Genomic DNA, 56,636 nt, shown 5'->3' with positions numbered 1-56,636 from the left:
CAGGGTCGGCGCCGTCAGCAGGCCGGAGGGGATCGAGGCCAGTGCGAGCGCCCACACCCCGTCCACGAGCGCGAGCGGCACCGTCGCCACGGCGAACAGCGCCATCAGCCGGTACGGGTGCACCTGGCGGCCCCAGGCCCCATAGAACAGCCCGCCCACGGCGGAGGCGCCGCACCAGAACGCATACACCAGGCCCACCGACGCCGCGGCACCCTGGGACTCCAGCTCGGCCACCATCGAGACCTCGGTGCCGACCATGACGATCCCGGCCGCCATCGACACCACGAGCACGCCGAGCACCTCCGACCCGATCCAGGAGAAGTGGGTCCGCCGCCACTGCCGCAGCCGCTCGGCCCGGGCCTGGCGCGGCGCCGTCGTCGGCCCGGAGCCGTCCGCCGCGATCACCGGCAGCGCCCCGGTGACGATCGGGATGGCCTCGGTGATCGCGGGCAGCGCGCCGGTGGCCAGACTGGGGGCGGCCATCTCCACGTGCATGGGCGCGGCGGTCACCGCCTGGGCGATCGCCTCCTGACGGTCCTGCTCCTCGGTGTACGGGTCCTCGGTCGCCGGCCCGACGACGGCCAGCTGGCTCGACCGCGTGGGCGGGTTGAACCACATCAGCAGGATGCCGCCCAGCGCGCTGGACAGGCCCACGATGGTCAGGCCGAGGGCACTCGACCACGTGGCCGCGACGACGGCGCCCAGCGCCGGGCCCATCATGAAGATCGTCTCCGTGACGATGGAGTCCAGGGCGAAGGCCGTCTGCCGGTCCTTGCCGTGGGTGAGCACGCCGAGTCCCTGCCGGACCACGGAGAAGATCGGCAGCGAGAACACGCCGCCCAGGAACACGGCCAGGAGCATCGGCCAGAACGGCAGCCACGGGACGATCGGCCAGATCACCGCCTCCGCGATCACGGAGGGCAGCAGTGCACGGCGCAGCCCCTTCGCGTCCACCACGCGGCCCCGCCACGGCGAGCCCACCGCGATGCCCAGCGTCATCGCCGCCCCGGCCAGGCCGGCCTGGCCGTAGCCCAGGCCCAGCGTGAGCGCCACGTGGAGGGTGAGGATCACCCCGGCCGCGGTGTGCGGGAAGCGGGCGATGAACCCCACCGCCAGCAGATGGCGGATCCGAGGGTCCTGCAACAGCCGTCCGTACGCTCCGAAGTCCACCGTCGAATCCTATGGGAGACGTCAAGGCACGCCCCGGAGGCGCCGCCGAGACAGCCGCGCGCTCGGCGGACTCAGCTGTTGCTGCGCCGGTCCTTGGCCCGGATCAGGTCGAGTGCGATGGCCGTGCCGAGCACGGCGCAGCGCACCACGGGCGGCATGCCGGGGTCCAGGCGCATCTCGTACCGCGAGCGCCCGGCCAGGGCGTTCATGACCCCTCCGAACCGCGCGGTCACGCGGGCGATCGGCTGCTGGCCCACGGTCATGGCGTAGTCGTGGTCCCACAGGTCGCCGGTCACCGCGAAGCACGTGCCGTCCACGACCTCGACGTCCACGGACGTCCGCAGGAACGCGAACTGGCGGACGAGGTGGGCCAGGGGCAGCCCGTCGGCGTCCAGGATCGCGAAGCGGTCGCGGCCGAACGTGGCCGGGTCGGCGAGGCGGAAGAGCACGCGGCCGTCGTCACCGTCGACCACGTCGAAGCTGCGGTTTCCCATCAGCATCCGACCCAGTCCCCCGCCCGTGGTGACCACCGAGACGACGGTGCGCCCGTCCGGGTCCGTCACCTGGATGTCGTTGGACAGGAAACTCGTCACCTGCTGCAGGATGAGGACGTCCGTGTGGGCGAGGCGGCCGGCGTCGAAGGCGGGGCTCATGGGACCAGTCTGCCGTGTCTGACCCGGCGGAATATTCAGGACGGGGCGGCTCGTTGTGCGGTATAGTTCATTTTTGAAGAACACGGCGACGGCGCGGCCGGCACCGTGAGACCCGCCCCCGGGCACACTGAGGAGCACACCATGCAGTTCGGCGTCTTCACGATCGGCGACATCACCACCGATCCGACGAACGGGACCGCCCCCACCGAGCATCAGCGGATCAAGGACACCGTCAAGATCGCCCGCCACGCCGAGCAGGCGGGCTTCGAGGTGTTCGCGACCGGCCAGCACCACAACCCGCCCTTCGTGGCCCCGGGCAACCCGCCCACGCTGCTGGCCTACCTGGCCGCGCAGACCGAGACCCTCCAGCTCTCCACGGCGACGACCCTGATCACCACCATGGACCCGGTGCGTCTGGCCGAGGACTACGCGTACCTGCAGCACCTCGCCGACGGCCGTGTGGACCTGACGATGGGCCGCGGCAACACCGGCCCCGTGTACCCGTGGTTCGGCAAGGACATCCGCCAGGGCATCCAGCTCGCCGTGGAGAACTACAACCTCCTCTACCGCCTGTGGCACGAGGAGACCGTGGACTGGAGCGGCAATCACCGCACCCCGCTGCAGGACTTCACCCTCACCCCGCAGCCCCTGGACGGCGTCGCCCCCTTCGTGTGGCACGGCTCCATCCGCTCCCCCGAGATCGCCGAGCAGGCCGCCTACTACGGCGACGGCTACTTCCACAACAACATCTTCTGGAACAAGGAGCACGTCATCCAGATGGTGCGCCTGTACCGCCAGCGCTACGAGTACTACGGCCACGGCAAGGCCCATCAGGCGTACGTGGCCCTGGGCGGCCAGGCCTACATGGCGAAGAACTCGCAGGACGCCGTGGCGGAGTTCCGCCCCTACTTCGACAACGCGCCGGTCTACGGCCACGGCCCGTCCCTCGAGGACTTCACGACGATGACGCCCCTGACGGTCGGCTCGCCGCAGCAGGTCATCGAGCGCACGCTCACCTTCCGCGACTGGGTGGGCGACTACCAGCGCCAGATGTTCCTCATCGACCACGCCGGCCTGCCCACGGACACCGTCCTCCGGCAGATCGACCTCTTCGGTGAGGAGGTCCTGCCCGTGCTGCGCAAGGAATTCGACGCTCTGAAGCCGGACGACGTCCCGGCGGCCCCGACCCACGAGTTCCTCGTGGCGCGCGCCCGCCGCGGCGAGGCCCCCGTGCCCGGCGGCAAGGAGGGATCGCCGGCCCAGCTCGACCGCGCGGCGGGCGCCGAGCAGCGCGCCACCGCCGATGCCGCGAAGGGCGGTGCCGCGAAGTGACCACCCCCGGCGCCCCCGATGCCTCCGCCCCGTTCACGCCGCAGGCCCGGCACCTCGCCGTGGTCTCCGGCGGGTCCGGGGACCCGTCCCAGACCCGCATGCTCGCCGAACGCATGGCCGAGTCCGCCTCGGCGGCGCTCTCCGAGCACGGCGTGGTCCCACAGATCCACCTGATCACGCTTCGGGAGCTCGCCACGGACATCGCGCAGGCCCTGGTGACCTTCGCGATCTCCCCGGCCCTGCGCGCCGCCCTGGACGAGGTCGCCCAGGCCGACGCCGTCATCGCGGTCTCGCCCACGTACAAGGCCTCCTACTCGGGCCTGTTCAAGTCCTTCTGGGACCTCGCGGAGCCCACGTCCGTCGTCGGGGTGCCCGTGCTCCTCGGCGCCACCGGCGGCACCGCCCGCCATTCGCTCATGATCGACACCGCCATGCGGCCGCTGTTCGCCTACCTCAAGGCCCGCATCGTGCCGACCGCGGTCTTCGCGGCCTCGGACGACTGGGGCGAGGCGGCCGGCGTGCAGGAATCGATGCGGACCGACCCGCTGCAGTCCCGCATCCGGGCCGCCGGACGCGACCTGGCCGAGATCACCCTGAACCGCCCCCCGCGGGCACGCGCCGCCGCGCCCGCGGACCTCGACCTGGAGGTGACCCCCTTTGAGCAGCTCCTCAACCCCGGCCCCTGAGCCCGCCACTCCGGACGCGGCGGCGCCGACGGAGCCCGACGGCGGCTGGTTCGGCTCCGCCTCGGAGGCGCACCGCCCGGTGGACCTGCCCAAGCGCGCCTGGCGCGCCTACTTCGAGGCCACCCAGATGCTCACGGAGGTACTGGAGCGCCGACTCAAACAGGACTGCGGCATGTCGCTGGCCGACTACAACCTGCTGCTGCTCCTCTACGAGTCCCCCGAGGGCCGGCTCCGGCTGGGAGAGCTGGCGTCCCGGATGGTCTTCTCCCCGTCGCGCATCACCTACCAGGTGAAGACGCTCGTGGCCCGCGGCCTGATCGACCGCCGCCCGGTGGCCTGTGACCGGCGGGGCTTCGAGGCCGTGCTCACCGACGAGGGCCGGTCCGCCTTCCGGCGCGCCGCGATCGTGCACGCCCGGCAGGCGGACGAGCTCTTCCTCGGCGACCTGGCCCCGGGCGAGGCGGAGTCCCTCACCCGGATCTTCTCCCGCCTGGGGTGCCGGCTCGAGGGGATGTGCTGACCACGTCCCCACCTGGCCGGGGTCGCCCCGGCCCCGGGACGTGACGAGGCCCGGTGATCCGTGCGGGATCACCGGGCCTCGTCGTGCCGTTCGGGGCGGAATCGATCAGCCGACCAGCTGACCGTCCAGGGTCACGGTGGCGTCCGTGGCGGCACCGGCGGCGTCGACCACGGTGACCACCACGGAGCCGCCCGCAGGCACCTCGGCCGGCACGGGCAGCCAGGCGCGGTACTCGCCGGTGAGGTCCAGGCCGTCCTGGCCCAGGACGGTGCCGTCCGCGTCGTAGGCCGTGACGGTGACGGAGGCGAAGCCGCCCTGATCCGTCTGCGCGACCACCCGGGTGCCGTAGGCGACACCCTCGGCGGGCGCGGCCACGACGTCGGTCACGCCCGGCGCGGCGGCCTCGGCGGCCGGGGCCTCAGCAGCGGGGGCCGCCTCGGCGGCCTCCTCCTCCGCGGCGGCCTCGGCGCGGGCCTTGAGCTCGGCCGCGATGGCCTCCTCCTCGGCCGGCGTGAACTCGGTCAGTTCCGACTCGTCCACGGCAGGCTCGCCGCCGGTGGGCAGGTCCTCGTCGGCCACGGGGCCGGCGACGTCGGCGATCGCCGGGGCGGTCTCGGCGGTCTCGGCGGCGGGCGCCGCGGAGGCGTCCAGCGCGTCGAGGGACTCGACCGGGACCATGATCGAGGACATCGCCTGGGCGTCGCAGCCCACCACGTTGCCCTCGGCGTCGAAGGTCACCGGGGCGATGCCCGAGATGACCCCGACCACCCGCTGCTGGGCGTCATAGACGGCGCCGCCCGAGTCGCCGGCGTGGGTCGAGGCGGTGTCCAGGGCGACCTGATCCGCGTACGCGTCGTCGCAGACCGTGGCGGCCTCGAACGTCTGCGTGTGGGACACGGTGTTCGGCGCGCCCAGCGGCACGGACGAGCCATGGGTGTAGACGGTCTCGCCCACACCGACGGATGAGGCCGGCCGCGTGGACCAGTCGCCCACGACGTCGACGTCGTCGGCCAGGGCCACGCGGACCGCGTCCACGCCCGAATCGCCGGGCAGGGCCGAGACGGTGCCGATCGCTGCGCCGTCGACGTCGCGGACGGTCGATCCGATCTGCCACTGGCCCGCGCCGCAGTGGGCCGCGGTGTAGGCGGTGGCCTCGTCGACGATGGTCAGGCTGCACGCCCCGGCCGGCGCGGTGATCGCCGAGCCCTGGGTGAGCGTGGTCTGCGCGAGGGCGGGGCCGGCACCGGCCACCACCACCGCGCCCAGCGCCGCGGTGGCGACGCCGGTCAAGGTTCTGGTTCTCATGGGTACTCCTCGGAGGATGGGAGGCATGGGGCCGGCGCGCGGCGCACGGCCTCCAAGGATGGGGTGGGGCCACCACGGGCCCTCCCCTCCCCCTCAACGGTACCGGACGCGCCGGGCGACCGATCAGGGTCGGCGGACCGTGATCTCCACGGAGTCGGCCCGCTCGGCCAGCAGCGGCAGGTCCGCCAGGAGGGTCCTGAGCGTGGCCGTCATCAGGCGCACCCCGGCCGCGTCGGCGTCCCGGGTGGGCATCGCGACGATCTGCAGCTCGGGCCCGGCCCCGCCTCCGTTCATCACCGCGCCGGAGCCCGTGTGCGTGGCCACCCCCGACCCGGGGGCGAGGCCCAGGTTCAGCAGGTTCGGGACCAGGTCGGCGACCTGGGCGATCTCGTCCGCGATCTCCTGGTCCCGGTAGGCGGGGGTCCACTCCTTCTGCTGGGCGAGCGACCACACGGCCGGGCGTCGCACCACGTACGTGTGCTCGGCGCCGGCGTCGATGACGACGAGCTCACAGCCCTCGTCCACGGCGGACAGACAGGCACGCGGCAGCCAGACGGCCACGGGCCGGGCGACCGGGTTCCACGCCGTCAGCGCGGGCACGTTCGTGAACACCGGCAGCGCCTGCCGGCCGTCCGGCGCGCGCATGGTCACGAGGGCCACGTCCGCGGCCTTGTCCCCGTTCGCCGCGACGTCGTGCTCGTGACCGGTGTGGTCGGCGTGGTCGTGGACGTCGTCCTCGTCCACGGCGAGGGTGGGCACGACGGCGGCGAACACGCGGATGCGCGTGAGCACCTCCGTCACCTCCCGCTCACCGGCGGAGCCGTCCGTCAGGGCCGCCATGACGGCGGTCCACTCGGCCGGGCTGGTGCCGTCGTCCTCGTCGAACACGTGCAACGGGTTCGCGGAGCCGTCCACGCCGGGGCCGGAGAGGTCGCGGCCCTGCCACGGGATGCCCGCGGTGTCCGCGGTGTTCTCGCCCGCGGTCTTCTCCCGCATGCGGTCGAGTGCGGCCCGGATGTGCCCCGGCAGCTCCCGGGCCGCCGGGTGCGGCACGGCGACCGTCTCGTCGATCGGGCCGAGCCCGTCGCCGCGGGCCAGGCCGCCGTCGTCGTGCGAGCCCGTCACGGGGCGACCGGGCCGGGCTGCTCGGAGCGCGCCTGCTCCACCGTGGCGCCGCCGGCGACGGCCAGCGCCTGCTCCAGGCTGAAGCGGCCGGCGTACAGCGCCTTGCCCATGATCGCGCCCTCGACGCCCTGGCCGGTCATGGCCGCGAGCGCGGCGACGTCCTCGAGGGAGGAGATGCCGCCCGAGGCGACGACCGGCTTCGCGGTCTTCGCGCAGACCTGGGCCAGCAGCTCCGTGTTCGGCCCCTTGAGCGTGCCGTCCTTCGTGACGTCGGTGACCACGTAGCGGGCGCAGCCGGCGGCCTCGAGGCGGTCCAGCACCTCCCAGAGGTCGCCGCCCTCCTTCGTCCAGCCGCGGGCGGCGAGCGTGGTGCCGCGCACGTCGAGGCCCACGGCCACCCGGTCGCCGAAGCGCTCGATGACGCGCGCGGTCCACTCCGGGTCCTCGAGGGCGGCGGTGCCCAGGTTCACCCGCGCCGCGCCCATCTCGAGGGCGTTCTCGAGCGAGGCGTCGTCGCGGATGCCGCCGGACAGCTCGATCTTCACGCCGATCTCCTCCACCACACGGCGCATGACCTCGCGGTTGTCACCGCGGCCGAAGGCGGCGTCCAGGTCCACGAGGTGGATCCACTCCGCGCCGGCGCGCTGCCAGTCCAGGGCGGCGGTCACCGGGTCCCCGTACGAGGTGGCGCTGCCGGCCTCGCCCTGGACGAGACGGACGGCCTGGCCGTCCTGGACGTCGACGGCGGGCAGCAGCTCGAGGGCGGGGGCGTTCGGGGTCATGGGGTTCCTCTCGGGTGGGGCGGCCGGCGCGATCAGGCGCCGACGGTCAGGAAGGAGGCGGCGATGGCCATGCCGGCCAGCACGAGGACGATCACGATGGCCCACAGCGGCGCCTTCTGCGTGCGCATGGACCAGGCGGCGCCGAGCAGCAGCCCGCCGAGGGCGAGGTACAGGACGGACCAGTAGGGCATCAGAGGGTCTCCAGCCAGTTGCGCAGCAGCTGCAGCCCGGCATCCCCGGACTTCTCAGGGTGGAACTGCGTGGCGGACAGGGGGCCGTTCTCCACGGCGGCGATGAAGTCCGCGCCGTGGTGTGCCCAGGTGACCTGGGGCGGACGCATGGCGGAGATCGTCTGGTCGAACTCCCACTCGAGCACGCCGTAGGAGTGGACGAAGTAGAACCGCTCGTCCTCGATGCCGGCGAAGAGGGCGCTGCCCTCGGGCGGCCGGACGGTGTTCCAGCCCATGTGGGGCAGGACCTCGGCGGGCAGCTCGGCGACGACACCCGGCCACTCCCCCATGCCCGCGGTGCGCTCGCCGTGCTCGACGCCGGCGTCGAAGAGGATCTGGTGGCCCACGCAGATGCCGAGGACGGGTCGGCCCCCGGCCACGCGGCGGCCGATCCAGCGGGTGCCGCCGACCTCGGTCAGTGCCCGCATCACGGACGCGTACGCCCCGACGCCGGGCACGAGCAGCCCGTCGGCCTCCTGCACGGCCTGCGGATCGCGCGTGAGCTCGACCTCTGCGCCGGCCCGCTCCACGGCACGCAGCGCCGAGTGCACGTTGCCCGAGCCGTAGTCCAGGACGGCGACGCGCGGCCGCACACCGGGGACGGTGGTGGGGCGGGCCATCAGAGGGCGCCCTTGGTGGAGGGCACGCCGGTCATGCGGGGGTCGTCCTCGACGGCGGCGCGCAGGGCGCGGGCGAAGGCCTTGAACTGCGCCTCGACGATGTGGTGCGGATCCCGGCCCCGCACGACGTCCATGTGGAGGCAGATCGCCGCGTGGTACGTGATCGACTCGAACACGTGGCGCGTCATGGAACCGGTGAAGTGCCCGCCGATGCGGTGGTACTGCTGCCCCTCGGGCTCGCCCTCGTGCACGAGGTAGGGCCGGCCGGAGACGTCGACGACGGCGCGCGCCAGCGCCTCGTCCAGCGGCACGGACGCCTCGCCGAAGCGGCGGATGCCGGACTTGTCCCCGAGCGCGGTCTTGAGCACCTCGCCCAGGGTGATGGCGACGTCCTCGACCGTGTGGTGCACGTCGATGTGCGTGTCACCGGTGGCGCGGACCGTCAGATCGATCTGGGAGTGCCGGGACAGCGCGGTGAGCATGTGGTCGTAGAACGGCACGGTGGTGGAGATCTCAGCACGGCCGGTGCCGTCCAGATCCATCTCGACGTACACGTCCGACTCGCTCGTGGTGCGCGTCATGCGCGCACGGCGTCCGGAGATCAGCTCGGCTGCCACGGGTCCTCCTCGGGCTGGGGCCGCACCGGTCCGGGACGGGTGCGGGGGATGCGGGTGCGCGCGGCCGGTGCCGGCGGGCCGGGGCGCCGCGCGCGCTGTCCCCATCCTAGGGAGCCGGGCGGACGCCGCGACTCCGGTGACGCCTCAGGACCGGTGCCCGGTCTCGCCGAGGACCTCCGCGAGAGCAGTGAGGAACGCCGTCGTCTCCGCCTCGGTGCCGGCGGTGACGCGCAGGTGGTGCGGGATGCCGACGTCCCGCACGAGCACGCCTCGGTCGAGCAGGCGGCGCCACACGTCGGAGGCGTCCTCGAGGTGACCGAAGAAGACGAAGTTCGAGTCGGACACCGAGGGCCTCAGTCCCAGGCCGCGCAGGGTGGAGACGATGCGGTCGCGCTGGGCCTTGACGTCCTCCACGGTGCGCAGCAGCGCGTCCACGTGGTCGAGAGCGGCCTCCGCGGTGGCCTGCGTGACCGCGGAGAGGTGGTACGGCAGGCGCACCAGGCGCAGGGCGTCGGTGACGGCGGGGTCCGCGGCCAGGTAGCCCAGGCGCGCGCCGGCCAGGGCGAACGCCTTGGACATGGTGCGCGTGACGATCAGCCGCTCACGGCCGGGCAGGAGCGTGAGGGCGGAGCGGGTGCCGGCGAGGGCGAACTCCGCGTAGGCCTCGTCCACGACGACCATCGCGCCGGGCCCGCCGGCAGCCTCGTTCTCCGCCTGCGCGGCGTACACGGCCTCGATGGTCGCCAGGTCCAGGGCGGTGCCCGTCGGGTTGTTGGGGGAGGCCAGGAAGACGACGTGCGGACGGTGCTCCCGCACCATGGCCGCCGCGTGCTCGGCGCTGAGGCTGTGGTCGTCGGCGCGGCCGCCGTCCACGAACACGGTGTCCGTGCCGCCGGCCAGCAGCGGGTACATGGAGTACGAGGGCAGGAAGCTCAGCAGGGTCCGCCCCGGGCCGCCGAAGGCCTGGAGGATCTGCTGCAGGATCTCGTTGGAGCCGTTGCCGGCCCACACGTGGTCCGCCGTGAGGCCGTGGCCGAGGTAGCCGGCGAGCGCATGTCGCAGCCCCGTGAACTCGCGGTCCGGGTAGCGGTTCAGCCCCCCGGCGACGGCCGCGACCCGCTCGGCGATCGCGGCGGCGACCTCCTCCGGCACCGGGTGCGTGTTCTCGTTGGTGTTGAGCATGTACGGCACGTCCAGCTGGGGGGCGCCGTAGGGGCTCAGGCCGCGGAGGTTCTCGCGCAGGGGCAGAGTGCTGAGGTCGGTCATGGCCGCCAGTCTAGGAACCGTGGAGGGCGAGGCCCGCCGTGCGTCACCGCATGGCCGGGACGAACAGCTCCTCACCCGGGGCGGGGGCCCGGCCCTCGAGCCCGTTGAGCTCGTCGATCGTGGCGATCACCTCGTAGACGTCCGCCTCCGGCGCCACCGTGGTGGCGATGGTCCACAGGCTGTCCCCGGGCATGACCGTGACGGACTGGGTGGCCGGTCCTGCGGTGTCCGCGGACACCGCGGCGGGCGACAGCAGCACACCCAGGAAGAAGGCGGCCGCCAGCGTGGCGGCCACGGCCGCGGAGATCACGGGGATCCCCCGCAGCACGAGGCGGCCGCGGCGGGTCAGACGGATGGTGGCCGGACGCGGCCGCGCGGTCGCGGGCGAGCCGGCGAACTGGGCGGTGGTGAGCGTCATGGTGTCCTCCTCCGGGGCGAGTGCCCTTCAGGCGATCGAACATCTGTTCGAATCCGTTCGAGTACTTTTCTAGCACAGGTGTTCGAGACACGCCACGACGAGATCGAACATATCTTTGAATGAGAGGCGGCTCTCCTCTAGGCTCGAGGCGATGCACGGACGCCCCGGAACGCCCCCGGGGACCGCCAGGACACAGGCAACCAGCGGGGGCGGACACGGTAAGCGTCCGGACGGCAGCCGGACGCCGGAACACGAGGCCGGCCACCATCACCCCCGGGAGAACGGACGGCAGCCATGAGCACCACCGACGATCAGCCGGCGGCGCGCGCGCCGCTCACCGACCGCCAGCGGCGGATCGTGCAGACCATCCGGGACGCGATCGCCGACCACGGCTACCCGCCCTCCATGCGCGAGATCGGCGACGCCGCGGGCCTGGCCTCGCTCTCCTCCGTCACGCACCAGCTCGGCCGTCTCGAGCGACACGGCTACATTCGGCGCGACCCGGGCCGCCCGCGTGCCCTCGAGGTGCTGCGCGACGTGGACGGCACCCCGCTGGGTGAGGCCGCCTCCCCCGCCGCTGCGCCGTCGTCGCAGGTCTCCGCGATCCCCGCGTGGCACACCGGCGCGGACGGGGCGGACAGCGTACCGGTCCCCTGGGTCGGCCGCATCGCGGCGGGCGGCCCCGTCCTGGCCGAGCAGCAGGTCGAGGACGTCATGGCGATCCCGCGCCGCCTCACGGGCGAGGGCGAGCTGTTCATGCTGCGCGTCACGGGCGACTCGATGGTGGACGCCGCGATCTGCGACGGCGACTGGGTGGTGGTGCGCCGGCAGGAGACGGCGGAGAACGGCGACATCGTCGCGGCCCTGCTCGACGACGAGGCCACGGTGAAGACCTTCCGCCGCCGTGACGGGCACACGTGGCTCCTGCCCCAGAACACGGCCTACGAGCCCATCCTCGGCGATCACGCCACCGTGATGGGGCGCGTCGTCACGGTCCTGCGCTCGCTCTGACCCGCGCCCTCCTACCGGGCCGGGCCGACGGTCCGAGGCCGAGCGAGGTCAATCGCCCGAGGCGAGCCGTGCCAGCACCCCGCGGACGACGTCGCCGTCCGTGGTGCGCCAGAAGTCCGGCAGGGCGCTCGTGATGTAGCCGCCGTACCGCTCGGTGGCCAGGCGGGGGTCCAGCACGGCCACCACGCCGCGGTCCGTCACGGAGCGCACGAGGCGCCCGGCGCCCTGGGCCATGCGCACGGCCGCGTGCGTGGCGGAGATCCGCATGAACCCGTTGCCGCCGTGCCGGGCGACGTCCCGGGTGCGGGCCTGGGAGAGCGGGTCGTCCGGCCGCGGGAACGGGATGCGGTCGATCACCACGAGCCGCAGCGAGTTCCCCGGCACGTCCACACCCTGCCACAGGCTCATGGTGCCGAACAGGGACGTGTCCGGCTCCTCGGCGAACTGGCGCACGAGGGCGGAGAGGGTCGCGTCCCCCTGACACAGGATCGTGGCCTTCGGCCCGAGCCGACGGCGCATCTCGGCGGCGGCGTCCTCGGCCGCCCGGCGCGAGGAGAACAGGCCGAGGGCCCCGCCCTGCGACGCCCTCAGGAGCGCCTCGAGCTCATCGAGGGACTCGGGCGAGGCCGTCCGGCCGGGCCGGGGCAGGTGCCGGGCCACGTAGAGCACGCCCTGACGCGGGTAGTCGAAGGGACTGCCGACGTCGAGGGCCTCGAACTTCGGGGCGTCCGGGCCGGCCAGGCCCACGTCGCCGGCCACCGAGTCGAACCGGCGCTCCCCCGAGCCCACGGTGAGCGTGGCGGAGGTGAGCACCGTCGTCGCCTTGCCGAACAGGCCCTCCCGCAGCTTGCCTGCCACCGAGAGCGGGGCCACGTAGAGCTGGGGCGGGTCTGTCTCGTCCCCCGGCTGCCAGCCCACGCCGGGCTCGAAGTGGCCGGGGCGGGTGGCCCACAGCACCTCGGGGAAGTCGGCCTCGGGCCGGGCCGCGAGCATGCGCTCCACCACCTCGAGGACCTCGAGGATCCGCGAGCGCGCCATCTGCCGTCCGCCGTCGGCGTCGGCCTCCTTGTCCTTGTCCTGGCCGAGGTCGGACAGGCACTGGCGCGCGGCCGTGAGGACGCCGGTGAGGGCCTGCTCCTGCACCTCGTCCGGGCCCGCGGCGATCAGGCCGGACGGGGTGTCCGTGAACGCGCGGTCCAGGGCCGCCCCGGCCTCGATCAGGTCCTCCACGGCCACGGTGGTGTGGCGGCGCAGCGAGGTGGCCGCGCCGTGCACGATCGACCCGGACAGCTGCCCGGTGACCGCACCGGTCACCCGGTCCTGGAGCTCGTGGGCCTCGTCCACCACGACGGCCGAGTACGCCGGCAGCACCGCGAGCCCCTCGAAGGCGCTGATGGCGAGCATCGCGTGGTTGGTGACCACGACGTCCGCGTCCGCCGCGTCCGCGCGGGCACGCTCGGAGAAGCACTCCTCGGCCTGGGGGCAGCGGGACGCGCCGAGGCAGTCGACCGCGGACACGGAGACCTGCCGCCACGCGCGGTCGGTGACGGGGACCTCGAGGTCGTCGCGGTCCCCGGTCTCGGTCTGGTCCGCCCACGCCCGCAGGTACATGACCTCCTTGCCCAACAGGGAGGAGGGCCCGGCGGCGCCGTCCGTGGCGGAGCCGATCATCCCGCCGTCGTCGGCGACCGTGAAGAGGGCCTCCTCGCCCTCGTCCCCGGGGTAGCCGCCGTCCACCTTGTGGCGACACAGGTAGTTGGAGCGGCCCTTGACCAGGGCGACGACGGGCTCGCGGGGCAGCTCGTCCGTGAGCGCCTCGACCAGCCGTGGGGCGTCCCGCTTCATGATCTGGGCCTGCAGCGCGAGCGTGGCCGTGGCGACGACGACGGGGTCCTCCTGCGTCATCGCGTGCTGGAGGGCGGGGATCAGGTAGGCCAGGGACTTGCCGGTGCCGGTGCCGGCCTGCACGAGCAGGTGACGGCGCGACTCGAGGGCGCGCGCCACCTGCAGCACCATCTCCCGCTGGCCCGCGCGGTGCTGGCCGCCGGTGGCCTGCACCGCGACATCCAGCAGGCGCAGCGCCTCGCGCTCGTGCTCCGTGCGTGGCTGCGCGCCGACCGCCCCGGCTTCCTTCACCCCGTCGCTCACGACGCGTCCGCCTCCACGACGAACTCGGCGAAGTCCGGCGCGATGTCCTCACGGACCAGCACGGACAGGCGGGTGCCGCCCTCCTCGTAGCCCTCGGCGAGGATCTCCGCGTCCGCCGAGTGCAGGCGGGAGACCAGCTCACCCCGGGTGAACGGGACCAGCAGTTCGAGCCGCACGTCCGGCCGCGGGATGGTGGCCGCGATGGCGCGCTCCAGCTCGTCGATGCCCTCGCCGGTGCGCGCGGAGACCACCACGGCGTGGGGCTCCTTGGACCGGATCCGGGCGACGACGGCCGGGTCCGCCGCGTCCGCCTTGTTCAGCACGATGATCTCGGGGATCCGGTGCGCGTCCACCTCCGCGAACACGGAGCGCACCGCGGCGATCTGGCCCTCCGGGTCCGGGTGCGAGCCGTCCACGACGTGCAGGATGACGTCCGCGTCCGCGACCTCCTCGAGAGTGGAGCGGAACGCCTCGACCAGCTGCGTGGGCAGGTTCCGCACGAAGCCGACCGTGTCCGAGAGGGTGTAGCCGATGCCGTCCGGCGTCATGGCCTTGCGCACGGTGGGGTCCAGCGTGGCGAACAGGGCGTTCTCCACGAGCACCCCGGCGTGGGTGAGGCGGTTGAGCAGGGACGACTTGCCGGCGTTGGTGTAGCCGGCGATCGCCACGGACGGCACCCGGTTGCGACGACGGTTGGCGCGCTTGGCCTCGCGTGCCGGCTTCATCCCGGCGATGTCCCGGCGCAGCTTCGCCATACGAGTGCGGATGCGGCGGCGGTCCAGCTCGATCTTGGTCTCGCCGGGGCCGCGGGAGCCGATGCCCTCGCCGGCGGCGGCACGGCCGCCGGCCTGCCGGGACATGGACTCGCCCCAGCCGCGCAGGCGCGGCAGCAGGTACTCGAGCTGCGCGAGCTCGACCTGGGCGCGGCCCTCACGCGAGCTCGCGTGCTGGGCGAAGATGTCCAGGATCAGCGCGGTCCGGTCGATCACCTTCACCCGCACCACGTCCTCCAGCGCGCGGCGCTGAGACGGGGCGAGCTCGGAGTCCACCACCACGGTGTCCGCGCCGGAGAGCGCCACGATCTCGGCGAGCTCCTGCGCCTTGCCCTTGCCGAGGAACGTGGCCGGGTCCGGGGTGGCGCGTCGCTGGATGACGCCGTCGAGCACCTCCGAGCCCGCGGTCTCGGCGAGCGCGGCGAGCTCCCGCAGGGAGTTCTCCGCGTCCTCCGCGGAGCCCTCGGTCCAGACCCCCGCCAGCACCACGCGCTCCAGGCGCAGCTGGCGGTACTCGACCTCGGTCATGTCCTCGAGCTCGGTGGACAGGCCCTGCACGCGCTTGAGGGAATGGCGCGCGGCGAGCTCGTCCTGGTCGCCGTCGGCGTCCGTGTGCCCGTCCTCGCCCTCGTCCAGGGCGAGTGCGCGGCCCGCGAGCGCGCCGGAGCGGTCCGGGGTGCCGGCGTCGAGGGCGCCCTCGTGGTCCGCGGCCACGGTGTCCGCGGAGCCGCGCCCGGTCGCCCCGCGGTCGGAGGCGCGGCGAGCGTCATCGGCGGCCAGGATGCGGTCGATCACGGCCTGGATCTCGTCCTCGGAGCCGTGGGCGCCCTGGGGGCCGGGGGTGTGCTGGTTCTTCTCAGTCATGGTCTCCTCTGGGCCGCCGCGGTCGGGCGGCCCGATGGTCTTCAGGGTAGAGGGGTCGGCGGACGCGTTAGGCGGCTGTCCGCAGGGGGCGGACGTGGTGGGTGACGCGCACGGCCGTGCAGGCGGGGGTCGGCGCCGCATGGCGACGACCTCTGGGCGGCTCCGTCGGCGTGAGGCAGGCGAGCACGCGGCACCGCAGCCACGAGGTCTCGTCGGTGGGCGTGCAGGGGCGGACCAGGTGGTCCATGGTGGGATCTCCCTCAGGTGCCGGGGCGCGCTCGACGGCCTCATCCGAGGCGGGCGCGCGACTGTCTCTTATATCCACATGAGCGTCGAGTATACCGGGCGGCGCGCGTGGGCGACAGGGGCCCCGACGCCCGGTCCGCCGACGACGCCCACGTATCCTGCGGGCATGACCGCGTCCCCCTCCCCCGCCCCGCCGCAGCCCGGCCGGACGGGCCGGGCGACCGTCGTCGTGATCGGCGCGGGCCAGGCGGGGCTGTCCGCCGCCTACCACCTGCGCCGCCGCGGCTTCGTGGGGCTGGGTCCGAACGACGACGGCGCCGCCGGCGTCCCCGAGGACGCCCCCGGCACGTTCGTGGTGCTCGACGCGGAGACCGCCCCGGGCGGGGCGTGGCAGCACCGCTGGGACTCGCTCACGATGGCCACCGTCAACCACATCCACGAGCTGCCCGGCGACCCGGTGCCGCCGGCCGACCTGGCCGCGCGCGCCAACGCCCTGCTGCCGGCCTACTTCGCGGACTACGAGGCACGGTTCGCCCTCCCGATCCGGCGGCCCGTGCGTGTGAGGCGCGTCGAGCGGATCGGCGAGCCGGGACGTGCGCGCGGGTTCTTCGTCCGTACGGACGGGGCGCCGGGCACGTGGCGGGCGGACTTCGTGGTCAACGCGACCGGCACCTGGACGTCCCCGCGGTGGCCCTCGGTGCCCGGGATGCGCTCGTTCCGCGGCCGGCAGCTGCACACCCACGACTACGTGTCCAAGGACGAGTTCGCCGGGCAGCGGGTGGTGATCGTGGGCATGGGCGTCTCGGCGACGCAGCTGCTGGCCGAGATCTCCACGGTCGCGGACACCCTGTGGGTGACCCGCCGCGAGCCGCAGTGGCAGGACTCGGCCGCGCCCGGCGCCCTGGCCGAGTCGGTGCGCGGGGTGGACGAACGGACCCGTGCGGGCCTGCCGCCGGGCTCCGTGGTCGGGGCGACCGGGATGCACCGCTCGTCCTGGGTGCGCGAGGCCGAGACACGAGGCGTGCTGGTGCGCCACCCCATGTTCACGGCCGTCGAGCCGGACGGGGTGCGGATGCCCGACGGCTCGTTCGAACCGTCGGACGTGATCCTCTGGGCCACCGGCTTCCGGCCGGCGATCCGGCACCTCGCTCCGCTGCGGCTGCGCACGCCCGCCGGCGGCATCCGCGTGGCGGGCGGGCGCGCCCTGGACGAGCCGGGCCTGTTCCTCCTCGGCTACGGGCCCTCCCAGTCCACGGTCGGGGCCAACCGCGCCGGGCGCGACGCCGTGCGCGCGATCCTCGCGGACCTGGCCGGGCCGGCGTCGGGCTGAGGGCCGCGACGACCCGCTGGCTACCATGGTCGCCGTGAGCTCCGCATCCCACTACTTCGACGCCGACCCCTCCGCGCCCGAGCGGCGCCGCACCCTGCGGACCCGCCTGGCCGGCCGCGACGTCGAGGTCCAGACGGCCAACGGGATCTTCTCCCCGGACGGTCTCGACAAGGGCACCGCGGCCCTGTTCTCGGCCGTGCCCGCGCCGCCGGCGACGGGCCGGTTCCTCGACGTCGGCGCGGGCTGGGGACCGATCGCCCTCACGCTGGCAATGCGGTCGCCCGAGGCGGAGGTGACCGCCGTCGAGGTCAACGACCGCTCCCTGCAGCTGACCCGCGACAACGCCGCGGCGCTGGGCCTCGGCAATGTCGTGGCACTGCGGCCGGAGGACGTCCCCGAGGGCGCGGAGTTCGACCTCATCTGGTCCAACCCGCCCATCCGGATCGGCAAGCCGGCGCTGCACGCCCTGCTGGAGCGGTGGCTGCCACGCCTGGCCCCCGGCGGCGAGGCCTGGCTGGTGGTGCAGAAGAACCTGGGCGCGGACTCGCTGCTGCCGTGGATCGGCCGGATGCTCGAGGAGCGCGCGCCCGGCCGGTTCACCGCCGAGCGGGCGGACAGCGTCAAGGGCTTCCGGATCCTGCGGGTGGCGCGGGCGCGCTGAGGCGCCGTTTCCCGAACGACAGCGGTTCGTGGCCCGCCGTTTCCCGAACGAAAGCGGTCAGGCGGTGAGTTCGCCGTCGAAGACGAGCTCGGCCGGGCCCGAGAGGACCACGTGCTCGGCCCCCTCCGGGCCCGGCACGACGTCCACGGCCAGCACGCCACCGGGCACCTCGACGAGCCACGAGTCCGAGCCCTGGTCGCCCGACCACGCGCGCATCGCCACCGCCGCCGCGCACGCGCCCGTCCCGCAGGACTGGGTCTCGCCCACCCCGCGCTCGTGCACGCGCATCCGCACGCGGCCCACGCCCTCGCGCACGAGCGGCTCGTGCGCGGCCACGAACTCGACGTTCGTGCCGTGCGGCGGAGCGGGGTCCACCTCCGGGGCGCGGCCCAGGTCCAGGCCCTCCAGGTCGGCGAAGGAGGCCAGCGGGACCACGGTGTGGGGGTTGCCCATCGACACGCTCAGCGCCGGCCGCGGATCGGTGAGGCCGTGGGCGAGGACCATCGAGTCCGACGCCGCCTCCTCCGCCAGCTCGGGGTCGAGGTAGGACCAGGGGCCCATGTCGATCGCGTAGCCGTGCTCGAGCCGGGTCACGGCCTTCACGCCGGCGCGCGTGCCGATGGTGATCGCTTGGCCGGGGGCCAGGTCCACGAGGCCCTTCTCGACCAGGAAGTGCACGAAGACGCGCACCCCGTTGCCGCACATCTCGGAGATCGAGCCGTCGCCGTTGCGGTAGTCCATGAACCACTCGGCCTCGGGGTGCTCGGCGAGCAGCGCCTCACCCTCCGGCAGGCGCGCGGACCGCACGGCGCGGATGACGCCGTCGGCGCCGATCCCCCGGTGCCGGTCGGCCAGCCGTGCGACGCGTTCGGCGTCGAGCTGCGTGTTGCCGTCCGGATCGGCGATCAGCACGAAGTCGTTGCCCGTGCCATGGCCCTTCGTGAACGGCACGCGCGGCGCGCTCGCGTGGAGGGGGTCCTGGGCGGCGGGCGCCGCGGGCTGCTCGGTCATGGGTCCAGTCTAGGCGGCGCCCCCGGCGACGACGGCGAGCGCCTCCGCCACGACGTCCTCGCCCTGCGCGTCGAGCCAGACGACGCGCGGGTCGGCCCGGAACCAGGTCTCCTGGCGTCGGGCGAAGCGTCGCGTGGCCACGACGGTCTGCTCGGCCGCCTCCGCCTCGGTGAGCTCGCCGTCGAGGACGGCGAGCATCTGGGCGTAGCCGATCGCGCGGGACGCGGTCGGCCCCTGCCGCAGCCCGTCCGGCCCGGGGACGTCGAGGCGGCGGACCTCGTCCAGCAGGCCCTCGGCCAGCATGCGCTCCACCCGGGCCGCGATCCGCCGGTGCAGCTCGGCCCGGTCCAGGCGCAGGCCGAGCTGCACCACGGGGGCGACCTCCGGGGCGTACGTGCGCTCCGGCATGAACGCGGAGAACGGGCGGCCCGTCAGCCGGCACACCTCCAGCGCGCGCACGATGCGGCGGGCGTCCTGCAGCCGCTCCGCCGAGACCGGGTCCAGGGCGGCCAGCTCGGCCCTCAGCCCGGCCAGGCCCACCCGCTGCGCGCGCGCCTCCAGCTCGGCCCGCAGCGCCGGGTCCGTGGGCGGGAACTCGAGCACGTCCAGCGCCGCCCGCACGTACAGCCCGGAGCCGCCCACGAGGATCGGGGTCCGGCCCCGCGCGCGGATCTGGTCGAACAGGTCGCGGGCCGCGGACTGGAAGGCCGCCACCGAGGCCTCCTGGCCGACGTCGAGCACGTCCAGCAGATGGTGCGGGACGCCCTCGCGTTCCGCCTGGGTGACCTTCGCCGTGCCCACGTCCATCCCCCGGTAGAACTGCAGGGCGTCCCCGTTGACCACCTCGCCGTCCAGCGCGTGCGCCAGGGCGACGGCGAGGGCGGACTTGCCCGTCGCCGTCGCCCCGACCACGGCGACGACGGGCGGGCGGGCCGCGGCGGCGGACATCAGGACCGCGGGCGCAGGGTCGGCATGCCGAGGCTCGTGGCCCCGGAGCCACCCGCCATGCCGGGGGCGGGCGCGCCGCACGACTCGGCCTGGGCACGGTCCCACGCGTCACCGGCGCGGGAGCGGCGCAGGACGTAGTCCTGTGCGGTCGGGTCGGCGACGGCGAAGAAGGGGTGGGCCTCGGTGACCGTCACGGTGACGAAGTCGCCGGGGCGGGGGGTCTCGGCGCCGGCGGGCACGGAGAAGTGCACGAGCCGGTTGTCGGGTGCGCGCCCGGACAGGCGGCCGCGCTCCGCGGCCTTGGAGCCGGAGTCGGCGGTGACGAGCAGCTCCTGGCGGGTGCCGACGAGCGTGGCCATCTCCTCGGCCGAGATCCGGTCCTGCAGGGCCACGAGCCGCTCGAAGCGCTCCTGGACGACGGCCTTGGGCACCTGGTGGTCCATCTCCCCGGCCGGGGTCCCCGGGCGGATGGAGTACTGGAAGGTGAACGCGGAGGAGAAGCGGGAGGCCTCGACCACGCGCATCGTCTCGGCGAAGTCCTCCTCGGTCTCCCCGGGGAAGCCGACGATGATGTCCGTGGTGATGGCGGCGTGCGGGATGCGCTCGCGCACCTTCTCCAGGATCCGCAGGAACTTCGCGGACCGGTAGGAGCGACGCATGTCCTTGAGCACCTTGTCCGAGCCCGACTGCAGGGGCATGTGCAGCTGCGGCATGACGTTGGGGGTCTCGGCCATCGCGTCGATGACGTCGTCCGTGAACGCGGCCGGGTGGGGGCTGGTGAAGCGGACGCGTTCGAGGCCCTCGATCTCCCCGCACGCGCGCAGCAGCTTGGCGAACGCGCCGCGGTCGCCGAACTCGACGCCGTAGGTGTTCACGTTCTGGCCCAGCAGCGTGACCTCGACGGCGCCGGCGTCGACGAGCGCCTGCACCTCGGCGAGGATCTCCCCGGGGCGGCGGTCCTTCTCCTTGCCGCGCAGCGACGGGACGATGCAGAACGTGCACGTGTTGTTGCAGCCCACGGAGATGGACACCCAGCCGGAGTGGGTGGAGTCCCGCTTGGTGGGCAGGGTGGAGGGGAACACCTCGAGCGCCTCGAGGATCTCGATCTCGGCCTCGGCGTTGTGGCGGGAGCGCTCCAGCAGCACGGGCAGGGAGCCGATGTTGTGGGTGCCGAAGACGACGTCCACCCACGGGGCCCTGCGCTGGATGGCGGCCTGGTCCTTCTGGGCGAGGCACCCGCCGACGGCGATCTGCATGCCCGGGTGCGCGTCCTTCACCGCGCGCAGGTTGCCGAGGTTGCCGTACAGGCGGTTGTCCGCGTTCTCGCGGACCGCGCACGTGTTGAAGACCACGAGGTCGGCCTGGGCGTCCTCGGCGGCCGGGGCGTAGCCGGTGGACTCGAGCAGGCCGGAGATGCGCTCGGAGTCGTGCACGTTCATCTGGCAGCCGAAGGTGCGGACCTCATAGGTCAGACCCTCGTGCGGGCGCGCTGTGGCCCCGTCCTGCGCGAGCGGGGTGGTGCGGGGGGTGGGGTCCGTCAGAGTCACCGCACCATTCTAGGAACTCCGGGCGCGGCCCGGGGCCGCTCACTCCTCGTGCTCGGCGAGGACCTCCTTCACGACGGCGAACGCGAGGCCGCCGCCGTAGCCCTTGCGTCCCAGCATGCCGACGAGGCGGCGGGTCACCTTGTCCCGCTCGGCCCGGGCCTCCGGCGAGGCACCGCCGGGGACGGTGCGGCCCCGCAGCCGTCGGCGCACGAGGTCCAGGGCGGCGGTCCGTTCGTCCTCGCCGTCGATGGCCTCGAGCGCCTCGGCGGCGATCTCCCGGTCCACGCCCTTCTGCTGGAGCTCGTGCCCGATGGCGCGGCGCGCCAGGCCCTTGCTTTGGTGACGGCTGCGGACCCAGACCTCGGCGAAGGCGGCGTCGTCCACGAGCCGCACCTCCTCGAAGCGGTCGAGGACGCGCTCGATCAGCTCGGGCTCGGCCTGGCGCTCGGCGAGCTTGCGTTCGAGCTGGCCGCGGGAGCGGGGGCCCAGGGCGAGCTGGCGCAGGACGACCTCGCGTGCGGCCTCCTCGCGCTCACGCGGTGCGGTGGGCAGGGGCGCCGGGCCGGGGCGACGTCGGGGGCGATCGGCCTCGACGGCGGGGCGGGGATCCACGGCCGGGCGACCCTCGTCGCGAGGACGGCCACGCCGCGGGGGCGTGGTGGACCGCTGTCGGCCCCGGCGCTCGGTGTCCGCCCGGGTGTCCTGGCGCTCGGACCAGGGCAGCGATCGGGGCCCGGCGCCGGGCGCGGGGCTGGGCAGGTCGCTCGCGCGGGTCAGCAGGGCCCCGAGATCCGGTGCCGCGCCGGGGGCGTGGTCCGGGACGTCCCCTGCGGGGGCTCCGGCGTCGTGCGCGGGCACGGCGTCCTGCTCGGCGTCCGTGGCGTCCGCGTCGGACGACGTCGGCTCCGGTGCGCCGGCCAGGTCGAGCCACATCCGGCCCACGTCCGAGTCCCGGGCGTCGTCGAACGCGGACGCACCGGAGGCGGAGCCGCTCCGGCCGGTCGTCTCCGACCGGTGGGCGGCCCCGCCTCCGACGCTCCTGCGCGATCGGGTCATCCGACCGCAGTGTCCCCCGGAACCGCGGTCAGGGCCGGGGCCTCGTCATCCTCGGCCTCCGGGGCCACGCCGATGCCGAGCTTCGTGAGGATGCGCTGCTCGATCTCGTTGGCAAGGTCCGGGTTGTCCCGGAGGAACCGACGGGCGTTCTCCTTGCCCTGCCCGAGCTGGTCCCCGTCATAGGTGAACCACGCGCCGGACTTCTTGACGATGCCCTCCTCGACACCCATGTCGATCAGGCCACCCTCGCGGGAGATGCCGACCCCGTAGAGGATGTCGAACTCGGCCTGCTTGAAGGGCGGGGCCATCTTGTTCTTGACGATCTTCACGCGGGTGCGGTTGCCGACGGGGTTGCCGGCCTCCTTGAGGGTCTCGATGCGGCGGACGTCGATGCGCACGGACGCATAGAACTTGAGCGCCTTGCCGCCCGTGGTGGTCTCCGGGGAGCCGAAGAACACGCCGATCTTCTCGCGCAGCTGGTTGATGAAGATGGCCGTGGTCTTGGTCTGGTGGAGGCGGCCGGTCACCTTGCGCAGCGCCTGGGACATGAGGCGGGCCTGCAGGCCGACGTGGGAGTCGCCCATCTCGCCCTCGATCTCGGCGCGCGGGGTCAACGCGGCCACGGAGTCGATGACGACGATGTCCAGGGTGCCCGAGGAGACGAGCATGTCCATGATCTCCAGGGCCTGCTCGCCCGTGTCCGGCTGGCTGACCAGCAGGGCGTCCGTATCCACCCCGAGCTTGCGGGCGTAGACCGGGTCCAGGGCGTGCTCCGCGTCGATGAAGGCCGCGATGCCGCCGTTGCGCTGCGCGTTGGCCACCGCGTGCAGGGCCAGGGTGGTCTTGCCCGAGGACTCCGGGCCGTAGATCTCCACCACGCGGCCGCGCGGCAGGCCGCCGATGCCCAGTGCCACGTCCATGGCCACCGAGCCCGTGGGGATGACCTCGACGGGTGCCTGGGTCTGGTCTCCCAGCCGCATGACGGAACCCTTGCCGAACTGCTTGTCGATCTGGGCGAGAGCGGCCTCGAGGGCCTTCTCGCGATCCGTCACCTTGCTCATCCTTCACCCCTAGCTCTGGTGGTGCTGCCGCGGACGCTGGAGCGTCCGCGTCGGTCATGTCCGTGAATCTACGGGGGGCGGCGGACACGATAAGCGTGGCCCGCCCCGCCTGTGCACGAGATCACCCCGTCGCACTGCTGTGCAGGACTCTACCGCATTCTTCGAACACGTGTTCGAAGACCGGCGTGGGCCCCAGACGGTCCCGGGGCCGCAGACCGTGCCGCGGCCGGACCGCCGGCACCCGGACGCGCCGGCGTCACTGCCGGGCGCGACGGGGCCGGGCGGAGCCGCCCATACCGCCGGACGGCACCGGGTCCCCCCGACCGTCGACGTGGATCTCGTGGACCCGCCGACCGCGCGCGTCGAACGCCTCCAGCCGCCAGTGCTCCCCCTCGTCCAGCCGGGGCAGCACCACGGGCGGACCGATGTGCTCCACCTGGTCCACGACGTCCTCGCCGAGCATCCGGGACAGGGTGCAGGCGTGCCCGTCGTCGGCCTCTCCCGGGAAGGCGGCCCAGTCCACCCGTGAGAGCCCGCCGGGCTCGGCGGTGACCAGGACGTCCGGCCCGTCCGAGTCGTCGCCCCGTTCATGCGCCAGCAGCGCGTCGATGTCCGTCGCCACGGTCGAGGCCGAGTGGCCCCGACGCATCGCGTCCACGGCCCGCGCCGTCACGTGGGCGGGCAGCGCGGCGTGCCCGGCCCCCCAAGTGGCGATCCGCACCTGGTGCTCGGCGTCCGTGGCGAACCGGCGAGGGCCGCCCGTCATGCCCGGGGTACGGTGGACGAGGGGCAGCAGGTGCCCCTCCACGTGGTGATCGCCCGCGTTCTGGAACACCACCACGCGACGGCCCGCGTCGAGCGTGCCCACCCGGTGCCCGATCCCCTCCTCGGCCAGCCGCGCCTCCACGGCCTCGCGCTCCGAGCCGGGGTCGAGGTCCTCGCCCGGGAAGAGGGTCCGCAGGTAGTCCCGCACCGTGGGCGGATGGTAATCGAGGAGATCCGTCTGGGGGTTCCAGGCGAAGACGCTGCTGCGCCCCTCGAGCTCCTCGTTCAGCCGCAGCGCCGCGAAGCCGCCCCCGGACCCGCCCACCAGGAGCAGGTCACGGTCCAGCCCGTCCGCCAGCGCCCGCAGAGCGGCGAGCAGCGTGGCGTGGGCCTGAGAGCCGGGCGAGCCCGTGTACCACCCGAGGAGGAGGTCGTCGGCGAGCTGCATCGAGGGGTCGCTGACGGCGACCCACGGGATCCCCAGCTCGTAGGTGAGCCGACGCCCGGCGAAGAACGGCGGGGCCACGCTGTTCCGCTGACTCATCGCACCCGTGAGGAAGACGACGACGGACTCGCGCTCGCCCACACCCCCGAGGTCACCGCGGATGATGAGGTCCAGGTGGTTGCCGTCCGGCAGCGGCAGGATGTGCAGTCCCGGGCCGAAGCCGGAGGCCGCGAACTCCTCGGCCGACTCCCAGCGGACCGGGTCGACCCCGTAGTTCGCATAGTCGCTCTCCACGACGTCCCGGTGCGGTGCGGACGGCTCGGGCGCAGCGGACTCGGCGGGGGCCTGTGGCGCGGCGGGCTCTGCGTGGGCCTGCGGCGCGGCGCACTCGGCGGGCTCCGCGTCCGGGCTGACGTCGACGAGCCCGTCGACCTCCCATGGATCGCGCCCGTCCAGCACGGCGACCACCCCGGCGGCCAGCGCGGCGGCGGCCGCCGGGGCGAGGGCCAGCGGGTCGGCGGTGCCGTCGTCGGCCGGCGCGGCGTGCCTGATCGCGTCGTCCACGCGCACCACCCGGGCCGGGTCGAGGTCCTGGGCCGCCCGGTCGGCGAGCCGGTCCGCGTAGCGCGCGGCGGCGAGGATCGCGGCTTCGTGCCGGGCGGGGGTCCCGTCCGCGGTGCGGACCGCCATCCCGCCGTGATGCAGGATCAGCCGCTCTCTCAGACCCACGGCGTCCAGGGTGGAGAGGAAGGTCCGCCACCCGGCCACCCACAGCGCGAGGTGCTCCTCGTCGCCGCTGGGCACCCGGCGCCGGCCGTCCTGCGGCGGCGCCGACTCGAGGTACTCCGGCGAGACGGTCACGACGGCCCCGGACGGGAGCACGTCCAGGGCGAATCGCTCGTCGGCGACGTCGACGACGATCGCGTCGGGATCGAGCCGGACCAGGTCCGCCACGAGCATGCGGTCGACGTCGCGACGGACCAGCTCGCGCCGGAAGTCCGAGGCGACCCCGGTCAGGTCGGCGTCCTCGACGGGCGGGGTGCCCAGCCCAGCCATGGAGACCCGGGCGAGGAAGTGCCCGGCGGGCACGGAGAGCCGGGGGTCCGCGACCAGGGCGGAGTGGGTGAGGGCGCTCCCGACGACGGCGATGCGTGCGGTCATGGCCTGTGGGCCTCTCTCTCGGGATGGGGACGGACCGACGGAGCGGAGTGGTCCCCGTCGGTGCGGAACGCCAGGCGGAGTTCGGCGTCCAGCACGTGGTCCGCGCCGGACTGTCTGCGGACCCGGCGTGCCGCGGCCGCGGACATCCGCAGATACCGCGCGGGCTCTGCGCGCAGCGTCCGGACGGCGTCCGCGAGCGCGCGGTGGTCTTCGGGCGGCGCCAGGAAGGCGACCTCCTCGTCGACGAATTCGGGGATCGCGGCCACCGCCGACGTGATGGGCACCAGACCCGAGGACATCGCCTCGTCGCGGCTGACGCCCTGGGTGTCGCTGCGGCTCGGGACCAGCAGGACCCCGTGGCGCGCGTGCTCGGCCGCGATCTGCGCGTGGGTCAGGAAGCCGCGGCGCACCGTGACGTTGGGCAGATCGCGCAGCGGTGCGATCGTCTCCTCGAAGAGCGGCCCGTCCCCGAGGAAGGTGAACTCGAGCTCGTCGAACCACGGCTCGGCCGCGAGGTCGAGGACGGCCGCCACGGCCAGGTCGTTCGCGTACACCCGGGAATGGTACGGCCGGATCGAGAGGATGCGCAGACGGTCCTCGGCCGTCTTCTCCCGGTAGCGGAAGACGGTGCCGTCGACCGGGTTGTGGATGACGGAGTACCGGTGTTCGGGCAGGCGGACGCCGACGTCGTCGAAGACGGTCTCCGCGAACCAGCGGGAGACGAAGACGAAGTGGACGTCGTCGCCGGTCGTCTGGAACACCTCCCGCCACATCGCCAAGCGCGCCTCGGAGGCCGCCTGGGCCGCCTCCAGCTCCGCCGCCGTCGTGTAGTTGAAGCGCCGGCGCCACCAGGGCTGGATCTCGAACCCGTGCGTCCACACCGTGGTGGGCGGCAGCGCGGGGGCGGTCTTGAGCACCTCCCACGTCTCGGGCAGGAGGCAGTGCACCATCAGCGTGCGCACCTCCCCCGAGGCCAGCGTCGCCGCCAGGTCGGCGGGGCGGAGCATCGCCACGTCCACGTCCTCGAACTCCCGGAACCGTGGCTGGTCCCCGGCCCCGAGCACGACGACCTCGATCCGGTGGCCCCGCTGGAGGTAGCTGCGGCGCCGAGCGTGCACGAAGCCGTTGCGGTACAGGTTCCCGTACGACGGGTAGATGTTCGTGACCAGCAGGTCCGGGCTGCCGGTCAGCATGGGCACGGGCGGGGCGACGTACGGACCCCGCACGACCCGGTGGATCACGGCGCTGCCGGTCCCGCTGACGCGCAGCCCCCACCGTAGGCCCGTGGCCTCGGCCGGGACGCGCACCCGGGTGTACTGGCGCGCCGGGATCATCGCATGGCCGATGCGCTCCCCTGCGTCGTTCAGCCAGAACGCCACGAGCATCACGTCGAGCCCCACCCCGACGTCGAGGTGGAGCTGCTCCTCGGTTCCGCGCACCGCCTCGGCCACGGGTCGAATCAGGGGGTTGATCCAGTACTGGTGCCGGCCCGTCTCCATGGTCGAGCTCACCCGTGCGCCGCCCTCCTCCCAGAGGACGCTCAGCTGGTCGAACGTCGCCATGCCCTCGAGGATGCGGCCGAGGTCCAGCACGTCCGGCTCCTCGTCCGGCTCGTCGATCTCGAGGGCGTCCGCATGGGCGCGGATCGCCGCGAGCGACAGCCCCGGGTCGAGCTCGAGCGTCGCCGCCTGCTCCCGCAACAGCGTCGGTGCGTCGGCCCCGCCTGCCACGTACTCGACGGGCCCGACGGCCAGGCCCGGCACGACGTCCTGGGCCAGCAGACGGGTGACATCGCCGGGGGCCGCCGTGACGTCGCCGCTGAGCCGCACCAGCGAACGCGCGGGCCGGAGATCCTCGCTCAGGGTCCAGGCAGTGCCGGCCCGTCGGCGCTGCACGACGCCGTCGACGACGGCGATGTGCTCGTCGTGCCCGGCCGCCTCGACATCGGCCCACCGGAGGGCGAGGACCAGGTCCTCCAGGTAGTGCGGTCCGTACCAGTCGCCTGGGTCGAGCGTGCCCACGCTGGTGCAGCCCCTCGCCCGCGCGAGGGCGTCGAGGGCGTCCGGGCCGTCCACCGTCACGACGCGCGGGTCGGCGACGGACTCCCCCAGGTCGGCCTCGTCCGCGGCCACCACGGCCAGGACCCAGTCCGTCCACGACTGCGCCCGCCAGTCCGTCACGAGCGCGCGGACCGCGGACGGGTCGTGTCCGGCCGACGCGGGCAGGACCAGCAGGGGGCGCTCGACCGCCGCAGCCGGCATCGCGACCCCGGACCGGGAGGCCACGAACTCGAGCCGCTCGGCGTAGGTGTGCTCGCGCAGGACCTTGCGCAGGGCCATGGCACGCAGCCGCTCGACGCCGTTCGGCTCGGCCTCCAGGGCCTCGACACGGCGGCGCAGCTCCGGACCGGAGTCCGTGGAGATCACGAGGTCCCCGAACATCAGTCGGAGTCCGCGCGAGAAGTTGCTGACGACCAGCGTGTTCGACGCCAGCAGCTCGAACACCCGCCGAGCGAACATCGACTGGGACTGCTTCACCGAGTTGAGGTTGAGGTTGACGGTGTAGCCCTTGTAGGGCACGTCCAACAGGTCCGGGGTGAGCGCGCCGCCCACGATGAACCGGTCGTACTCCTCGGGGAACGTGTAGCCCGACGGGGGACGGCCGAGGTTGCGGTCGTAGACGTCGAACCGGCGACCCTCGGACGACAGCTCCGCGGAGAGCTCCCGCAGGTCGGCCAGCCGCTCCGGATAGCGCGCATAGTAGGCCCCGGCGAAGGCACAGCCGTCGACCCGATCGAAGACCTCGGCCGGATTCGACTCGGCGGGCTGCGCCGCGAAGGGCAGGAAGTGGACGTTGTAGTGGCCCAGTTCCCGCTTGTAGCGGGGCACACAGTCCAGGTCCGTCGTGAACACCGCGTCGAACTGGCCCGCCGTCGTCAGGAACGTGTTGAAGTGGACCGGGTCCTCCTTGTTCCAGAAGGCCGTGGGCACGCCGCGATCGCGGCACCATTCCAGGATCCCGCGCAGCTCCGGTCCGAGTCGGTGCACGGTGTTCCACCAGGCCTGCCGGTGACCCCGCCACGCGGACTCCACGAACAGCAGGTCCGGGCGGGCCGCGGTGAGCTCCGCACGCCAGAACTCCATGGACAGTGGGACGAGGTCGGCCTCGCTCTCGAAGGCGGTGTGCGAGAACTCGTCCAGGATGCACGCGACCACCAGACGGCCCGCGCGCCCGGCTCGACGCCGGACCGGCACGGAGGGGCCGGGGCGACGGCGCGCCGTCATCTCCTCGGGCACGACGGGCTCGGGGGCGGAGCGGCTCATGCGTCGTCCTTCCGGTTCTCACGGATGATCGAGACCAGACGCGGAAGGGCGCGCCGAGCCCCCTGCAGGGTTCGGGCCTCGCCGAGGACGCGGCCGACGCGGTAGGTGCGGGAGGAGCGCACCCGGCGCAGCGCCGACCGGGCCTCCCGGGCCGTGGCGGCCACCCGTTCCTTCTCCTCGGCCACGCGGCCGAGCGCCTCTTCCACCTCGCGCAGCCGCTCACCGGCGGCCTCGCGTGCGGCCCTGGCCTGCCTCTCCTCCCAGAGCCGCTGCTGGACGTCTTCGACGAAGCCGCGCAGCACCCGGAAGTCCTCCCGGTCCCGCCGGGCCCGCGCTTCGAGTTCCTCGACGCGACGCCGGGCGGCGGCCAGCTCGGCGCGCATCACCACGACGTCATCCCGTGCCCCGGCTTCGATCTCCGAGATCCCGGTGCCGTGGAGCCCGACGACGCCGGCGGTGTCGGCGCCCTCGCCCTCGCACCGGAGCCGCCCACGCAGGGCCTCGACGGTCCGGCGCTCGGCATACAGCCGCCGCAATGCCGCGTCGACGCCCGGATCGTCGACCGGGCCGACGCCCGGGGCGGCCGGGGCGAACAGCAGCGTCGGGGAGCAGTCCTGCATGTCCTGCACCCGATAGCCGAGCGGCCAGAGCACGGCGGCGACGGCCCGGTACGCCCGCTCGTCGGGGCAGTCGATCCACACGAGCGGCCTGCCGCGGCGCAGCGTGTCCCTCGCGCCCTCGAGCACTTCGGGCCCGAGCCCGTCGACGTCGATCGCGAGCATGCGCACCACACGTCGGCCGACGAGACAGTCCACGGTACGCCCCGGCACGTCGCGCGCCGACTGATCCGGGAGCGCGCCGAGCGCGCAGGTGTGCACCTCGACCCGGTCGTGGAGGTCGCGTCGGCGCGCGGACTGCTCGACGTCGGCGGCCCGTCGCGGATCCGGCGTCACGGCCAGGACGTGCGCCCCGGCGGCGCAGGCCAGATGGAGTGCATGGTCGCTCAGGTCGGCGCCCACCGCCACGACGAGGTCCCCAGGGGCGAGGGCCGCGGCCATCCGTGCCGTACGCTCCGGGGGGTCCTGCGCTGACGTCACCACGGCTCCTGTCTGCTGCCTCGGGGTACGGGGGAACGGACCGGAATGGGGCGGGGGCACCCGTCACGACCGCTCGACCACCCTAACCGAGGGAGGTCTCGGGCGCCGGGGACGTCGCGGCGTCAGCGTTTCGGCGGCACGTCCCGACCGAGACGCCGCTCCTGCGGGATCTCATGCAGGTCGCAGACCGCCAGCCACACCCGCCGCGGGTCCACACCGGCGGCGAGCGCCGCCGTCGCGGTGGTGTCCAGGCCGGGCAGGTGCAGGGAGTCGGCCACGAGGCCGGCCCGGGCGGGGCCGAACTCCTCGTCCATCAGCCGGCGGAACTCGCTCTCGCGCACGGACGGTCCTCTCTGTGGTCGGTCGCGGGGTCAGGGACGCAGACGGCGCGGGCGCCCCGAGACGGGGCGCCCGCGCCGTGGGAGTGGCGGAGTCAGCGGCCGGCCAGCGAGCCCAGGCTCGGGTCCGTCAGGTCGTCCGGCAGGGTGTCCGGGACGACCATGCCCTCCTGCTCCACGAGCCGGTCCGAAACCTCCCGCAGCAGGTAGGACAGCGGGATGTCCAGCGCCTGGCAGATCGAGGCCAGCAGTTCGGAGGAGGCCTCCTTCTGCCCCCGCTCCACCTCCGACAGGTAGCCGAGCGAGACACGGGCATCGTGCGAGACCTCGCGCAGGGTGCGGCCCTGGAGCTGCCGGACGTCGCGCAGGACGTCGCCGATCTCGTGGCGGAGGAGGGGCATGCTGCGCTCCTTGATGTCGGGGGTGGCCGCGCGGGGACGGGGCTGGTCATCGACCCAGCGCGTGATTCCGTGGGAATGGACGGGATGTCGCATCATGTCTATCGCCTACTCCTGGACTTTTCCTGAAGGGTGCCGGGCCGCGGGCCTGATCCCGCGAGGCACTCTTCTTGACTCGTTACATTCAACGTCGGGCGGGGTCGCGTTCATTCCCGGGGCACGGCCTCCCCCGCCGTCGGGCCCTCGGCGGCCCCGTCGCCCTCGTGCCGCTCCGAGCGCCGATGCCGTTCCCGCAGGGAGTAGGTGGCGTTCCGGATGCGGTGGGAGTCGTCCAGGCTCGAGCCGACAGCCCCGGCCATCGTGCCCATGGACGCCGCGAGCCACACGAGCCGGACGTAGTCGACCACACCGCTGGGCTGGTCGAGCTCCTCCTCCAGGTACTCCACGGGGATGATCATGAGCGCGACCAGCAGCAGCGTCACGAAGAGCAGCACGTAGACCACGGTGCAGGCCAGGCCCACGGTGAGCACGGTGGAGAGGTTGTCCAGCCGCGAGCTGTGCCGGTGGGCCGCACCGTGCGTCCACAGACCGTTCGTGGTGACCAGCCACGCCACCAGCAGCACCACGGACAGCACGCTGACCGCCGCGAGCCGCCCCGGGGACATCACGCTGGAGAGCACCCAGATGGAGCCGAAGAACACGCCGTAGGCACCGGCCGCGCTGGCCGAAGCGATCGTGAACGTCATGTCCCGCGGCATGAGCAGCGGCCGGTTGGCCATCACCATCCCGGCCAGCAGACGCAGCGTGCCCGTCCAGCCCTTCACATACACCGTGGACGTGCGCCGGGACCCGCCGCCCATCCGGGTGGTCGTGGTCACGTCCGCGTCGACGTCGACCAGCGGGGCGATGCCGCGCAGCGCGCCCGTGTCGGGCTCGGGGAGCCCGTCCGCCGGGGACCGGCCGCCGTCCTCCTCCACCTCGCCGGACTCGTCGGCGGACTGCACGTCCAGCTCCCCGTCCGGCGGGTCCACGTGGGGGGCGGTGTCGATGTGCTCGACGATCCGCAGCACCGTCTCCCGCAGCCGGCGGGCCGGGGTGATGACCCCCAGCGCCGGCACGCACACGACGCCGACCCGCAGCTGCGGCACGACGTCCGCCACCACGCCGCGCCGGCCGTCGAACCGGGGCAGGTCGACGACGGCGACCACCGTGTCCCATCCCTGCCCGTCCGCGAGGGAGCGGACCGGCTCCTCCAGGACCATGCCCCCGGTCGCACCGACCGGCAGCGACTCCTGCCGCGTCTCGACCCGCCAGCCGCCGGGCTGCGGCAGGCGTTCGTCGAGCCGGTCCTCGACGTCCCCGGCGATGCGGCGCACGAGCGCCCACGGGGTGCCCGGGTCGGCCACGAGGCCGATGACCCGGGGGCCCGGGGCGTCGTCGCCGTCCTGCGGTGCACGCTCGGGCGGGGTGGGAGGCGATGCGGTCTCCATCGCGCCGAACCTACGCGGCGGGGCGGGTCGGCACCAGGGACGGGGCGCCGAGGCGGGTCGGTCGGCGCCCCCGTGCCGCCTCAGTGGCCGCGGCCGGCGAGCAGGCGCGTCAGGGACTGCAGCGCCGCGGCGACGGTGGCCTCCCGGATCGCGGCCCGGTCGCCGTCGAGCCGGAGGAGGACCGCGGTGGCCGCGCCGTCGCGCTCGCCGCCGAGCACGTCCAGCGCGCTCGCGTCCGCGTCGGGCACGGCCAGGCCGAGCCACACGGTGCCCACCGGCCGGCCCTGGTGCGGCTCGGGCCCGGCCACGCCCGTGGTGGCCACGCCGACGTCGGCGCCCAGGGCCGCCCGGGCGCCGAGGGCCATCCGTCGGGCCACGTCCGCGTCCACCGCCCCGACCCGCGCGAGCAGGTCCTCCGGCACACCCAGCAGGCCGGTCTTCACGGCGTTCTGGTAGGCCACCACGCCGCCGTGCAGCACGGCCGACGCCCCGGGGACGTCGGCCAGGCGCGCGGCCACCAGACCGGCGGTGAGGGACTCCCCCGTCGCCACCGTGAGGCCCGCGTCCGCGAGCGCGTGCACCACGTCCCGGGCCGCCGCCGTGGTCATCGCCTCAGGCCCCCCGCTGGGCGGCGAGGGCGTCCCGCCGCAGGACCCACGCGTCCTTGACGTACTCCAGGCCGGTCAGCACCGTCAGCACGGTGGCGGCCCCGATGACCACCCAGCCGGCCCACGGCCACCAGCCGCCCACGAGCGGGGCCAGGGGCAGGAGCAGCAGGCCGATGCCCGCGGTCTGCAGCACGGTCTTGAGCTTGCCGCCGCGGCCGGCCGGCATCACGCCGTAGCGGATCACCACGAAGCGCATCAGGGTGATGCCCCATTCGCGCACCAGGATCACGATGGTCACCCACCACCAGAGCTCCCCCAGCAGGGAGAACAGCACGAGGGCCGTGCCCGTGAGCAGCTTGTCCGCGATGGGGTCCGCGATCTTGCCGAAGTCGGTGATCAGCCCGCGGGCGCGGGCGATGTCCCCGTCGAGCTTGTCGGTGTACATGGCCGCCGCGAACAGCGCCAGCGCGAGCCAGCGGGCGAGGAGAGAGTCGCCGCCCCACGGCCCGCCGGCCCACAGCGCCCAGGCGAAGAAGGGCACCATCAGGATGCGCACCGAGGTCAGGATGTTCGGCAGGTTCCAGGCGGACACGTGCTGCGCCCCGCCCGCCGTGCTCATCTGCCCGTCAGCTGCCACGCGTCCTCCGATCCCTCGTCGTCCTCATCGTTCCAGTCCACGGCGGCCGGGCGCGAGTCCAGGTCCTCCTGCACCAGGTCGCGCGGACCGGACGACGCCGAGGCGTCGTCGTCGCCGGAGGTGGCCGAGGGCGGGGTGTCTCCTGAGATGGTGGCGAGCACGTCCGCGAGGTCGTCGGGCTTGACCAGCACGTCGCGGGCCTTGGAGCCCTCGGAGGGGCCCACGACGCCGCGGGACTCCATGAGGTCCATGAGGCGGCCGGCCTTCGCGAAGCCCACCCGCAGCTTGCGCTGCAGCATGGACGTGGAGCCGAACTGCGTGGTGACCACGAGTTCGACGGCCTGCAGGAGCAGGTCCAGATCGTCGCCGATGTCCTCGTCGATGACCTTCTCGGTCTTCTCGGGGATCACGTCCTCGCGGTACTGGACCTGCATCTGCGACTTCACGTGCTCCACGACGGCGTGGATCTCGGACTCGTTGACCCACGCCCCCTGCACGCGCATGGGCTTGGACTTGCCCATCGGCAGGAACAGGGCGTCGCCCTGGCCGAGCAGCTTCTCCGCGCCGGGCTGGTCCAGGACCACGCGCGAGTCCGTGACCGACGACGTCGCGAACGCCATGCGCGAGGGCACGTTGGCCTTGATCAGGCCCGTGACCACGTCCACGGACGGCCGCTGCGTGGCGAGCACGAGGTGGATGCCGGCCGCACGGGCCAGCTGGGTGATGCGCACGATCGCGTCCTCGACGTCGCGCGGGGCGACCATCATCAGGTCCGCGAGCTCGTCCACGATGACCAACAGGTACGGGTACGGGCGCAGCACGCGCTTGGAGTCCGGCGGCAGCTTCACCTGGCCGGCCCGGACGGCCTTGTTGAAGTCGTCCACGTGCTTGTAGCCGAACGCCGCGAGGTCGTCGTAGCGGGTGTCCATCTCCTTGACGACCCACTGCAGCGCCTCGGCCGCCTTCTTCGGGCTCGTGATGATCGGGGTGACCAGGTGGGGCACGCCCTCGTACGCGGTGAGCTCGACGCGCTTGGGGTCCACCATCACCATGCGCACCTCGTCCGGGGTGGAGCGCATGAGGATCGAGGTGATCATCGAGTTCACGAACGAGGACTTGCCGGCGCCGGTGGCGCCCGCCACGAGCATGTGGGGCATCTTCGCGAGGTTGGCCACCACGTAGCCGCCCTCCACGTCCTTGCCGACGCCCATCACCATCGGGTGGTCGGTGCGCTGGGCGGCCTGCGAGCGCAGGACGTCGCCGAGGGCCACGACCTCCTTGTCCGTGTTGGGGATCTCGATGCCGATCGCGCGCTTGCCCGGGATGGGGCTGAGGATCCGCACGTCCGAGGAGGCCACCGCGTACGCGATGTTCTTCTCCAGCGCCGTCACCTTCTCCACCTTGGTGCCGGGGGCGACCTCGACTTCGTAGCGCGTCACCGTCGGCCCGCGGGAGAACCCGGTGACCTGGGCGTCCACCTTGAACTCGGTGAACGTGGTGGTCAGCGCGGCGACGACCCGGTCGTTGGCCTCGGAGCGCTCCTTCGGCTGGGGCCCGGCCGGGAGCAGGGCCGACTGCGGCAGCGTGTAGGACACGTCCCCGCCCAGCTCGGACTGGGTGCCGCGGGCCGGCTCGGCGGTCACCGGCGGCACCGGTGCGGGGGTGCTGGCGGGCACGGCGGAGGACGACGACGGCGCGGCGGCCCCGGAGCCCTGGCCCGGGGCGTCGTCCAGGGCGAACGGGGTGTCCTCCCCCGCGTCCTCCTCCGGGTCTGCGGCGGCCGGGGCGGCGGCCTCGCGTTGGGCGCGGGCGTGTTCGCGGACCTGCTCGAGGGCACGGTCCGCGGCCGTGGGCCGGCGCACTCCGGCGGGCGGCTGCGGCTCGGCGTCCGCGTCCTCGGGCGCGTCGTCCTCGTCCACCCACGGGTCGAAGTCGTCCGAGGCGTCCCGGCCCGCGTCCCGCGCGTCCGCGGCGGCCCGCTCGGCGTCGAACACGCCCTGCTCCCCGCGAGCGGCCCGCCGGGGGGCGGGCCGGGGCAGGACCTGGGTGGTCTCGGCCTCGGGGGCGGCGTGGGAGCCGGCCTCGGCCTCGTGGATCACCGGGGAGTCGTAGGCGGTGCCGGCGGTGTGCTCCGGGGCGGCGTCGGCGGCCTGCTCCTCGCGTGCCCGGCGCCCGCCGAACAGGCGCGCGAACAGGCCGGGGCGGGAGGTCCCCGCGGCGTGGGCGCCGGCGGCCGGGCCGTCCAGGTAGGACTGGTCGTGGTCCGGGTGGGTGCGCCCGGTCTCCGCGTCCACGGAGAGCGGGGTGGCGAGGTCCTCGGCCTCGCGGCGCTCCTCCCGGGCCCGGCGCCGCTCGGCACGGCGGGCGGCCCGCTGCTCGGAGGCGCCCTCGGGGTCCTGGCCCGTGAGCCAGTCGTAGCCGCCCGCGATCCGCTGCGGGATCGAGCCGACGGGCGTCGCGGTGAGCACGAGCACCGAGAAGAAGGCCAGCAGGATCATGAGGACCCAGACGGGCACGGGTGTCAGCAGGGAGGCCAGCGGCGCCGTCGCCAGGTAGCCGACCATGCCCCCGGCGCCGAGCATGTCCTCGAAGGCGTCGGCGGCCGAGGGCACGCCGCCCACGAGGTGGGCGATGCCGGAGCCCGCGACCGTGGCCATGAGCAGGCCGATGATCATGCGCCCGTTGGCGCGATGGTCCGTGGCGTGGCGGAAGCAGCGCACGGCCACGACGAGCAGGGCGATCGGCACCAGGAGGGCGAACCACCCGACGGTGCCGCCCACCACCCCGTGCACCACGCGGCCGACGGCGGTGCCGCGCAGGCCCCACCACTCCACGGCCGCGATCAGCGCGGCGAGCAGCAGCAGGAGCAGGCCGGTGCCGTCACGGCGTTCCTCGCGGTCGATGCGCACGTCCGGGCCGAGCTTGCGGAAGCCGGCGCCGACCGGTGTGGCCAACCCCATCCACAGGGTGTGCAGGGCGCGCAGGGGCGCGGCGGGCCGGTCGGCCTCGGGGACGGTCGCGGTCGACCCCTTCCGTCCGGAGCCTCGGCGTCCGGCGGAGCCGGAGCGGGACGTGGCGGAGGAGGACGACGAACGCGTGGGGGAAGTACGGGTCGCCATGCCCACCAAACTACCGCGAACCGCGGACACGGCAGGCATGGCGACCCGGAGGGGTCAGGCCTCCAGGACCACCGGGATGATCATCGGGCGGCGGCGCAGCTTGCGGTTGACCCACGTGCCGACGGTCCGGCGGACCACCTGCTGGAGCTGGTGGGCGGTGTGGTCCTTGCTGGACTGCACGGCCTCCTCGAGCGCCCGGACGATCTTCGGCTTGATCTCCTCGAACACCTTCTCGTCCTCGGCGACGCCGCGGGCGTGGACGTCCGGGCCGGACACGATCGTGCCGGTCTGCCGGTTGACCACGGTGATGATCGAGATGAAGCCCTCCTCGCCCAGGACACGGCGGTCCTTGAGGTCCGAGTCGGAGATCTCGCCCACGGAGGAGCCGTCCACGTACACGTAGCCGCACTCCACCTCGCCGACGACCTTCACGAGGCCGTCGGTCATGTCCACCACGGTGCCGTTGCCGGCCAGGATGACGTTCTCGGCCGGCACGCCGGTCTTCTCCGCGATCCGGCCGTTGGCGATCAGGTGACGGGTCTCGCCGTGCACCGGCATCACGAACTCGGGCTCGACGATGTTGTAGCAGTACAGCAGCTCGCCCTCGGAGGCGTGGCCGGAGACGTGCACCTTGGCCATGCCCTTGTGCACCACGGTCGCGCCGAGCTTCATGAGCCCGTTGATCACACGGAACACGGAGTTCTCGTTGCCCGGGATCAGCGAGGAGGCCAGCACGACGAGGTCGCCCTCCTCCAGCTGCACCTGGTGGTCCCCATTGGCCATGCGGGACAGGGCCGCCATCGGCTCGCCCTGGGAGCCGGTGACCATCAGCACGATCTCGTCGTCGCGGTACTTGTCCACCTTGCGGATGTCCACGAGGATCCCGTTCGGCACGTTGAGGTAGCCGAGCTTCGCCGCGATGGTCATGTTGCGGATCATGGAGCGCCCGCCGAAGGCCACCTTGCGACCGTGCTTGTGGGCGGCGTCGAGGACCTGCTGCACGCGGTGCACGTGGGAGGAGAACGAGGCCACCACGATGCGGCGCTTCGCCGTGGCGAAGTAGCGCTCGAGGGTGGGGCCGATCTCCGCCTCCGTGGTGGTGAACCCCGGGACCTCGGCGTTCGTGGAGTCGGTCATGAACAGGTCCACGCCCTCCTCGCCGAGACGGGCGAAGGCGCGCAGGTCCGTGATGCGGCCGTCGAGCGGCAGCTGGTCCATCTTGAAGTCGCCGGTGTGCAGGATGGTGCCGGCGTCCGTGTGGATGGCGACGGCGAGCGCGTCCGGGATCGAGTGGTTCACGGCCACGAACTCGCACTCGAACGGGCCGAACTCGACGATGTCGTCTTCCTTGACCACGCGGGTGCGCGGCTTGATCCGGTGCTCCTCGAGCTTGGCCTCGATCAGGGCGAGGGTCAGCTTGGAGCCGATCACGGGGATGTCGTCGCGCAGGCGCAGCAGGTACGGGACGGCGCCGATGTGGTCCTCGTGGCCGTGGGTCAGGACGATGCCGACGACGTCGTCCACCCGGTCCCGGATGTAGTCGAAGTCCGGAAGGATCAGGTCGACGCCGGGCTGGTGCTCCTCGGGGAAGAGGACGCCGCAGTCGACGATGAGGATCTTGCCGTCGATCTCGAAGGTGACCATGTTGCGGCCGACCTCCTCGAGGCCGCCCAGCTGGACGATGCGGCAGGTGCCCCGCTTGAGCTTGGGCGGGGTGGACAGGCGGGTGCCTGCGGTCATGGAACGGGTCCCTTCTAGAAGGTGATGCCGGCCTCCGCGAGGTCGGCTCGGATGACGGAGAGCTCGTCCGGCGTGGCCGGGACGAGGGGCAGCCGCACGGCTGCGGACGGGATGACGCCCTGGGCGGCGAGGACGGCCTTCGCGGCCACCGCGCCCTGGACGTGGGTCATGATGCCGCGCTGGACGGGGTCCAGCGCGAAGTGGTGATCACGGGCACCGGCCAGGTCGCCGGCGTGGACGGTGTCCACGAGCCGGCGGTACAGCCCGGGGGCCGCGTGCGCGGCCACCGAGACGACGCCCACGGCGCCGAGCGCCATGAGCGGCAGGGTCGCGCCGTCGTCGCCGGAGTAGAGGTCGAGGTCCGTGTGCGCCAGGACGGTGGTGGTGGCCTGCAGGTCCCCCTTGGCGTCCTTGAGCGCACGGATGTTGGGGTGCTGCGCGAGCGCGATGATCGTCTCAGGCTCGATCGGCATCACGGAGCGGCCCGGGATGTCGTAGAGCATGATCGGCAGGTCCACGCCGTCGGCCACGGCCTCGAAGTGCGCGCGGATGCCGGCCTGGTTGGGCTTGTTGTAGTACGGGGTGACGAGCAGCAGCCCGTCCACGCCCGTCTCGGCCGCGCGGCGGGACAGCTCGAGGGTGTGCGCCGTGTCGTTGGTGCCGGTGCCGGCCACGACCCTGGCGCGGTCCCCCACGGCCTCGACGACGGTGCGGAACATCGCCACGTTCTCGTCGTCCGTGAGCGTGGAGGTCTCGCCGGTGGTGCCGGTGACCACGAGGCCGTCGGCCCCGCGGTCCACCAGGTGCTCGGCCAGCGCGGCGGCCGCCTCGAGGTCCACGGCGCCCTCGTCCGTCATGGGGGTGACCATGGCGGGCACGACCGTGCCGAAGAGCATCTCGGAGGGGATGACGGCGGAACGGACGGCACTCATGGGCCCCACCCTACCTGCGAGACTGGGGGCCCGCGCCGTCCGTGGCCCCTCCGCGACGCGCGGCGACCCGAGAGGAGCCCGCCCTGCGTCCCCGCCCCCCGCCGCCGTCCGCCCGGACCGGCCCGCGCGTCGTCGGCTGCCCGGCGTCGACGCGGCCCGCGGGATCGCCCTGCTCGGCATGATCACCGTCCACGTCCTCGACCCGGTGACGGCGGACGGGGCGCCCCACCCGGCGTTCCTGTGGTTCGCCGGCCGCGCCTCGGTGCTGTTCGTCCTGCTGGCCGGCGTCGGGCTGGCCCTGTCCACGGGGGGCGCGACGCCGGCCACGGGGGTCCGGCGCGCGGCGCTGCGCCGCCGGATCGCCCGCCGCGCGGGTCTGCTGTTCGTGCTCGGGCTCGCGTGCGGGACGCTCGGGGTCCCCGTGGCGGTGATCCTGTGCCACTACGCCCTGCTCTTCCTGCTCGCGCTGCCCCTGCTGGGCCTGCGCGCCCGCACCCTGGGGGTGATCGCGGGGGCGTGGCTCGTGCTCGGGCCGGTGCTGGTGTTCGCGGTGGTCGCGGCCGCGCAGGCCGCCCTGGGCCGTCAGGAGTTCTTCGTGGGCGGGCGGCTCTGGCTCTCCCCCGGCCCCGCGGACCTGCTGCGTCCTGGGCTGCTGCTGGCCGATCTGACGGTCACGGGCTACTACCCCGTCCTGTCCTGGGGCGCGTTCCTCGTGCTGGGGCTGGCCCTGGGGCGGCTGCCGCTGGACCGGCCCCGCGTGGCCGTCGGGATCCTCGGCGGCGGGGCCGCGGCGTGGGCGGCGGCCGTCGTCGTCGGCGCGGCGGTGCTGCGGGCCCCGGGCACGGTCGGGCGGGTCGCCGCGGCGATCGGCACGGACCCGGCCGAGACGGCGCTCACGCTGCGCACGGGCGAGCCGCGGCTCGCGCTGCTGATCCCGGATCCGCTGTGGCTCGCCCTGCCCACCCCGCACTCCGGGTCCGTGGTGGCCGCCGTGCTCGCGGCGGGCTGGGCGTGCGCCGTGCTGGGCGCCTGCCTGCTGGCCCGGCCGCTGGTCGGGCACGCCGCGCTGCGCCCGCTCGTGGGTGCGGGGCGCATCCCGCTCACGCTCTACGTGGGGCACCTCGTTGTGCTCGCGCTCGTGGACGCGACCGGGACCGACCCGGCCGACGGGGCGCTGCTCGCCGTCCTCGTCGTGCTGTGCCTCGCGGCCGGGCTGGCCGCCGAGCTCAGCGGCCGACGGGGTCCGCTCGAAGCCGTGATGGCCCGGCTCTCCCGGGCGGGTGGGGAACGGGCCGTCGGAGGACGCTGAGCGACGCGTGGGCCGCGTCAGCCGGCGCGGTGCAGGCGGACGGCCTCCCGGGCCGCCTCGCGGGCGCGGCGGCGGTCGCCCGAGGCGTCGTAGGCCAGGGCGAGGCGGTAGCGGGCGCGCCAGTCGCGCGGTGCGGCCTCGGCCTCCACGCGGTACAGCTCGAACTGGGCGTCGGCGGCCTCCCGGTCGATCCGGCCGCCGGGCGAGCGCGGCAGGTCGTCCTCCGGCAGTCCGCCCTCGGCCTCGAGCTGGTCGGCCAGGCGTTCGGTCTGGCGGCCGAACCACACCTCGCGGGCCAGGACGGCCACGGTCACCAGCACCACGAGGATGACGCCCACGCCGATCGCCTTGGCCAGCGGCTGCGGGGCTCGCACCAGCGCGACGGACGCGTTGAGGGCGAACCCGGCGAACAGCAGCACGAGCAGGCAGACGAAGCCGACCCACACCTTGCTCATCACGGTCGAGCGGCGGGCACGGGCGGCGTGCTCGGTTGGGCCCACGGCGCCGTCGTCGGGGGTGCGGGAGGGCTCAGCCAAGGTCCAGGTATCCGTCCAGTCCGTAGGTCAGACCCGGGCGGGAGGCCACGGTCCGCAGGCCGAGGACGACGCCGGGCATGTAGGCGCCGCGGTCGAATGCGTCGTGCCGGACCACGAGCTGCTCGCCCGGCCCGCCCAGCAGCACCTCCTGGTGCGCCTCCAGGCCACGCAGGCGCACCGCGTGCACGTGCACGCCGTGGACGACGGCACCGCGCGCGCCGTCCGGGTCGTGCTCGGTGGCGTCCGGGGAGACGGGCACGCCGGCCGCGTCCCGGGCCGCGCCGATGAGCTCGGCGGTCCGCACGGCCGTGCCCGACGGGGCGTCCACCTTGTCCGGATGGTGCAGCTCGACGAGCTCGACGGACTCGAAGTACCGCGCCGCCTGCGCGGCGAACGCCGAGGCCAGCACCGAGCCGACCGAGAAGTTCGGGGCGATCAGCACGCCCACCCCCGGGTGCTCAGCCAGCTGCGCCTCCAGGCGCGCGCGGCGCTCGGGCACCCAGCCCGACGTGCCGACCACGGTGTGCAGCCCGTGCTCCACGGCGAAGGCCACGTTCTCGGGCGAGGCGTCCGGGACCGTGAGGTCCAGGACGTGGGTGGCGCCGGTGTCGAGCACCGCGTCCAGGCGGTCCTGCGAGCCGAGCTCGGCCACGAGCTCCAGACCCTCGGCCGCTCGCACCGCGGGCACCGCGTGGCGGCCCATGCGCCCACGGGCGCCCAGGATCGCGACGCGCGGGACGTCGTCGGGAGCGGACACGGCGGAGGGGGTGCGGGTCTCGGTCATGGCCTCCAGCCTACGCGGCCCGCCCCGGCGGCCGTGGCCGAGGTCAGGCCGGGGCGACGACGACGCGCGCCCGGTCCCCCGTGGCCAGGCGCGCGGCCAAGGCCCGGACCTGGCCGGCGTCGACCTCCCGGACCCGGGCGAGGGAGGCCGCCAGGTCTACGTACTCCCCCGTGACCAGCTCGGCCCGTCCCAGCCGGGACATGCGGGCGCCCGTGGACTCCATGCCCAGCACGGTGCCGCCGCAGATCTGCCCGTGGGCGCACGCGAGCTCCTCCCCGGTGACGTCGGCCTCGGCCATCCGGTCCAGCTCGGCCTCCATCAGCGCGGCCACCTCATCCACCCGGTCCGGCTGGCAGCCCGCGTACAGGCCCCAGTAGCCGGCGTCGGAGTACCCGGCGGAGAACGAGTAGGTGTTGTAGGCCAGGCCGCGGCGCTCGCGGATCTCCTGGAACAGCCGCGAGGACATGCCCCCGCCGAGGACGGACTGCATGACGCCCAGGGCGAAGCGGTCCGGGTCCGTGGTGGACAGCGAGCGGCCGCCGACGAGGACGTTGGCCTGCTCGACCGCCTTGGTGACGGTGTGCGTGCCGGTCCGCACCCGCGAGGCCGCGGCCCCGGCGGTGTCCACGGCACGACGCGGGGCGGGCAGGGCCCCCGGGGTGAGCTCCCAGCCCGAGGCGCGCAGGGCGGCGAGGACGAGGCGGCAGACCTCGTCGTGGTCGAGGTGGCCGGCGGCGGTGACGACGAGCTCGTCCGGGCGGTACCAGTGCGTGTAGTGCCCGACCACATGGTCGCGGGTGACGGCCCGGATCGTCTCGGGCGTGCCGCCGATCGGCCGGCCGAGGGGGTGGCCGTCCAGCATGACCTCGGCGAGCTTCTCGTGGGCCACGTCCACGGGGTCGTCCGCGTCCATGGCGAGCTCCTCGAGGATCACGCCGCGCTCGGTCTCGAACTCGTCCGGGTCGATCAGGGAGGAGGTGAGCATGTCCGTGAGGACCTCCACGGCTATCGGCAGGTCCTCGTCCAGCACGCGGGCGTGGTAGACGGTGGACTCCTTGGCCGTGCCGGCGTTGGACTCCCCGCCCACGCGGTCGAAGGCGGCCGCGATGTCCATCGCGGTGCGCGTGGGCGTGCCCTTGAAGAGCAGGTGCTCGAGGAAGTGCGTGGCGCCGTAGCCCTCGGGCGACTCGTCACGGGACCCCACGGCCACCCAGTAGCCGATGGTCACCGAGCGCTGGTCCGGCATGGCCTCGGTGAGCACGCGGACGCCGCCGGGCAGCACGGAGCGGCGCACCACGGAACCGTTGCCCTCGTCCGCCAGCACGCCGTCGAAGTCCAGGGGGATCTCACGGTGAACACTCATGTCGGCCATTCTCGCCCATGCGCGACGACGGCGCCGCACCACTCGCGGGGAGGGTGCGGCGCCGTCGTGGTCACCGGGCCGGGCGTGCCCGGCCGGGGCGGATCAGGCCTCGGTCTGCGAGGACTCGATCGCGTCCGCGGTCTCGGCCAGGGCGTCGGACTCCGCCACCACCGGGGAGAGGGAGAGCTTGCCGCGGTCGTCGATCTTGGTGATCTCGACCTGGACCTTCTGGCCCACGCCGAGCACGTCCTCGACGTCGTCCACGCGCTTGCCCTCGTTGAGCTTGCGCAGCTCGGAGATGTGCAGCAGGCCGTCCTTGCCCGGGGTGAGCGAGACGAACGCGCCGAACGTGGTCAGCTTCACGACGGTGCCGAGGTAGCGCTCGCCGATCTCGGGGACCTGCGGGTTGGCGATCGCGTTCACCGCGGAGCGCGCGGCCTCGGCCGAGGCGCCGTCGGTGGCGCCGATCAGCACGGTGCCGTCGTCCTCGATGGTGATGTCCGCGCCCGTGTCGTCCTGGATCTGGTTGATCATGGCGCCCTTGGGGCCGATGACCGCGCCGATCTTGTCCACCGGGATGCGCACGGAGATGATCCGCGGGGCGGTGGGGGCCATCTCGTCCGGGGCGTCGATGGCGGCGTTCAGCACGGACAGGATGTGCAGGCGCGCCTCGCGGGCCTGCGTCAGGGCGGCGGCCAGCACGGAGGCCGGGATGCCGTCCAGCTTGGTGTCCAGCTGGATCGCGGTGACGAACTCGGCGGTGCCGGCCACCTTGAAGTCCATGTCGCCGAACGCGTCCTCGGCGCCGAGGATGTCGGTCAGGGCCGCGTACTGGGTCTGGCCGTCCACCTCGGCGGAGACCAGGCCCATGGCGATGCCGGCCACGGGTGCGCGCAGCGGCACGCCCGCGTTCAGCAGGGACAGGGTGGAGGCGCAGACGGAGCCCATCGACGTCGAGCCGTTGGAGCCGAGGGCCTCGGAGACCTGGCGGATCGCGTAGGGGAACTCCTCGCGGGCCGGCAGCACGGGCACCAGGGCGCGCTCGGCGAGGGCGCCGTGGCCGATCTCGCGGCGCTTCGGGGAGCCCACGCGGCCGGTCTCGCCGGTGGAGTACGGCGGGAAGTTGTAGTGGTGCATGTACCGCTTGGCCGTCTCCGGCGCCAGCGAGTCGATCTGCTGCTCCATCTTGAGCATGTTCAGCGTGGTGACGCCCATGATCTGGGTCTCGCCGCGCTCGAAGATGGCGGAGCCGTGCACGCGGGGCAGGACCTCCACCTCCGCGGTCAGCTTGCGGATGTCCGTCAGGCCGCGGCCGTCGATGCGCACCTGGTCGGTGAGGATGCGGCGCCGCACGATCTGCTTGGTGAGGGAGCCGTAGGCCTTGGCGATCTCGCCCTTGCGCTCGGCGAAGTCCTTGCCCTCGCCGGCGAGCTCCTCGAGCACCTCGAGCAGGTAGGCGTCCGAGGCCGACTCGCGCTCCTGCTTGTCGCCGATGGAGAAGATCTCGGTCAGGCGGCCCGTGGCGAGCTTCTCGACGGCGGCGTAGGCGTCGTCCTGGTAGTCCTGGAACACGGGGACGTCCACCGGGTCCTTGCCGGCGCGCTTGACCAGGTCGGCCTGGGCCTCGCACAGGGCGCGGATGAAGGGCTTGGCGGCCTCGAGGCCCTCGGCCACGATCTCCTCGGTGGGCGCCTGCGCGCCGCGCTCCTTGACCAGGGTCCAGGAGTCCGGGGTCGCCTCGGCCTCGACCATCATGATGGCGACGTCGTCGCCCACCACGCGGCCGGCCACGGCCATGTTGAACACGGCGCCCTCGAGCTGGGAGTGCTTCGGGAACGCGACCCACTGGCGCGTGCCGGAGCCGTCGTCCATGAGGGCCATGCGCACGCCGCCGATGGGACCGGAGAACGGCAGACCGGACAGCTGCGTGGACAGGGAGGCGGCGTTGATGGCCACCGTGTCGTAGATCTCGTCCGGGGCGATCGAGGTGACGGTCACGACGACCTGGACCTCGTTGCGGATGCCCTTGACGAACGCCGGGCGCAGCGGGCGGTCGATCAGACGGCAGGTGAGGATCGCGTCCGTGGACGGGCGGCCCTCGCGGCGGAAGAACGAGCCGGGGATGCGGCCCGCGGCGTACATGCGCTCCTCGACGTCCACGGTCAGCGGGAAGAAGTCGAAGCCCTCGCGGGGGGACTTGCCCACGGTCGTGGCGGACAGCATCGACGTCTCCTCGTCGATGTAGACCATGGCGGCGCCGGCGGCCTGCTGGGCGAGGCGCCCGGTCTCGAAGCGGACGGTGCGCTTGCCGTACGAGCCGTTGTCGATGACGGCCTCGGCGAAGGTGATCTCAGGACCCTCCATGAGGGCCTCCTTTCAGGTGGACGGCGCCGCACGCGTCCCTGTCCCCCTGGTCTTCGATCGAGGCCCTCGGCATCCCGCCGTGCGGCGGGGTCCGGAAGCCACTGTCGAGGACCGCGGGCGATGGGCGCGGAGCCGTCGGGTGTTTCGACGATGCAGGGAGGCGCGCCGTGGCGCGCCGGGGTGCCGCAGGCTGCGGCGGTCTCCCCTCGGGACACACTACGTGCGTCCGGGGGCAGACGAAAGGCGGCGCCGGCGCTCGCGGGTCTCCCGCGGGCTCCGGCGCCGCCTCCTCAGGTCACTTGCGCAGGCCGAGGCGCTCGATCAGCGCACGGTAGCGCTCGATGTCGACGTTCTGCAGGTAGCCCAGCATGCGACGACGGCGACCGACCAGGCCCATGAGGCCGCGGCGGGTGTGGTGGTCGTGCTTGTGCTCCTTGAGGTGCTCGGTCAGGTCCTTGATGCGGCGGGACAGGACCGCGATCTGCACCTCGGGGGAGCCGGTGTCGCCCTCGTGGGTGGCGTACTCCTTGATGATCTGCTGCTTGACAGCGGGATCCAGGGCCATGGTGGGCCTCCTTCACTTCGGTACCGCGAACACGGGCCGCGCCCCGCCGGGGCGGACGACGCGGGGCCCACCCCACCGCGGACTGCAGGGAGGCCGAGGGTCGACTCTACCGCATCGCCTACCCTGGCCCGGTGAGCACCCCACCGGTACCCCACTCCCCGGCCCCGCCGTCGTTCCCCGTCCGGCCGCCCGCGCCGCCCCTGGATCTGCCGCTGATCGGCCACGGCTACCCCGCGCTGCTGCGCACGCCGCGGGCCCGATGGTGGAACCCGCTCGCGTCCTTCGGCCTCGTGCTGGCCGGCCTGGTGGGCCTTCTCGTGCTCGGGGGCGTGCTGGGCGCTCTCGCCCTGATCGCCACGTCCGGGCCCGGACTGCTCGACGCGGCCGACCCGACGGACGTGACCGACCTCGACCTGTACTCCGCGCCCATGGTGCTGCTGAACAACCTCCTGCTCGCCGCACTGATCGGGGTCGCGCTGCTGGCCGTGGCCCTGGGCCACCCCGTCGCCGCCCGCTTCGTCCACTCGGTCGAGGGCCGCGTGCGCTGGCGCTGGCTCGCGCGCTGCGTCGTCGTGCTGACGCCGCTGTTCCTCGCCTACGTGCTGGGCACGTGGGCCCTCGACGGCGCCCCCACGGCCCCGCGCGCGCAGGACTGGGTCTGGCTGCTCGTCATGGCGTTCGTGCTCACCCCGTTCCAGGCCGCGGGTGAGGAGTACCTGTTCCGCGGGTGGCTGCTGCTGGCCGTCGGCACGTGGATCCGCCGGCCGGTCGTGGCCGTCGCCGTCACCGCGGCGCTCTCGGCGGCGGCCTTCTCCCTCGCCCACGGCTCGCTCGACCCGTGGATCCTGCTGGACCTCGCCGCGTTCGCCGTCGCGGCCGTCCTGCTCACGTGGCGCACGGGCGGGCTCGAGGCCGCCGTCGCGCTGCACGTGGTCAACAACGTGGTGATCATCGCCGTCGGCACGCTCGTGGGCACCGTCGAGGACAGCTACGTGGGCGCCGAGACCGCCGGCTCCCCGGCGGCCACGCTGCTCTCGGTGGCGGTGGTCGCGGTGGCCACGGCGCTGCTGCTCTGGCAGGCGCGGCGGGCCGGGATCGCCCGGACGGTCCCGGTCACCGTGGGCGCCCGCCCCTGACCGGCGCCGCCCACCAGGCCACCGTCACGTAGGGCACCTGCAGGACCGCGTCCGCCGCATGGCCCAGGTGCTCGTGCAGGTACCAGTCGAGGTTGGCCGTCATCCGGGACCGGATCCGCTCGTCCGCGCGCAGCCAGTACGAGCGCGAGGCCATGAGCCCGTGCAGCCCGGCCGCGGTCATCGGCTGCGTCCACGCCCAGCGCGCGTGCTCCTCCGCCCCGAACGGGGCGGCGAACCGGCGCTGCTCCGGCCGGGCGGCGTGCACGTCCCCGGCGTGCATGATCCGGGTGAGACGGTGCACCCACGGCACCGCCGTGTCGAGCTGGTTCCACACCGCGGCCAGGCGCCCGCCCGGGCGCAGCACCCGTGCGGCCTCCGCGCTCGCCGTGGCCGGGTCCATCCAGTGCCACGCCTGGGCCGCCACCACGACGTCGGCGCTCGCCACCGGCAGGCCCGTGGCCTCGCCCGTGCCCGGCACGGCGCGCACCCGCCCGCCCGTGGCGGCCGCGACCTCGCGTTCCAGGACGGCGCGCATCGACGCCGACGGCTCGAGGGCCGTCACCGTCCGCACCCGGTCCGCCGGGCGGGCCGCGAGCAGCCGGGTGAACAGTCCCGTGCCGGCCCCGAGCTCCACCACGTCCGCGCCGTCGGCGGTGTCCGCCAGGACGCGGTCCACCGCGGCGGCCGGGTAGGAGGGGCGGACGGCGTCGTAGTGCTCACCGCCGGTCTCGAAGGGGTTGGGCCCGGCCCGACGGGCCCGGGCCGGGCGCCCCGGCAGGTTCGGCACGGCGGGGGGAACGACCGGCTCCGGGGCGCTCACCGGTCGGAGGGGGTCGCGGCCAGGATCGCCCGGGCCTCGTCCACGTCCTGCGTGATCTGCGCCACGAGCTTCTCGACGCCCTCGTAGGCGACCATCCCACGCAGCCGGGCCACGAACTCGACCTCGATGTGCTGGCCGTACAGGTCGAAGTCCTCCACGCGCTCGTCGTGGCGGTCGATCACGTGCGCCTCCACCACGCGGGAGACGTCCTCGAAGGTGGGGTTCGAGCCGATGGAGATCGCGGCCGGCCACACCCCGCCGTGCGCGTCGTGCACCCAGCCGGCGTAGACGCCGTCGGCCGGGATCATGCCCTGCACATCCGTCTCGAGGTTCGCCGTGGGGAAGCCGAGCTCGCGGCCGCGCGCGAACCCGTGCACCACCTCGCCGGCGAGCACGTGGTGCCGGCCGAGCACGGCCGCGGCCTGCGCGACGTCGCCCGCGGCCAGCGCCTCGCGCACCCACGTCGAGGAGCAGCGGCGCTCCGGCTCGGCCCCGTGCTCGGCGGGGAACTCCTCGACGGCCTCGACCTCGAAGCCGTAGCGGGCGCCCAGGCGCACCATCTCCGCGACGTCGCCGGTGTTGCCCCGGCCGAAGCGCACGTCGTGCCCCACGACCACGACGGCGGCGTGCAGCCCGTGCACGAGCATGCCGCGGACGAACTCCTCCGGGGACTGGTCCGCGAACTCGAGGGTGTACCGCTGCAGGAGCACCGCGTCCAGACCCGCCTCGTCCAGGAGGACGACCCGCTGCTCGGGGCTGATGATGTCCACGTGGGGCACCTCGGGATGGTGCACGGCGCGCGGGTGCGGGGTGAAGGTCACGGCCACGGCCAGGGCGTCGCGGGCCCGCGCCAGCTCGACGACCCGGCGCAGCACCTCGCGGTGGCCGCGGTGCACGCCGTCGAAGTTGCCCAGGGTGACCACGGTGCGCGGCAGGTCCGTGGGGACCTCGTCCAGGCTGTTCCAGACCCGCATCAGAGCGCCCCCGCCTCGGCCGGGCGGACGGGGCGGTGCGTCAGCAGCCAGATCAGGCCGACCACCGGCAGCACGAGCGGCACGTAGCCGTAGCCCGCGCCGAACCGGGACCACACGGTGTCATGGGCGAACATCCCCGGATCCAGGACGGTCCACAGTCCCACGCCGACCACGCCGGCCAGCTCCACGAGCACGGCGCCGAGCGCCACGGCCCAGGCGCGGGGGCCGGAGCGGGCGAGCGCGAGCGTCGCCACGATGTACACGACCGCCGCGACCGCGGAGAGCGTGTACGCCACGGGGGCGGCGTCGAACTGCGTGAGGATCTGGAAGAGGCTGCGCGCGCTCGCCGAGAGGGCGAACACCGCGTAGACCATGACGATGATCCGGCCGAGACCCTGGTTGCGCGCGGGGGCGCCGTCGCTGGGTGCCATGTCCGTCCTCCTCACCACTGCCCGAACCAGATGACCTGCATGCGGTGCAGCATCACGGCGATCGTGGGCCCGACCACGGCCAGCACGAGGTTGGACCACCGGGTCTTGTCCGTGACGGCCCAGCCCACGGCGATCACCGGCACGATCAGGGCGGTGAGGATGTAGCCCCAGAACTCCCAGCCGGGGCCGTTCAGGGTGTCCCCGCGGAGCTGGCGGACGGCGGCGGCCGCCGCGTAGACGAGCGTGAACAGCTCGACGGCGGCCACCGAGAGGATCGAGGCGTCCGCGGGGTGGCGGCGGATCGCCGTCATCACCACGCAGACCACGAACGAGACGGCGCCGATCACCAGTCCCGTCCAGAACCAGGCGTCGAGGATCATGCGGTCCTTCCCTGTCCCGGCCCCTCGGCCGGGGCGAACACGAGCTGGGGCTTGGCGACGTCGGCGCCGCGGCGGCGCACGTCGGAGACGAGGGCGATGACGCGGCCGTCCGGCGCGCGCCCGGCGACGAGCGTCTCACCCGTGCCGGTGGGCGCCACGACCCGCCCGAAGGCGAGCTCGTGGGCCTCATGCTCCGTCAGTTCGCGCACCGGGAAGAGCCCGGCGGCGGCCTCGGAGAGCTCGGTCATCGCGAAGCGCTCCGCGAGGGCCTCGATCGTGAGAGCGTCGGCCACGTCGAACGGGCCGACGGCGGTGCGGCGCAGCGCCGTCAGATGCCCGCCGGTCTCGAGGGCCTCGCCCAGGTCGCGGGCGAGCGCCCGGATGTAGGTCCCGGAGGAGCAGCGCACGGTGACGTCGAGGTCGACCAGCCGGCCGCCGTCGAGCCGGCGCAGCTCGTGCACCGTGAACTCGTGCACGGTGACGGGGCGGGCGTCGAGGGTGACGTCCTCTCCCGCGCGGACGAGATCGTAGGCGCGCCGGCCCGCCACCTTGACGGCGGAGACGGCCGAGGGCGCCTGCAGGATCTCGCCCGTCAGGGCGGCGACCTGCTCGGCGACGCGCTCGGGCGTGACGGCGTTGGCCAGCCGGGTCTGCACGACCTCGCCCTCCGCGTCGTCCGTGACGGTCGACTGCCCGAGCCGGATCGTGGCCGTGTACGTCTTGTCCGTGCCCGTGATGGCGGTCAGCAGGCGCGTGGCCTTGTTGACGCCGACCACGAGCAGGCCCGTGGCCATGGGGTCCAGGGTGCCGGCGTGGCCCACCTTGCGGGTGCCCGCCAGCCGACGGACCCGCCCGACGACGTCGTGCGAGGTCCACCCCTGCGGCTTGTCCACGAGGACGACCCCCGACGCCTCCGTTCCCGGCGCGTCGGGGGCCTGTCCCCCGGTGCTGCGTGCGCTCACCGTGCCGCGGGCCTCAGGCGCGCGGGGCGTCGTCGGCGTCGGCGTCCGGCTCCGCGGCGCGGTACGGGTCCGCGTCACCGGCGTACGACGCGCCCTCGCGCGCCTTCGCCAGCTCGGCGTCCCGCTCCTTGGCCACGCGGAGGACGTCCTCCAGGTGTGCGGCCGCCTCGGGGACGGTGTCCGCCACGAACTCGAGCGTGGGCACCAGGCGGATGGTGAGCCCGCGGCCCACCTCGCGGCGCAGGATGCCGCGGTTGTCCTGGATTCCCTCGTGGGCGGCGGCCACCGTGGCCTCGTCGCCCAGGACGGTGTAGTAGACGGTGGCGTGCTGCAGGTCGTTGGTCACGCGGACCTCCGTCACGGTGACGGGCTCCACGCGGTCGTCCTTGACGCCGCGGCGCAGCGCCTCGGCCACGAGGACCTTGATGCGCTGGGCCAGGCGGCCGGCGCGTGCCGGATCGGCCATGGTGCGGTTCCTTCCGGTGGTGATGGTTCAGAGGGTGGGACGCGGAGGGCGGGGGCCCGTGCGGGCCCCCGCCCCGGCCGTCAGACGCGCGGCTTCTCCTGCATCTCGAAGGTCTCGATCACGTCGCCCTCCTTGATGTCGTTGAAGTTGCCCAGGCCGATGCCGCACTCGTAGCCCTCGCGGACCTCCGTGGCGTCGTCCTTGAAGCGGCGCAGCGACTCGATCCTGAGGTGATCGGAGACCACCACGCCGTCGCGCACCAGGCGAGCCTGGGCGTTGCGGCGGATGAGGCCCGAGCGCACGAGCGCACCGGCGATGTTGCCCCACTTGGAGGAGCGGAACACCTCGCGGACCTCGGCCGAGCCGAGCTCGACCTCCTCGTACTCCGGCTTCAGCATGCCCTTGAGCGCGTTCTCGATGTCGTCGATCGCGTCGTAGATCACGTTGTAGAAGCGCATGTCCACGCCCTCGCGGTCGGCCAGGTCGGCGACCCGCTCGGCGGGGCGCACGTTGAAGCCGATGATGATGGCGTTGTCCACGGTCGCCAGGTTCACGTCGTTCTGCGTGATGGCGCCGACGCCGCGGTGGATGACGCGCAGCTGCACCTCGTCCTCGCCGACCTCGATCTTGAGCAGCGAGTCCTCCAGCGCCTCGACGGCACCGGACGCGTCGCCCTTGATGATGAGGTTGAGCGTGTCCAGCTTGCCCTCGGCCACGGCCTGGTCGAAGTCCTCCAGGGTGATGCGCTTGCGGCGCTTGGCCAGCTGGGCGTTGCGGTCCGCCGCCTCGCGCCGCTCCGCGATCTGGCGGGCGGTGCGCTCGTCGTCGGTGACGAGGAACGAGTCGCCGGCGCGCGGCACCGAGGACAGGCCGAGCACCTGGACGGGACGCGACGGATCGGCCGCCTCCACGGCCTTGCCGTTCTCGTCGAACATGGCGCGCACACGCCCGTGGGCGGAGCCCACCACCATGGTGTCGCCCACGCGCAGCGTGCCGGTCTGCACCAGCACGGTGACGACGGCGCCGCGGCCCTTGTCGAGGTTGGCCTCGATGGCCACGCCGCGGGCGGCCTTGTGCGGGTTCGCCGTGAGCTCGAGGGCGGCGTCCGCAGTGAGCAGGATCGCCTCGAGCAGCTGGTCGATGTTGATGTTGTTGCGCGCGGAGACGTCCACGAACATCGTGTCGCCGCCGTACTCCTCGGGCACGAGGCCGTACTCGGTGAGCTGACCGCGGATCTTGTCCGGGGCGGCGGTGTCCTTGTCGATCTTGTTGACCGCCACCACGATCGGCACGCCGGCCGACTGGGCGTGGTTGAGCGCCTCGACGGTCTGCGGCATGACGCCGTCGTCGGCCGCCACCACCAACACGGCGATGTCGGTGACCTTCGCACCGCGGGCACGCATGGCGGTGAACGCCTCGTGACCCGGGGTGTCGATGAAGGTGAGGCGACGCTGCTCGCCCTCGTGCTCCACGGGCACCTGGTAGGCGCCGATGTGCTGGGTGATGCCGCCGGCCTCGCCCTCGATGACGTTCGAGGAGCGGATGGCGTCCAGCAGACGCGTCTTGCCGTGGTCCACGTGGCCCATGACGGTGACGACCGCGGGGCGCGGCTCGAGGTCGGCCTCGTCCTCGTTGGCCTCCTCGGCCTCGAGGTCGATGTCGAAGGCCTCCAGCAGCTCCTTGTCCTCGTCCTCCGGGGACACGATCTGGACCTTGTAGCCCAGCTCGTCGCCGAGCAGCTGGAAGGTCTCCTCGTCGAGGGACTGGTTGGCCGAGGCCATCTCGCCGAGGGTGAAGAGCACCTTCACCAGGTCGGCGACGTCGGCGCGGATCTTCTCGGCGAAGTCGGCCAGGGACGCACCGCGGCGCAGGCGCAGGACGGTGGTGCCGTCGCCCTTGGGGACCTTGACGCCGCCGATCTCACGCGTGTGCTGCTGCTCGAACTCCTGGCGCTTCGCGCGCTTCGACTTGCGTCCCTTGCGCGGGCCGCCGCCGCGCCCGAAGGCGCCCTGGGCGTTGCCTCGACCGCCACGGCCGCCCGGGCCGCCGGGACGACCCGGACCGCCGCCGGGGCCGCCGCCCGGACGGCCACGGCCGCGGGCCGGCTGCGGGGCCGGGGTGATCTGCTTGGGCATCATGCCCGGGTTCGGACGCGGCCCACCGGGGCGGGGACCGCCGGCGCCCGCGGCCGGGCGCGGACCGCCCGGACGGGGGCCGCCGGCGCCGGCCTGCGGACGGGGGCCGCCCGGACGAGGCGCTCGGTCCTCGCGACCGGAGCGCATGCCCTGCGAGGGGGCGAACGGGTTGTTGCCCGGGCGCGGAGCACCACCACGGCCGCCCGGGCGGGCGCCCGGACGAGACCCGGCGGAACCGCCCTTGGGGCTGAACGGGTTGTTGCCGGGACGCGGGGCGCCCGGCTTGGGCGCGGAGGCACCCGGCTTGGGCGCAGCGGCGCCCGGCTTCGGCGCGGCCGACCCCGGCGTGGCCGACGGCTGCGGGGCCTTCGGCTCGGCCGGGACCTGGGCGGCCGGCGTCGGTACGGCGGGGCCGGGGGTCGGGGCGACGCCCGGCTTGGGCGCGGCGGTGCGGCCCGCGGCGGGACCGGGCGCCGGGGCGCCGGCGTTCGACGTGGGGGCCGCGGTGCGCGGCGACGGGGCGGCCGCCGGCTTCGGCGCGGCGGAACGGCCCGCGGCCGGGGCGGCGGGCGTGGAACCGGGCTTGGCGGCGGACTTGCCGGCACCCGGGTAGGCGTTGCGCAGCTTCTTGACCACCGGGGGCTCGATGGTGGACGAAGCCGAGCTGACGAACTCGCCGAGGTCCTTGAGCGTGCTCAAGGCCTCCTTCGAGGTGATGCCGAGCTCCTTGGCGAGCTCATGGACGCGGACCTTGGCCACGGTTCTCCTGTTCTGGCCCCACGGGCCGGAACGGAGCCGCTCGGGCTGTCCGTCTCAGCGCGTCCTGGGACCGTTGACGTTGCTCCAGGCCGTCGCGCGCGCCACCAGGGCACGCGCACCACGGCCTGCCTGATAGCAGGGGGTGAAGTTCATCGCTGGGCACTCATGCTTCAGTGCTCATCGGGTACGCATCAGATCTCTGACCCGCCTTCATCTGTCGGTCTGTCAGCCGGTGCCTCCGCGGTGCGGACCAGCGCGTCGGCGTCGACGGCGGACCGGAAGGCCCGCCCGAACGCGCGGCGGCGCAGGGCGAGGTGGAGGCAGTCCTCGCCGGGGTGCAGCCACGCACCCCGGCCGGGACGGCGTCGTTCCGGGTCCCAGACGACGGATGGGGGTTCCGTCGAGGAGTCCAGGGCGACGCGCACCAGCTCTTGCTGGTCCGCCCTCGATCGGCATCCGATGCAGGTGCGCACGACCGTCCGAGACGTCATGCGTTCACCCCTCACGGGCGTCGGATCGAGAAAGGACCTCATCCATCCTAGCGCGTTTGGGCCCGGATCTGTTCCCGGGGACGGTCAGCGGCCCGGGGCGGAGGTGGTGACCCCGTCGCCGACGATGTCGATCCGCCAGCCCGTGAGCTTGGCCGCGAGGCGGGCGTTCTGGCCCTCCTTGCCGATGGCCAGGGACAGCTGGTACTGCGGCACCACGGCGCGGGCCGAGTGCTGGTCCGCGTCGAGGATCTCCACCGAGACGGTCGTGGCGGGCGAGAGGGCGTTGGCGATCATCGCGGCGGGGTCGTCCACGTGGTCGATGATGTCGATCTTCTCGTCGTTGAGCTCCGTCATGACGGCGCGCACGCGGCTGCCCATCTCGCCGATGGAGGCGCCCTTGGCGTTCACCCCGGGGCGGGTCGCGCGCACGGCCATCTTGGTGCGGTGGCCGGCCTCGCGGGCCAGCGCCGTGATCTCGACCGAGCCGTCCGCGATCTCCGGGACCTCGAGCTCGAAGAGCTTGCGCACGAGGCCGGGGTGCGAGCGGGACACCGTGACGGACGGTCCCTTGGCGCCGCGCGTCGCGGAGACCACGTAGGCGCGGATCCGGCGGCCGTGGGCGTAGTCCTCGCCGGGCACCTGCTCGGGCGGCGGGAGGACGGCCTCGAGGGTACCGAGGTTCACCTGGACCATGTGGCGGTTCAGGCCCTGCTGGATGACGCCGGAGACGAGCTCGCCCTCCTTGTCCTTGAACTCGCCGAGGACCTTGTCGTCGTCCTCCTCGCGCATGCGCTGGATCATCACCTGGCGCGCCGTGGAGGCGGCCACCCGGCCGAAGCCGTTCGGGGTGTCGTCGAACTCGCCGATGGGCGTGTCGTCCTCGTCCAGCTCCGTGGCCCACACGGTGACGTGGCCGGTCGCGCGGTCGATCTCCACGCGGGCGCGCTTCAGGGCCCCCGGGGTGCGGTGGTACGCCATGAGCAGGGCCTGCTCGATGGTGGGGATGAGGCGGTCCATCGGGATCTCCCGCTCCGCCTCCAGCATGCGCAGCGCGCTCATGTCGATGTCCAACTCATGCCTCCGTGTGCTCGGCCGTGTCCTCGCCCGCGGCGGCGTCGGCGTCGCCGGCCTGCTGAGCGGGGCTCCACTCTACCTGCACGATCGCCGGACCGAGGCGGTCGAGGGCGACCCGCTCGGCGGGCAGCTCCTTGGCCTTCATGCCCTTCTTCGCGGGCGGGCGCACCACGGCCAGCTCGACGTCGTCGGCCGTCACGTCCTTCAGGCGGGCGGTCACGGGCGCGGCGCCGTCGACCGAGACCTCGACGAGACGGCCGACGTTGCGGGCGAAGTGGCGGGGCTCGGTGAGCGGGCGGTCCACGCCCGCGGTGGTGACCTCGAGCAGGTACTCCCCCGCGCCGACGCCGGGCACGTGGTCGCCCAGGGCGTCGAGGGCGGCGGAGACCCGGCCGGAGAGGCGGGCGACGTCGTCCAGGCTCAGGCCCTGGGTGCCCGAGGCGCGGTCGAGGACCACCTCGACGGTGCGGTGCTCGGCGGTGCCCGTGGCGCGCACCTGCTCCACCACCACGTCGTCGGCCGCCAGGGCCTCCTCGACGCGGGTGCGCAGCTCGGCGAGGTCGTCGCGGCGGTCGGTGCTGTCCATGGGGTGCCTCACTCGTCGGGTCGGGGCCGCCGCGACGACCTCGCCGAGCTGCGCACCCGCGTCGAGGA

The 56,636-nt window shown here is 73.8% G+C and carries 51 protein-coding genes (1 of these 51 running past the window's edge); 8 read left to right on the top strand and 43 right to left on the bottom strand.

Translation table 11 applies throughout. The features are described from left to right. Positions 1-1,170 carry the 5' portion of an MFS transporter gene (locus J1M44_RS06715; RefSeq protein WP_206480788.1) on the bottom strand. The gene continues 234 nt to the left of window position 1, outside the view, so 1,170 of the gene's 1,404 nt are visible here — the first part of the coding sequence; it begins with the start codon at positions 1,168-1,170; the stop codon falls past the left edge of the window. 71 nt (positions 1,171-1,241) lie between these two features. After that, complete coding sequence (locus J1M44_RS06710) at positions 1,242-1,823, bottom strand: LURP-one-related/scramblase family protein (RefSeq protein ID WP_206480787.1); 582 nt, start codon at positions 1,821-1,823, stop codon at positions 1,242-1,244. 141 nt (positions 1,824-1,964) lie between these two features. Here J1M44_RS06710 and J1M44_RS06705 point away from each other — a divergent pair, with 141 nt between their 5' ends. The 3 genes from J1M44_RS06705 to J1M44_RS06695 are packed head-to-tail and all read left to right on the top strand — an operon-like array spanning position 1,965 to position 4,361. Next, entirely contained in the window at positions 1,965-3,155 is a 1,191-nt protein-coding gene (locus J1M44_RS06705) for an LLM class flavin-dependent oxidoreductase (protein WP_206480786.1), read from the top strand. Beyond that, entirely contained in the window at positions 3,152-3,841 is a 690-nt protein-coding gene (locus J1M44_RS06700; RefSeq protein WP_206480785.1) for a CE1759 family FMN reductase, read from the top strand. Before J1M44_RS06705 ends, J1M44_RS06700 begins: the two co-directional genes overlap by 4 nt. Continuing rightward, positions 3,813-4,361 carry a MarR family winged helix-turn-helix transcriptional regulator gene (locus tag J1M44_RS06695; protein WP_239668477.1) on the top strand — a complete coding sequence of 183 codons (549 nt, stop codon included), beginning with the start codon at positions 3,813-3,815 and terminating at the stop codon, positions 4,359-4,361. Before J1M44_RS06700 ends, J1M44_RS06695 begins: the two co-directional genes overlap by 29 nt. Positions 4,362-4,466: 105 nt before the next feature. Here J1M44_RS06695 and J1M44_RS06690 read toward each other — a convergent pair whose 3' ends face one another. The 8 genes from J1M44_RS06690 to J1M44_RS06655 form a co-directional block, all read right to left on the bottom strand. After that, positions 4,467-5,666, bottom strand: a complete 1,200-nt coding sequence (locus J1M44_RS06690; RefSeq protein ID WP_241252867.1) for a trypsin-like serine protease — start codon at positions 5,664-5,666, stop codon at positions 4,467-4,469. A 123-nt stretch (positions 5,667-5,789) separates the two neighbouring features. Then, positions 5,790-6,791, bottom strand: a complete 1,002-nt coding sequence (locus J1M44_RS06685; protein ID WP_206480784.1) for an SseB family protein — start codon at positions 6,789-6,791, stop codon at positions 5,790-5,792. After that, positions 6,788-7,573: a bifunctional 1-(5-phosphoribosyl)-5-((5-phosphoribosylamino)methylideneamino)imidazole-4-carboxamide isomerase/phosphoribosylanthranilate isomerase PriA gene (priA, locus tag J1M44_RS06680; protein ID WP_004167694.1), complete on the bottom strand. Its 786-nt coding sequence runs from the start codon at positions 7,571-7,573 to the stop codon at positions 6,788-6,790. Before priA ends, J1M44_RS06685 begins: the two co-directional genes overlap by 4 nt. A gap of 32 nt (positions 7,574-7,605) precedes the next feature. Then, positions 7,606-7,764 carry a hypothetical protein gene (locus J1M44_RS06675; RefSeq protein WP_004167696.1) on the bottom strand — a complete coding sequence of 53 codons (159 nt, stop codon included), beginning with the start codon at positions 7,762-7,764 and terminating at the stop codon, positions 7,606-7,608. Next, the gene (gene hisH, locus J1M44_RS06670) at positions 7,764-8,423 is read right to left on the bottom strand and encodes an imidazole glycerol phosphate synthase subunit HisH (protein WP_004167703.1); all 660 of its coding nucleotides are present in this window, start codon (positions 8,421-8,423) and stop codon (positions 7,764-7,766) included. The genes J1M44_RS06675 and hisH overlap by 1 nt, the downstream gene beginning before the upstream one ends. Further along, entirely contained in the window at positions 8,423-9,004 is a 582-nt protein-coding gene (gene hisB / locus J1M44_RS06665) for an imidazoleglycerol-phosphate dehydratase HisB (protein WP_169577989.1), read from the bottom strand. The genes hisH and hisB overlap by 1 nt, the downstream gene beginning before the upstream one ends. 180 nt (positions 9,005-9,184) lie before the next feature. After that, entirely contained in the window at positions 9,185-10,306 is a 1,122-nt protein-coding gene (locus J1M44_RS06660; RefSeq protein ID WP_206480783.1) for a histidinol-phosphate transaminase, read from the bottom strand. Between the two features lie 43 nt (positions 10,307-10,349). After that, positions 10,350-10,724: a LysM peptidoglycan-binding domain-containing protein gene (locus tag J1M44_RS06655; protein ID WP_206480782.1), complete on the bottom strand. Its 375-nt coding sequence runs from the start codon at positions 10,722-10,724 to the stop codon at positions 10,350-10,352. Between the two features lie 294 nt (positions 10,725-11,018). Here J1M44_RS06655 and lexA point away from each other — a divergent pair, with 294 nt between their 5' ends. Beyond that, complete coding sequence (lexA, locus tag J1M44_RS06650) at positions 11,019-11,735, top strand: transcriptional repressor LexA (protein ID WP_004167707.1); 717 nt, start codon at positions 11,019-11,021, stop codon at positions 11,733-11,735. Positions 11,736-11,783: 48 nt separating this feature from the next. Here the strand turns inward: lexA and J1M44_RS06645 are convergent, their stop codons facing one another. Then, entirely contained in the window at positions 11,784-13,883 is a 2,100-nt protein-coding gene (locus J1M44_RS06645; RefSeq protein WP_049158379.1) for an ATP-dependent DNA helicase, read from the bottom strand. Further along, positions 13,880-15,520, bottom strand: coding sequence for a GTPase HflX (hflX, locus tag J1M44_RS06640; RefSeq protein ID WP_206480781.1), 1,641 nt, complete (start codon positions 15,518-15,520; stop codon positions 13,880-13,882). The genes J1M44_RS06645 and hflX overlap by 4 nt, the downstream gene beginning before the upstream one ends. A 412-nt stretch (positions 15,521-15,932) precedes the next feature. On the opposite strand from hflX, the gene J1M44_RS06635 reads away from it, so the two are divergent. Beyond that, positions 15,933-17,096, top strand: a complete 1,164-nt coding sequence (locus J1M44_RS06635; RefSeq protein WP_206480780.1) for an NAD(P)-binding domain-containing protein — start codon at positions 15,933-15,935, stop codon at positions 17,094-17,096. A 25-nt stretch (positions 17,097-17,121) separates the two neighbouring features. Continuing rightward, a complete protein-coding gene (locus J1M44_RS06630) occupies positions 17,122-17,757 on the top strand; it encodes a class I SAM-dependent methyltransferase (protein WP_163720927.1) in 636 nt (211 codons plus the stop codon). A gap of 57 nt (positions 17,758-17,814) precedes the next feature. On the opposite strand, the gene dapF is transcribed toward J1M44_RS06630, so the two are convergent. The 16 genes from dapF to dapA all read right to left on the bottom strand — a co-directional run bounded on the left by dapF (position 17,815) and on the right by dapA (position 39,433). Further along, positions 17,815-18,768 carry a diaminopimelate epimerase gene (gene dapF, locus J1M44_RS06625; RefSeq protein WP_206480779.1) on the bottom strand — a complete coding sequence of 318 codons (954 nt, stop codon included), beginning with the start codon at positions 18,766-18,768 and terminating at the stop codon, positions 17,815-17,817. A 9-nt stretch (positions 18,769-18,777) separates the two neighbouring features. Beyond that, complete coding sequence (gene miaA / locus J1M44_RS06620) at positions 18,778-19,716, bottom strand: tRNA (adenosine(37)-N6)-dimethylallyltransferase MiaA (protein WP_206480778.1); 939 nt, start codon at positions 19,714-19,716, stop codon at positions 18,778-18,780. Then, a complete protein-coding gene (gene miaB, locus J1M44_RS06615; RefSeq protein ID WP_206480777.1) occupies positions 19,716-21,263 on the bottom strand; it encodes a tRNA (N6-isopentenyl adenosine(37)-C2)-methylthiotransferase MiaB in 1,548 nt (515 codons plus the stop codon). Before miaB ends, miaA begins: the two co-directional genes overlap by 1 nt. A 39-nt stretch (positions 21,264-21,302) precedes the next feature. Beyond that, positions 21,303-22,319: a regulatory protein RecX gene (locus tag J1M44_RS06610; protein ID WP_206480776.1), complete on the bottom strand. Its 1,017-nt coding sequence runs from the start codon at positions 22,317-22,319 to the stop codon at positions 21,303-21,305. After that, a complete protein-coding gene (gene recA / locus J1M44_RS06605; protein WP_206480775.1) occupies positions 22,316-23,380 on the bottom strand; it encodes a recombinase RecA in 1,065 nt (354 codons plus the stop codon). The genes J1M44_RS06610 and recA overlap by 4 nt, the downstream gene beginning before the upstream one ends. Before the next feature lie 256 nt (positions 23,381-23,636). Continuing rightward, complete coding sequence (locus J1M44_RS11870; RefSeq protein WP_206480774.1) at positions 23,637-25,751, bottom strand: DUF6270 domain-containing protein; 2,115 nt, start codon at positions 25,749-25,751, stop codon at positions 23,637-23,639. After that, on the bottom strand, positions 25,748-29,074 hold the full coding sequence (locus J1M44_RS06595; protein WP_206480773.1) for a glycosyltransferase family protein: 3,327 nt from the start codon (positions 29,072-29,074) through the stop codon (positions 25,748-25,750). Before J1M44_RS06595 ends, J1M44_RS11870 begins: the two co-directional genes overlap by 4 nt. Continuing rightward, positions 29,071-30,171 (bottom strand): hypothetical protein, encoded by a 1,101-nt coding sequence (locus J1M44_RS06590; protein WP_206480772.1) that lies wholly within the window; start codon positions 30,169-30,171, stop codon positions 29,071-29,073. The genes J1M44_RS06595 and J1M44_RS06590 overlap by 4 nt, the downstream gene beginning before the upstream one ends. Before the next feature lie 122 nt (positions 30,172-30,293). Then, positions 30,294-30,512 carry a DUF3046 domain-containing protein gene (locus J1M44_RS06585; RefSeq protein WP_002856506.1) on the bottom strand — a complete coding sequence of 73 codons (219 nt, stop codon included), beginning with the start codon at positions 30,510-30,512 and terminating at the stop codon, positions 30,294-30,296. A 92-nt stretch (positions 30,513-30,604) separates the two neighbouring features. Next, on the bottom strand, positions 30,605-31,006 hold the full coding sequence (locus J1M44_RS06580; RefSeq protein ID WP_036334756.1) for a helix-turn-helix domain-containing protein: 402 nt from the start codon (positions 31,004-31,006) through the stop codon (positions 30,605-30,607). A 107-nt stretch (positions 31,007-31,113) separates the two neighbouring features. Then, the gene (locus J1M44_RS06575) at positions 31,114-32,397 is read right to left on the bottom strand and encodes a hypothetical protein (protein ID WP_206480771.1); all 1,284 of its coding nucleotides are present in this window, start codon (positions 32,395-32,397) and stop codon (positions 31,114-31,116) included. 80 nt (positions 32,398-32,477) lie between these two features. Beyond that, a complete protein-coding gene (locus J1M44_RS06570) occupies positions 32,478-33,005 on the bottom strand; it encodes a CinA family protein (protein ID WP_095695522.1) in 528 nt (175 codons plus the stop codon). 4 nt (positions 33,006-33,009) lie between these two features. Further along, on the bottom strand, positions 33,010-33,624 hold the full coding sequence (locus tag J1M44_RS06565) for a CDP-alcohol phosphatidyltransferase family protein (RefSeq protein ID WP_095695521.1): 615 nt from the start codon (positions 33,622-33,624) through the stop codon (positions 33,010-33,012). Further along, positions 33,621-36,761 (bottom strand): FtsK/SpoIIIE family DNA translocase, encoded by a 3,141-nt coding sequence (locus J1M44_RS06560; RefSeq protein ID WP_095695520.1) that lies wholly within the window; start codon positions 36,759-36,761, stop codon positions 33,621-33,623. Before J1M44_RS06560 ends, J1M44_RS06565 begins: the two co-directional genes overlap by 4 nt. A gap of 54 nt (positions 36,762-36,815) precedes the next feature. Continuing rightward, positions 36,816-38,501 (bottom strand): ribonuclease J, encoded by a 1,686-nt coding sequence (locus tag J1M44_RS06555; protein WP_002856517.1) that lies wholly within the window; start codon positions 38,499-38,501, stop codon positions 36,816-36,818. Between the two features lie 14 nt (positions 38,502-38,515). Continuing rightward, positions 38,516-39,433 carry a 4-hydroxy-tetrahydrodipicolinate synthase gene (gene dapA / locus J1M44_RS06550; protein WP_095695519.1) on the bottom strand — a complete coding sequence of 306 codons (918 nt, stop codon included), beginning with the start codon at positions 39,431-39,433 and terminating at the stop codon, positions 38,516-38,518. A gap of 178 nt (positions 39,434-39,611) precedes the next feature. On the opposite strand from dapA, the gene J1M44_RS06545 reads away from it, so the two are divergent. Continuing rightward, positions 39,612-40,742 (top strand): heparan-alpha-glucosaminide N-acetyltransferase domain-containing protein, encoded by a 1,131-nt coding sequence (locus J1M44_RS06545; protein ID WP_241252866.1) that lies wholly within the window; start codon positions 39,612-39,614, stop codon positions 40,740-40,742. A gap of 17 nt (positions 40,743-40,759) precedes the next feature. Here the strand turns inward: J1M44_RS06545 and J1M44_RS06540 are convergent, their stop codons facing one another. From J1M44_RS06540 to rpsO, 5 genes are all read right to left on the bottom strand, one after another. After that, positions 40,760-41,278: a hypothetical protein gene (locus J1M44_RS06540; RefSeq protein WP_049158275.1), complete on the bottom strand. Its 519-nt coding sequence runs from the start codon at positions 41,276-41,278 to the stop codon at positions 40,760-40,762. Further along, positions 41,271-42,062, bottom strand: coding sequence for a 4-hydroxy-tetrahydrodipicolinate reductase (gene dapB / locus J1M44_RS06535; protein ID WP_095695517.1), 792 nt, complete (start codon positions 42,060-42,062; stop codon positions 41,271-41,273). Before dapB ends, J1M44_RS06540 begins: the two co-directional genes overlap by 8 nt. A gap of 43 nt (positions 42,063-42,105) precedes the next feature. Continuing rightward, positions 42,106-43,425: a M16 family metallopeptidase gene (locus J1M44_RS06530; protein WP_206480770.1), complete on the bottom strand. Its 1,320-nt coding sequence runs from the start codon at positions 43,423-43,425 to the stop codon at positions 42,106-42,108. A gap of 102 nt (positions 43,426-43,527) precedes the next feature. Further along, complete coding sequence (locus tag J1M44_RS06525) at positions 43,528-45,789, bottom strand: polyribonucleotide nucleotidyltransferase (protein ID WP_095695515.1); 2,262 nt, start codon at positions 45,787-45,789, stop codon at positions 43,528-43,530. Between the two features lie 295 nt (positions 45,790-46,084). Beyond that, on the bottom strand, positions 46,085-46,354 hold the full coding sequence (gene rpsO, locus J1M44_RS06520) for a 30S ribosomal protein S15 (RefSeq protein ID WP_010079122.1): 270 nt from the start codon (positions 46,352-46,354) through the stop codon (positions 46,085-46,087). Positions 46,355-46,485: 131 nt separating this feature from the next. Here rpsO and J1M44_RS11710 point away from each other — a divergent pair, with 131 nt between their 5' ends. Beyond that, complete coding sequence (locus tag J1M44_RS11710) at positions 46,486-47,490, top strand: CPBP family glutamic-type intramembrane protease (RefSeq protein WP_098471410.1); 1,005 nt, start codon at positions 46,486-46,488, stop codon at positions 47,488-47,490. On the opposite strand, the gene J1M44_RS06510 is transcribed toward J1M44_RS11710, so the two are convergent. The 10 genes from J1M44_RS06510 to J1M44_RS06465 all read right to left on the bottom strand — a co-directional run. After that, positions 47,468-48,310 (bottom strand): class I SAM-dependent methyltransferase, encoded by an 843-nt coding sequence (locus tag J1M44_RS06510; RefSeq protein WP_095695513.1) that lies wholly within the window; start codon positions 48,308-48,310, stop codon positions 47,468-47,470. The two genes, J1M44_RS11710 and J1M44_RS06510, sit on opposite strands and share 23 nt — an antisense overlap. After that, positions 48,307-49,284: a bifunctional riboflavin kinase/FAD synthetase gene (locus J1M44_RS06505; RefSeq protein ID WP_095695512.1), complete on the bottom strand. Its 978-nt coding sequence runs from the start codon at positions 49,282-49,284 to the stop codon at positions 48,307-48,309. Before J1M44_RS06505 ends, J1M44_RS06510 begins: the two co-directional genes overlap by 4 nt. After that, a complete protein-coding gene (locus J1M44_RS06500; protein WP_095695511.1) occupies positions 49,284-49,715 on the bottom strand; it encodes a hypothetical protein in 432 nt (143 codons plus the stop codon). Before J1M44_RS06500 ends, J1M44_RS06505 begins: the two co-directional genes overlap by 1 nt. An 11-nt stretch (positions 49,716-49,726) precedes the next feature. After that, complete coding sequence (locus J1M44_RS06495; RefSeq protein WP_095695510.1) at positions 49,727-50,095, bottom strand: hypothetical protein; 369 nt, start codon at positions 50,093-50,095, stop codon at positions 49,727-49,729. Beyond that, complete coding sequence (gene truB, locus J1M44_RS06490) at positions 50,092-51,057, bottom strand: tRNA pseudouridine(55) synthase TruB (protein ID WP_095695509.1); 966 nt, start codon at positions 51,055-51,057, stop codon at positions 50,092-50,094. The genes J1M44_RS06495 and truB overlap by 4 nt, the downstream gene beginning before the upstream one ends. A gap of 13 nt (positions 51,058-51,070) precedes the next feature. Then, entirely contained in the window at positions 51,071-51,523 is a 453-nt protein-coding gene (gene rbfA, locus J1M44_RS06485) for a 30S ribosome-binding factor RbfA (protein ID WP_049158269.1), read from the bottom strand. Between the two features lie 80 nt (positions 51,524-51,603). Continuing rightward, a complete protein-coding gene (gene infB / locus J1M44_RS06480) occupies positions 51,604-54,417 on the bottom strand; it encodes a translation initiation factor IF-2 (RefSeq protein WP_144824203.1) in 2,814 nt (937 codons plus the stop codon). Positions 54,418-54,608: 191 nt separating this feature from the next. Further along, on the bottom strand, positions 54,609-54,908 hold the full coding sequence (locus tag J1M44_RS06475) for a YlxR family protein (protein ID WP_223246455.1): 300 nt from the start codon (positions 54,906-54,908) through the stop codon (positions 54,609-54,611). 84 nt (positions 54,909-54,992) lie between these two features. Further along, on the bottom strand, positions 54,993-55,979 hold the full coding sequence (nusA, locus tag J1M44_RS06470; protein WP_002854993.1) for a transcription termination factor NusA: 987 nt from the start codon (positions 55,977-55,979) through the stop codon (positions 54,993-54,995). 1 nt (position 55,980) lies between these two features. Further along, the coding region (locus tag J1M44_RS06465; protein WP_241252865.1) for a ribosome maturation factor RimP at positions 55,981-56,636 on the bottom strand (656 nt) is incomplete at its 5' end.

The organism is Micrococcus sp. KRD128, from assembly GCF_017168395.1.
GTDB lineage: Bacteria > Actinomycetota > Actinomycetes > Actinomycetales > Micrococcaceae > Micrococcus > Micrococcus luteus.
Note: the sequence above shows the minus strand (reverse complement) of the source record. Positions and strands in the feature narration are given on the sequence as shown.

What these genes read in the sequence shown, in the direction of transcription:
- dapB (WP_095695517.1), bottom strand. Translation starts at nt 42,062, where the DNA reads ATGACCGAGACCCGCACCCCCTCCGCCGTGTCCGCTCCCGACGACGTC.
- J1M44_RS06595 (WP_206480773.1), bottom strand. Translation starts at nt 29,074, where the DNA reads ATGAGCCGCTCCGCCCCCGAGCCCGTCGTGCCCGAGGAGATGACGGCG.
- dapF (WP_206480779.1), bottom strand. Translation starts at nt 18,768, where the DNA reads ATGACCGAGCAGCCCGCGGCGCCCGCCGCCCAGGACCCCCTCCACGCG.
- J1M44_RS06610 (WP_206480776.1), bottom strand. Translation starts at nt 22,319, where the DNA reads ATGACCCGATCGCGCAGGAGCGTCGGAGGCGGGGCCGCCCACCGGTCG.
- J1M44_RS06570 (WP_095695522.1), bottom strand. Translation starts at nt 33,005, where the DNA reads ATGACCACGGCGGCGGCCCGGGACGTGGTGCACGCGCTCGCGGACGCG.
- J1M44_RS06580 (WP_036334756.1), bottom strand. Translation starts at nt 31,006, where the DNA reads ATGATGCGACATCCCGTCCATTCCCACGGAATCACGCGCTGGGTCGAT.
- recA (WP_206480775.1), bottom strand. Translation starts at nt 23,380, where the DNA reads ATGAGCAAGGTGACGGATCGCGAGAAGGCCCTCGAGGCCGCTCTCGCC.
- lexA (WP_004167707.1), top strand. Translation starts at nt 11,019, where the DNA reads ATGAGCACCACCGACGATCAGCCGGCGGCGCGCGCGCCGCTCACCGAC.
- J1M44_RS11870 (WP_206480774.1), bottom strand. Translation starts at nt 25,751, where the DNA reads ATGACCGCACGCATCGCCGTCGTCGGGAGCGCCCTCACCCACTCCGCC.
- J1M44_RS06630 (WP_163720927.1), top strand. Translation starts at nt 17,122, where the DNA reads ATGGTCGCCGTGAGCTCCGCATCCCACTACTTCGACGCCGACCCCTCC.
- hisH (WP_004167703.1), bottom strand. Translation starts at nt 8,423, where the DNA reads ATGGCCCGCCCCACCACCGTCCCCGGTGTGCGGCCGCGCGTCGCCGTC.
- hflX (WP_206480781.1), bottom strand. Translation starts at nt 15,520, where the DNA reads ATGACTGAGAAGAACCAGCACACCCCCGGCCCCCAGGGCGCCCACGGC.
- J1M44_RS06710 (WP_206480787.1), bottom strand. Translation starts at nt 1,823, where the DNA reads ATGAGCCCCGCCTTCGACGCCGGCCGCCTCGCCCACACGGACGTCCTC.
- dapA (WP_095695519.1), bottom strand. Translation starts at nt 39,433, where the DNA reads ATGAGTGCCGTCCGTTCCGCCGTCATCCCCTCCGAGATGCTCTTCGGC.
- J1M44_RS06575 (WP_206480771.1), bottom strand. Translation starts at nt 32,397, where the DNA reads ATGGAGACCGCATCGCCTCCCACCCCGCCCGAGCGTGCACCGCAGGAC.
- J1M44_RS06500 (WP_095695511.1), bottom strand. Translation starts at nt 49,715, where the DNA reads ATGGCACCCAGCGACGGCGCCCCCGCGCGCAACCAGGGTCTCGGCCGG.
- J1M44_RS06530 (WP_206480770.1), bottom strand. Translation starts at nt 43,425, where the DNA reads ATGAGTGTTCACCGTGAGATCCCCCTGGACTTCGACGGCGTGCTGGCG.
- J1M44_RS06475 (WP_223246455.1), bottom strand. Translation starts at nt 54,908, where the DNA reads ATGACGTCTCGGACGGTCGTGCGCACCTGCATCGGATGCCGATCGAGG.
- rbfA (WP_049158269.1), bottom strand. Translation starts at nt 51,523, where the DNA reads ATGGCCGATCCGGCACGCGCCGGCCGCCTGGCCCAGCGCATCAAGGTC.
- hisB (WP_169577989.1), bottom strand. Translation starts at nt 9,004, where the DNA reads ATGACGCGCACCACGAGCGAGTCGGACGTGTACGTCGAGATGGATCTG.
- J1M44_RS06505 (WP_095695512.1), bottom strand. Translation starts at nt 49,284, where the DNA reads ATGCGGGTCTGGAACAGCCTGGACGAGGTCCCCACGGACCTGCCGCGC.
- J1M44_RS06555 (WP_002856517.1), bottom strand. Translation starts at nt 38,501, where the DNA reads ATGACCGCAGGCACCCGCCTGTCCACCCCGCCCAAGCTCAAGCGGGGC.
- priA (WP_004167694.1), bottom strand. Translation starts at nt 7,573, where the DNA reads ATGACCCCGAACGCCCCCGCCCTCGAGCTGCTGCCCGCCGTCGACGTC.
- J1M44_RS06565 (WP_095695521.1), bottom strand. Translation starts at nt 33,624, where the DNA reads ATGAGCACGGCGGGCGGGGCGCAGCACGTGTCCGCCTGGAACCTGCCG.
- J1M44_RS06525 (WP_095695515.1), bottom strand. Translation starts at nt 45,789, where the DNA reads ATGGAGGGTCCTGAGATCACCTTCGCCGAGGCCGTCATCGACAACGGC.
- J1M44_RS06660 (WP_206480783.1), bottom strand. Translation starts at nt 10,306, where the DNA reads ATGACCGACCTCAGCACTCTGCCCCTGCGCGAGAACCTCCGCGGCCTG.
- J1M44_RS06655 (WP_206480782.1), bottom strand. Translation starts at nt 10,724, where the DNA reads ATGACGCTCACCACCGCCCAGTTCGCCGGCTCGCCCGCGACCGCGCGG.
- J1M44_RS06495 (WP_095695510.1), bottom strand. Translation starts at nt 50,095, where the DNA reads ATGATCCTCGACGCCTGGTTCTGGACGGGACTGGTGATCGGCGCCGTC.
- J1M44_RS06635 (WP_206480780.1), top strand. Translation starts at nt 15,933, where the DNA reads ATGACCGCGTCCCCCTCCCCCGCCCCGCCGCAGCCCGGCCGGACGGGC.
- J1M44_RS06560 (WP_095695520.1), bottom strand. Translation starts at nt 36,761, where the DNA reads ATGGCGACCCGTACTTCCCCCACGCGTTCGTCGTCCTCCTCCGCCACG.
- J1M44_RS06675 (WP_004167696.1), bottom strand. Translation starts at nt 7,764, where the DNA reads ATGCCCTACTGGTCCGTCCTGTACCTCGCCCTCGGCGGGCTGCTGCTC.
- J1M44_RS06545 (WP_241252866.1), top strand. Translation starts at nt 39,612, where the DNA reads ATGATCACCGTCCACGTCCTCGACCCGGTGACGGCGGACGGGGCGCCC.
- J1M44_RS06690 (WP_241252867.1), bottom strand. Translation starts at nt 5,666, where the DNA reads ATGAGAACCAGAACCTTGACCGGCGTCGCCACCGCGGCGCTGGGCGCG.
- miaA (WP_206480778.1), bottom strand. Translation starts at nt 19,716, where the DNA reads ATGTCCGCCGCCGCGGCCCGCCCGCCCGTCGTCGCCGTGGTCGGGGCG.
- J1M44_RS06705 (WP_206480786.1), top strand. Translation starts at nt 1,965, where the DNA reads ATGCAGTTCGGCGTCTTCACGATCGGCGACATCACCACCGATCCGACG.
- rpsO (WP_010079122.1), bottom strand. Translation starts at nt 46,354, where the DNA reads ATGGCCCTGGATCCCGCTGTCAAGCAGCAGATCATCAAGGAGTACGCC.